Below are 57,671 nucleotides of genomic sequence, written 5' to 3'. Positions count from 1 at the left end.
AGGCCGAGTCGCCCAGCAGCTGCATCGACTGCAGCACGTTGTAGCTCATCATCGGGTTGTAGACGTTCAGCTCGAAATGGCCCTGCGAGCCGGCAAAGCCCACCGCCGCGTCATTGCCCATGACATGGGCGCAGACCATGGTCAGCGCTTCAGCCTGCGTCGGGTTGACCTTGCCCGGCATGATCGACGAGCCCGGCTCGTTTTCCGGCAGGATCAGCTCGCCCAGACCCGAGCGCGGGCCCGAGCCCAAGAGGCGCAGGTCGTTCGCGATCTTGAAGAGCGAGGCGGCGACCGTCTTGAGCGCGCCCGAGAACATCACCATCGCGTCATGGGCGGCGAGAGCTTCGAACTTGTTCGGCGCGGTGACGAAGGGCAGGCCGGTGATCTCGGCGATCTGCGCGGCCACGCGGGTATCCCAGCCCACGCGGGTGTTCAGCCCGGTGCCGACGGCAGTGCCACCCTGCGCCAGCTCATAGATATGGGGCAGGCACATTTTCACGCGCTCAATGCCGCGCTCGACCTGTTTCGCGTAGCCCGAGAATTCCTGGCCCAGCGTCAGCGGCGTCGCATCCTGCGTGTGGGTGCGGCCGATCTTGATGATGTCCTTGAATTCCTCGGCCTTCGCGGCCAGCGCCGCGTGCAGCTTTTCAAGGCCCGGCAGCAGCACGTCACGCGCCTGCATGCCGATAGCGACGTGCATCGCGGTCGGGAAAGTGTCGTTCGAGGACTGCCCCATGTTGCAGTGATCGTTCGGGTGCACCGGCTTTTTCGAAGCCATCACACCGCCCAGCATCTCGATCGCGCGGTTCGAGATCACTTCGTTGGCGTTCATGTTCGACTGCGTGCCCGAGCCGGTCTGCCAGACGACCAGCGGGAAGTTGTCGTCGAACTTGCCCTCGATCACCTCGGTGGCTGCGGCGGCGATCGCATCGGCGATCTCGGCCTCTATGTCGCCCTGGGCCTTGTTGACCAGCGCACAGGCCTTCTTGATCACGCCGAGCGCGCGGATGATCGGAACCGGCTGGCGCTCCCAACCGATCGGGAAGTTCATGATCGAGCGCTGCGTCTGCGCGCCCCAGTATTTGTCAGCAGGAACTTCGAGCGGGCCGAAGCTGTCGGTTTCGGTACGGGTCGCGGTCATGTTGGGCCTCCAAGCATGCGAGCAGAATGATCCCGAGCGTGATAGAGCGCGCGGGCGCGTTTTGCAAATGGTATGCGAAGGTATACCGCAGTTTTTCGTCGTTTTTTCGCGCCGAAACCAGTCCGGTTCCGTCGCGGCAGGGCAGGCGATGCCGAGGGACCTCGGTGAGGCTACTTGCGGAACTTGTCGAGGCTGACGACTTCGGCCTCGGGGCGGGGTTCGGCCTCGCCCTCATCCTCGTCGTCTTCCTCATCGTCTTCGTAGCTCTGCGTTTCGAAGCGCAGGCCGAATTCGACCGAAGGGTCGACGAAGGTGGTGATCGCGTCGAAGGGGATCACCAGATGCTCGGGGTTGTCGCCGAAATTCAGGGTGATCGAGAACCCGTCCTCGGTGACCTCCAGATCGTCGAACCAGTGCTGGATCACGATCGTCATCTCTTCGGGGTAGCGATCACGCAGCCAGTCGGCGATTTCGGTCTCGGGGTGGCGCGTGTCGAAGGTGATGAAGAAGTGATGCGAGCCCGGAAGCCCCTCATCCGCAATCTGTTGCAAAACCGTGCAGATCAGCGAGCGCATCGCGTTATGCATCAGGCTGCCGTAATCGATCCCGCGCGACATTTGCATTCCCCCGTTTCGTCGCCCTCAGCATAGGGGATTCGCGGGCCAAGGGAAGAGGGCGAGGGTGGTGTTTTCAGGGTTGCAGTTGTTCTCCCGAGAGGCAAAGCGCGATCGTTTCCTCGGGCAGGGCGCCGATCTGCTCGAAGAAGCTGATGAAGTCGAAGTGATTATAGGCCTCGGCGATCTTGTCGCCTTCGAACCGCATAGCGACCTGCCCGGTAAAACTGAGGTCGCGCCCGTCCTGCGCCGAGATCCCCGTCACCTGCACCAGCATCCACAGCCAGTCGCCGGTTTCCTCCGCCCGCAGCGTCGTCACCTTGGGGTCGTTGAAAAGCGCGCGCATCGCGGGCACCAGTTCGCGGAAATCCTCGGGCGAGAGCGACAACCCCTGCAACCCGCCCGCGGCATCGGGATGGGTAAAGCTGTCTTCGATCCCGTCGAGGTCCTGATCGACCCAGACCTTTTTGAACCAGGCTTCGATGTTTTCCAGATACGACATGCCTCAGTCCCTTTCGACGAACGACAGGGACAGGCTAGCGGCGAATGCTTGCACGAAGGTTAATTCGCATAGAAAGATTCGCGATTTGCGAGAAGGTGCAGGTTTCTGTTGCCAGGTACCTGCGAACCCCGCCTTAGGCGGCTAAGCGTAAGGACTTAGTTTCGGCGACCCGAACTGCTTACGCAGCCAGAGCCATTGCCGGAGCACGGTTGTCGTTGGCAACTGTACAATTTGCACCGATAACGGTGGTCGCTCACCGGGACAAAGCTAACATCTTTAGACGTTCGTCGATCCTGTTTCGGCCCCATTCGCCCCCAACGAGGGATGTTTGGTGGAGCCGCCGGGTACCGCCCCCGGGTCCGATCCGTTTATTACATGCGCGTTTATGTCCATAGTCCGGGCGAACCCGAACAGGCCCAATATAGGGGCGCGGGACGGCGCCTGCAAGGCCGGCTCAGTTGCCCTCGGCGGGGGTGCCCAGAACGGTGATCGCGGCGCCCAGAACGGCCAGCGCCCAATAGCCGATCCGGCGCGGGCCGGGCCCCACGCGCAGCGCCGCCAGTGCCGCCTGCAGCGCGTAATAGCCCGCAAACGCGCGCGAGGCATAGGAGATGATCGAGAAGATATCGCTCGTCCAGGTCAGCCCGATCCCCGCCGCGACCAGCACCAGATAGGCCTGGCGCGGGCTGATCCGCTTGCGGCTGAGCTCTGTCACCAGCCCGCCCGCGCCGCCCGTGTCTGCGATTGCCGCCGAGAATTGCGCCGCCAGCGCCGCCACCACCAGCAGCGCGGGCAACAGCGGCGAGACCAGCTTCATCATGCCGATGATCGCGGTTTCGCTGAGCTGCACCTGATCGGGCGCGAACAGCCAGATCAGCAGGCAGACATAGACCATGTAGATCCCGCTCGAGAGCCACTGCGCCTGTTTCATCGCGCGAATGCGGGTGGGCGCGTCATATTCGTCGCCCATGTAGCGCGCGGTCTCGAAGCCTTGCACCGTCACGATCAGGCCAAAGCCGAGCCGCAAGGAGTCCCACAGGCCTAACCCCGGTGGCACGATATGCAGCGCGCCTGCCGAGACATCGCGCCCGAATTGCCATGCCAGCCCCAGCAAAAGCCCGGCGATGATCGCAAGCTTCAGCGTGACCGAGCCGTATTCGATCCGCTCAAGCGCGCGGAACCCGCCGCTCCAACCGGCTGCAGCCACGAAGACCAGTGCCGCGCTGGTCACCAGCCGCGCGCTCGTCTGTCCGTCCCAGGGCGTGAGCGAGACGGCGAAGGCGCCGAACAGGTTCAGGTAATAGGTGACGGAGATCACATAGGCGAAGGCCAGCGCCGCATCGGCGGTTTCCTCAAGCCATCCGGGCGCCGGATCATGACCGCTGGCGATCACGGCGATCGAGCTGCGGATCGCCGCGCCGAACCACCAGGCGACGAGGCACAGCAGCGCCATCGCCAGTGGCGCCCAATAGCCAAAGCGCAGATCGAGGATCGGTCCCAGCACCAGAAACCCCGAGCCGATGATCGAGGCGAGCGGCGTGATCATCGCGCGCCAACTGGCCCGCGCGCGCAGGCGCGGATGCGCCATCGCCACGATGACAAGGGCGCTGAGAGCGAGGATTGCCAGATCCAGAACCATGCGATTGCCTAACCTATCGCCCGGAAAAAGCGAAGGGGCGCGAAACCCGCGCCCCTTCTTGTCGTTACGTCGGTTCGGGCCCGATCAGAACCCGGCCTTGATCTTCTCGAACTCGGCCAGCTGACGCTCGCGCAGTTCGGGGTCGTTCGGGGTCTGTGCGAGGATCGGCGCGTCGATCGGCTGGATGCCCGCGGTTTCCTTTTCTTCCGCGGTGATCGCTTCCATCGCCTTCACGTTGGTGTGGCCATAGCCGATCTCGTCCAGAAGCGCCTTGCCCGCATCGGGGCGCAGCCAGGAGTTGATGAAGTCATAGGCCTTGTCTTCGCTGCCGGGGCCGTCCTTCATGTTGACGAAGCCGCAGAAGAACGAGGACGAACCCTCCGCCGCTTCACGCTGGAAGGCGACCGGGTAGCCGTCGGCCTGCAGATAGGCGACGCCGTCGTTCCACGACCACGAGATCAGCACTTCGCCCGAAGCCATGGTCTGCGCCTGTTCCGAGGGGTCGGCCCAGTAGCTTTGCACGTTCTTGTGAGCTTCGCGCAGCCAGGCGGCGGCGGCGTCGAACTGCTCGTCGGTGATGGTGGTCCAGTCGGTCACGCCGGTGGCCAGATAGGCCAGCGCCCAGACGTCATCCGAGCTGTCGGGCAGCGAGATGCGGCCCTGATATTTTGCGTTCAGGAACACGTCGAGCGAGGCGACGTCTTCGGCCGGGACTTCCTCGGGGTTGTAGGCGACGGCGGTCGCGCCCCAGTCGGTCGGGATGTACCAGACGCCCGCGTCATCCTTGAAGATCGGCGAGTTCAGGAATTTCGGGTCGATATTGGCGAATTCCGGAATGCGCGAGACGTCCCAGGGCTCGATCAGGCCGGCGTCGCGGTATTTCGACACCATCTGCGAGCAGGGGTGCGCGAGGTCGGCTTTGAAGCCCGAGGCGAGCTTCTGATAGGCTTCGTCGTCGTCGCCGTAGAAGGTGTAGGACGGATCGTCACCGTATTTCGCGGTGTAATCGGCAAAGAGCCCGGGCACTTCGAACCCGGCCCAGTCGAAGACCAGCAGTTCGGGATCGGCCGCCGAGGCGGGCAGGGCGGCGGCAAGCAGGGCCGTGCCGGCCATGAGCGAGGTAAGTTTTTTCATGTTTTTTTCCCTGTGGGTGGACTTGCATTGCCAAGACGCTATTGCGGCAAATTTCAACAGACAAGGGGGATTTACGTGCGCGTGAGCGTATTTGGGATGCCAGTGCCCGCATTTTGGGCATTTGGTCTGGACGGCGCCGCGCGAAAGCCTAGCTTCATCCCGAAACAGGAGAGCTGAATGGCTGAAAAACCGATCATCTTGCTGATCCGGCGCGAGATGCGCCTGCACGATCACCCGGCGCTGTTCGAGGCGGCGCGTTCGGGCGCGCCGGTCATTCCGCTGCTGATCCGCGATGATGATCTGGAGGGGCTTGGGGCCGCGCCGAAATGGCGGCTGGGACAGGCGATCGAGGCGTTTTCCGCCCGGCTCGCGGCGCAAGGCGCGCGGCTGATCCTGCGCAGTGGTGCCCCCGAGGCGGTGCTGCGCGCGCTGATCGCGGAGGCCGGGGCGGGGGCGGTTTATTGGACGCGGCGCTATCATCTGGCCGGGCGCGAGGCGGATGCGGCGCTTAAGGCCGCGTTGCGCGCAGACGGGGTCGGCGCGGAAAGCTTTGCGGGATCGCTCCTGCACGAGCCTTGGCAGATCGCCACGCAAGAGGGCGGTCCTTACCGCGTTTTCACCCCGTTCTGGAAGGCGCTGCGTGGCATCGGCGTCGCACCGCCTCTGCCCGCCCCGCAAGAGCTGCGCGCACCAATTCATTGGCCAGACAGCGAAAATCTTGCGGATTGGGCGATGGGCGCCGCGATGAACCGGGGCGCGGCGGTGGTCGCGCGCCATGCCCGGGTCGGCGAGGAAACCGCGCTCGCGCAGCTTGCCGAATTCTGCGACGGGCCGATCGAGGGCTATGCCACGGGCCGCGATTTCCCGGCGCGCCTGGCCACTTCGGGCCTTTCGGAGCCGCTCTCGGTCGGTGAAATCAGCCCGCGCCAGATCTGGCACGCGGGGCTGCGCGCGCGCGACGAAGGTCGCCCCGACGCCGAGGACTTCCTGCGCGAACTGGCCTGGCGCGATTTCGCCTGGCACCTGCTTTATCATTTCCCGCAGATGGAGCACGCGAACTGGCGCCCCGGCTGGGAGGGGTTTCCCTGGCGCGGTGACAGCCCCGTGGTAGAGCGCTGGCGGCGCGGCCAGACCGGCGAGCCCTTTGTCGATGCCGCGATGCGCGAGATGTTCGTGACCGGCCGGATGCACAACCGCGCGCGGATGATCGCGGCCTCCTACCTGACGAAACACCTGCTGACAGACTGGCGCGTGGGTCAGGCCTGGTTCGCCGAGTGCCTGACCGATTGGGACCGCGCCTCGAACGCGATGGGGTGGCAATGGGTGGCGGGCTGCGGCCCGGATGCCGCACCTTATTTCCGCATCTTCAACCCGGTGACGCAGGCGAAAAAATTCGACCCCGAGGGCGCCTATCTGCGCGCCTGGATCGCCGAGGGGCAACGCCATCCGCCAGATACGGCGCTTGCCTTTTTCGAGGCCGCGCCGCGATCCTGGGGCCTGTCGCCCGGGGCGCCTCCGCCGCGCCCCCTTGTCGATCTGGCCGAGGGCCGGACGCGGGCGCTCGCGGCCTATGAAACCCTGCGCCGGGCCGGAGGCTGACCTCAGGGAAGACCATATTTCAGCCACATTTCCCCTGTATTTTTCTCGTTCAGGGAAAGTTCTAGTAAGATTTTAGGGAACCGTCATGCAACGGGTTGTTCTGCGCAAGGCATCGCATGGGATGCCGACCATGGGTCGCCTCTTCGGAGGCGCCGGACTTGCTGCCACCGGGTATCTGGCTGGCGCGGCGATCGTGCCTTTGCTGCCGCAGGCGATGAAGGGGGCGGCGATCCTGCCGGTCGTCGCTGCAAGCTTCGGGTTGCTGATCGGTTGGCGCGTGATCGGGCGCTTCCCGGGCAAGACGATGCGCGAGGCGGTTCTGACCGGGCTCAAGGCGGCGAGCTTCGTGCTGATCTGGGCGATGATCTATCTCGGGCTGGTGCAGATGCTGCGCCAGGCGATGCGCAACCGTTATGACTCGGTCACCGAGGCGGTGGTCGATATCCTCAACCAGGGCCTGCAATTCGCGATCATGGCGGCGCATCCGATGGTTCTCGGCAGCCTGCTTGTCGGCGGCGCGCTTTCCGGTATGGTCGCGCTGTGGGGGCATCGCAAGCTGCGCTGAGAACAGGGCCGGCCCCCGCGTGAGGAGCTGGCACCTTGAGCGAATTTTTCTTTTTCTATGGCACCTTGCGCCACGAGGCCCTGCTGTCTGCCGTGGTCGGGCGCAAGCTTGCGCCGCAACGCGCGGTGCTGCCGCGCACGTGTCTGGTCGAGGCGCGTGACGGCACGCGGGAGCTGGCCTTTCCGATCCCGGTGCCGGGGCCTGACGGGCTGGAAGGGGTGATGGTCGCGCTGTCCGCGAAAGAGCGTGCGCGCCTCGATTATTACGAAGCCGGGTTTCAGCGTGACCGGGCGCAGGTGCTGAGCAATGGCCAGCCGACCGATGTCTGGCTCTATCGCCCGGCGCCGGGCCGCTGGCAGCAGGGCGCGTCGTGGGAGTTCGCGCATTGGCAGGCGCGCTGGGGCGCGATCGCGGTGGCGGCGGCGCAGGAATTCATGCGCGGTTTCGGATCGGTGCCTGCCGATCGCGCGCTGGCGCGCTACCCGCAGATGCTGGTGCGGGCTGCCTCGCGGCTTCGGGCCGAAGCCATGCCGACCCCCGCCGAGCTGCGCCGTCAGGCCCAGCCCGAAGACATCGTGATCGAGGCCGAAACCGTTGGCTATGCGCATTTCTTCGCGGTCGAGGATTACCGCCTACGCCACCGCACCTTTTCCGGTGGCGAGACCGCGCCGCTCGACCGCGCGGTCTTTGTCTCGGGCGACGCCGCCTGCGTGCTGCCCTATGATCCGGTGCGTGATCGCGTCTTGTTGATCGAACAGTTCCGGCCTGGCCCGATGGCGCGGGGCGATCGCAACCCCTGGATGCTGGAGCCGATCGCGGGGCGGGTCGATCCGTTCGAGACCCCCGAAGAGGCCGTGCGCCGCGAGGCGGTGGAAGAGGCGGGGCTGTCGGTCGGGCGCCTGATCGTCGCGCCAAACTATTACCCGACGCCCGGTGCGAAATCGGAATTCATCTATAATTTCATTGCTTTGACGGAGCTTTCTGATGGCGTTGGCAGCCCCGGCGGGATGATCGACGAGGGCGAGGATATCCGCCCGCATCTGGTCTCCTTCGCCCAGCTCGAAGGGCTTCTGGCGTCGGGCGAGTTGCTGAACGGGCCGGCGGTGCTGTTGACGCTGTGGCTGGCGCGGCTGCGCCCCGAGCTGCGCGCCGCCGCCGGGGCCTAAGGCGCCGAAAATCCGGTGATTTGGCTTGAGGCCCGCCGCCTGCCGCCCTAAGTCTGGGAGCAAGGGAAAAAATCACCGCCTTCAGGAGGGACATGATGCGCATCTGTCAGGATCTGGCGCAGGCCGTCGGGAACACGCCGCTGATCAAACTGCGCAAGGCTTCGGAAGAGACCGGCTGCACGATCCTCGGCAAAGCGGAGTTTCTGAACCCGGGCCAGTCCGTGAAGGACCGCGCGGCGCTGTTCATCATCCGCGATGCGATCGCGCGTGGCGATCTGAAGCCGGGCGGCACGATCGTCGAGGGCACGGCGGGCAATACCGGTATCGGGCTGGCGCTGGTGGGGGCCTCGATGGGCTTCCGCACCGTGATCGTCATCCCCGAGACGCAGAGCCAGGAAAAGAAGGACATGCTGCGCCTTGCCGGGGCCGAGCTGGTCGAGGTTCCGGCCGCACCCTACAAGAACCCCAACAATTATGTGCGCTATTCGGGCCGTCTGGCGGCCGAGCTTGCGCGCAGCGAACCCAATGGCGCGATCTGGGCGAACCAGTTCGACAACGTGGCCAACCGTCAGGCCCATATCGAGACCACCGCCCCCGAGATCTGGGAGCAGACCGGCGGCAAGGTCGACGGGTTTGTCTGTGCGGTGGGCTCTGGCGGGACGCTCGCGGGCGTCGGCATGGGGCTGCAGCCCAAGGGCGTCAAGATCGCGCTGGCCGACCCCGAGGGCGCGGCGCTTTACAGCTATTACACCAGCGGCGAGCTGAAATCCGAGGGCTCCTCGATCACCGAGGGCATCGGGCAGGGGCGGATCACCGCCAACCTTGAAGGCTTTACCCCCGACATGGCCTATCGCATCCCCGACAGCGAGGCGCTGCCGGTGGTCTTCGACCTGCTGGCCGAGGAAGGTCTGTGCCTTGGCGGTTCGTCGGGCGTGAACGTGGCGGGCGCGATCCGCATGGCGCGCGAGATGGGCCCGGACCACACCATCGTCACGGTGCTCTGCGATTACGGCACGCGCTATCAGTCCAAACTGTTCAATCCCGAGTTCCTGCGCTTCAAGGGGCTGCCGGTGCCGGGCTGGCTGGACGGCGCGGGGCGCAAGCTGCCGGAGGTGTTCGAGGCATGATGCGGCGCGTCTTCCTCGCACTCGTCCTGGCCCTGGCCCTGCCGGTCATCGCCTTTGCCCAGGCGACGGCGCCCGACTATGCGGCCTGGGAGAAGCTGGCCGAGCACAGCACGGTGGTGCTCGAACAGGCGCAGGAAGAAAGCACGCTGATTACCGACGAGGCGCTCTCGCAGCTGCGCTCGCAGGTGGTGAAATGGCGCAACCAGTTCGAAGAGGCGCAAAGCCTCAACGCCGATCAGATCGAGACGGTGAAGAACCAGATCACCGCGCTTGGTCCGGCACCCGCCGAAGGCGCGACCGAGGATGAGGCGATCGCGAAGCGCCGCGCCGAGCTGAATGACACGCTGGCCAAGCTGCAGGCGCCCGGCATCGCGGCAACCGAAGCCGCGAGCCATGCCGATGGCGTCATTCGCAACATCGACCGCGAGGTGCGCGACCGTCAGGCCGACAAGCTGTTGCGACTCTCGCCCTCGGCGGCGAACCCGGTCAACTGGCCCGCCGCCGTGTCGATGTTCCGCTGGATGGGCGCGTGGATTTACGACGAAACGGTCTGGCGTTTCAGCCGCCCGTTCAACTGGGAAACGCTGCGCAACAACGCGCCGCTGATCGTCACGCTGGTGCTGATGGCGGGGCTGTTGCTGGCGCGTGGCAGCTACTGGATGGGCCGGATCTCGCGCTGGCTGCTGACCAAGACGCAGATGCGCGGGCGCGAACTGGCCTCGGCGCTGGTGTCTCTGGGGCAGGTGATCTTGCCGGTTCTGGGCGCGGTGATGCTGGCCGAGGCGGCCGCTAAAACGGCGCTGTTCGGCCCGATCCTGATGCAGCTTTTCAGATATGCGCCGGTCGTTTTGCTGACGGTTCTGTTCGCCAATTGGCTGGGGCGCAAGATTTTCGCGCCGCAGGCCGAAGATCGCAGCGCGATGACCCTGTCGGACGAGCGCCGCGCCGAGGCCCGGTTCCACGTGCTGATGCTGGGGCTTGCGATGGGCTTGCAGCAGTTGCTGACGGTCTGGATCGCGCCGCGTGCGCAGGATTACCTCGGCGGCTCGGGCACGATTGCCGCCGAAAAGGCGCAAGAGGTGGCCCTGCGCGCCGATACCGCGCTGTCGGTGCTGGCCGCGCCGTTGCTGATCTTCGCCGGGATGCTCCTGTTCCGGGTTGGCCAATTGCTGCGCCATTATCACGCCGCGAACCGTGAGGGTGACGAAGAAGCGGCCTTCCGCGACAAGCTTTTGCACCTGATCGGCACCGCCGCGATCGTGATCGCGGTCGTCTCGCCGACGCTCGGGGTGATCGGCTATGTCTCGGCGGCGAATGCGATGATGTGGCCGGCGATCCTGACGCTTGGCGTCTTCGCGCTGATTTCCGTTCTCCACCGTCTGATCATCGAGCTTTACGCGCTGGTGCTGCGCCGCGATGCGGCTGAGCCCGACGCGCTGGTGCCGGTGGTGGCGCTGATGCTGCTCAGCCTTGGGGCGCTGCCGGTGCTGGCGCTGATCTGGGGCGCACGCGTCGAAGACCTCCGCGAACTCTGGACCCATTTCCAGTCCGGCTTCGCGATCGGCGGGGTTCAGATCTCGCCCGGCATCTTCATGACCTTCGCGGTTGTTTTCGTGCTCGGCTTCATGCTGACGCGGCTGGTGCAAGGCGGCCTGCGTTCGAGCGTGCTGCCCAAGACGCGGATCGACAAGGGCGGCCAGAACGCGATCCTGTCGGGGGTCGGTTATATCGGCATCTTCCTCTCGGCGCTGATCGCGATTTCCACCGCCGGGATCGACCTCAGCTCGCTCGCGATCGTCGCCGGTGCGCTGTCAGTGGGTATCGGTTTCGGCCTGCAGACCATCGTGCAGAACTTCGTTTCGGGGATCATCCTGCTGATCGAGCGCCCGATTTCCGAAGGCGACCTGATCGAGGTCAACGGCCAGATGGGCACGGTGCGCGCGATCTCGGTGCGCTCGACCCGGATCGAGACCCTCGACCGCTATGACCTGATCGTGCCTAACGGCGACCTGATCGCGGGGCAGGTGACGAACCTGACGCGCGGCAATGTGATGGGGCGGCTGGTGCTGCCGGTGGGGGTGGCCTATGGCTCCGACACCCGCCGCGTCGCCGAGATCCTGCGCGAGATCGCCGAGAACCAGCCCACCGTGATGATGAACCCCGCGCCGCAGGTGCTGTTCGTGGGGTTTGGCGCCGACAGCCTCGATTTCGAGATGCGGGTGATCCTGTCGGATGTGAATTTCCGGGTTCCTGTTCAGACCGAGATCAACCACCAGATCGCCGAGCGCTTCGCCGCCGAGGGCATCGAGATTCCCTTCGCGCAGCGCGACATCTGGATCCGCAACCCCGAGGCGCTGGTGCCGGGCCACAAGCCCGCCCCTGCCAAGCCGGTTGACGCCGACGAACCTGAGGCCGCCACCGAGGCGCCGATGTCCGAGGCCGTCGAGCCTGCCGCCCCGGTGCGGCTCTCGGATAATGACGGCAGCGAAGAGGGCGACGATTAATGACCGAGCCGCACTATCGCGCCGCCCCCTATGCGCGCGACTTCGACACGGTGGTGCGGGCGATCACGCCCGAGGGCGGCATCATCTGTGCGGACACGATCTTTTATCCGACCGGTGGCGGCCAGCCCGGCGATGCGGGCCGCCTGGTCTGGGACGGGGGCGCGATCGAGATCGCCACCGCGATCAAGGCCCCCGAGGGCGCGCCGGGCACGGTGATCCTCGTGCCGGCCGAGCCGACACCTCTGCCGCCGCCCGGCACACCCGTGACCCAGCATCTCGACTGGGAACGCCGCCACCGTCACATGCGCGTCCACACCGCGCTCCATCTTCTGTCGGTGGTGATCCCGCTGCCGGTCACCGGCGGCCAGATCGGCGCCGAGAAGGGGCGGCTCGATTTCGACATGGAGACCCCGCCCGAAGACATCGCCGCCCTGCAGGCGCAGCTCGAGGAACTGGTCGCCGCCGATCTGCCGGTGACCGAGGACTGGATTTCCGATGCCGAGCTCGACGCCAATCCGGGGCTGGTCAAAACCATGTCGGTGGCGCCGCCCAAGGGGCAGGGCCGCGTGCGCCTGATCCGGATCGGGCAGGGCGCAACCCAGGTCGATCTGCAGCCCTGCGGCGGCACCCATGTCGCCTCGACCGGCGAGATCGGCGCGCTCCGCCTCGGCAAGATCGAAAAGAAAGGCCGCCAGAACCGCCGGGTCTACCTGCATCTGGACTAGGCGCCCGCCTTTTCCTTGACCGGACCGCCTCCGCCGCGCAGTCTCTGCGCAAAGGAGTTCCGATGTTCAAAAAATCCATTTCCGCCGCCGCTCTTTGCCTCTTGCTCGCGGGTTGCGAGGTGCCCGTCATCATCGCCGCCGAAGCCAATGACGGCAAATGGGGCGGCAAGGGCCAGAGCATGTTCGAGATCGAGTTCCCCGCCGTGATGATCGTGCAGGTCGACGGGCTGGAGGAAGAGGTGCTGAAAGGGCCGCTTCTGGGGCATGCCAATGGCACCGCGCGCTATACGCTGACCGGGCCGAACTGGGGCACCTGCGAGGGGGCCTATACCAAGGAAGGCCTCAGCACGATGACCTGCGCGAACGGCTTCGACGTCGCAATCGACATCGGAGAGCGGCGCTCCAAAATGTCGGGGCATTACATCGTGTCCGGTGAGGAAAAGGGCCATGCCTTCCGCTCGATCCTCGGCTGGGGCAAGGAAGCCGACGAGGCGCAATTGCGCGCGCTCCTCGCCGCCTCGAACGGCTGATCCCTTTCATCGAGCCGAAAATACTCTGGGGTGAATTGGCGCGAGCCAAGAGGGGCAACGCCCCTTCGCCCGGCCTCAGTCGTGCTGATCGGGCAGACCTTCGCGCGACAGCATCACCGCGAGCGGCCGCAGCGTCGCCGATTGCGCGCTCACGATCATCAGCGCGACCATGATCGGTACTGCCAGGAACATCCCCGGCAGCCCCCAGACAGCGCCCCAGAACGCGAGCGAGATGATGATGCCAAAGCTCGAGAGCCGCAGCGCGCGCCCCATCAGCATCGGGTCGATCACATTGCCGATGACGAATTGCAAAAGCCCGGTCACCACAAAGGTCACCAGCGCGTTCGAGACATCCTGCGTCACGACATAGACCGCCAGCGCCGCGATCACCGTGGCGATGATCGAGCCGATCGAGGGGATGAAATTCAGCGCGAAGGTCAGGATCGCGACCGGCATCGCCAGCCCGAACCCCGCCACCTTGAAGATGCCGTAAACCGCCGCCCCGGTGATCACCGAGACCATCGCCTTCACCAGCAGATAGCGGTTCACCCGGTGCATGATCGAGGCGCCCGTCTTCGCCACCCGCCGCGCCGAGTGCTCGTTGCCCATCAGGCTGACGAGTTTCGCGTGAAACCAGATCCGCTCGGCAAACAGGAAACCCACGAACAGCGTGATCAGCACGGTGGCCGACAACAGGTTCGAGGCCTGCCCGGCCAGCGTGCTCAGATAGCCGCCGATCTCGAATTTCTGCATCGATTCCAGCACCGCCGCCTCGACATCGGCGCCCATCCAGCGAAACAGCTCGGCAATCGCACGCTGCGCGGGCTCGGCATAGGTGACAAGCATCGTTACCACCTCGTTGGCCTGCGCGATTAGTATCGCCGACAGCGTGAACAGACCCGAGGCAATCAGCCCCACCGCCACCAGCGACGCCAGCCAGTTCGGAATTCGAGCCGGGCCCAGATGCAGCCGCCGGATCGCGTTGATCGCTTCTGATGTCAGCGAGAACAGGATGATCGCGATCGCCAGTGAAATCAGGATGAACCGCGCCTGAACCAGCAAGAACAGCACCAGCGCGAAGGCGATGATCCCGAGCAGCACATTGGTCAGCTGACGCGGCTCTCGTGCCCGTCCACCCAAGAGCGGCTCGGTCTGATCCTGGTTGTCATGGTCCTTCATCTGCATCCGTTTTCCCACGCCCGCACATGCCGCGGGCCAATTGATGCTAGAGGCGCACCGGGGGCGAGGCAAGCACGCAACCCCCTCCGATCCCGAGAAGTTTCGCGCCCACGGCTTTTCCCGCATCTCGCCCTTGCATCCTCCCCCCGGTTTCGCATAAACCCGGCGCCGGACGGGTGGCCGAGTGGTCGAAGGCGCACGCCTGGAAAGTGTGTAGGCGGGGAACCGTCTCGAGGGTTCGAATCCCTTCCCGTCCGCCACCATCACCCTATCGAACACGTTCATGTCGCCCTTTGGAGGCATAATTCCTCCTGTTTTCAAAAGGGTTTGCCGGGTGGATGCGAACCGCTGAGACGCGGGGGCACTGTGATTTCCGTCTCTGAATGGCCTCTCGTCTCTGGTCGGGCGAACCGCACCGATTTCGGTTCGGTCGAAATTTTTCTCGCGTTTCCAATGGTCTGAATCGCAGCCCCGCCAAAACTGCGCACCCTGTTCCCTGCGCTATTGATCGGAACAGAGACCGAACAAGCAGGAGGCGTAGCCCTTGGGGGTGTTGGTCGGGTGGCGCGTAACGACGACGGCCTTTCGGTCCGAAGCCTCCAGACTTGCACGCAGATGATGCGTTGCATATATACGCAACATGAAACAAGGAGGTCAAAGTTTCGGCTCCCATCTGCGCAGCTTGCGCGAGGCGAAGGCGCGGACCGATCCGGCCTTTTCGCTCCGGCAGTTGGCGCAGCGCTGCGGGGTAACGCCGCCCTACCTGTCGCGCCTCGAACGTGACGAGGTCGCGCCGCCGAGTGAAGAGGTGTTGCGCCTGCTGGCGGCTGAACTGGGTGAGGACACAGACGTGATGCTGGCGCTTGGCGGAAAGATCTCGACCGACCTGCGGGCCGCTATCCTCGCAAGGCCAAAGCTGTTTGCGGAGCTGATCCGCAGTCTGAAGGACGTGCCCGATCATGCCGTACTGCGCCTTGTACGCGATGTTGCGGACGGTGACTGGTAACTAGAATAGGAGAGCATCCATGCCCACACTCGAGAACAACGCCCTTGTCTTCCGCTTTCTCGAGATCGACCCGGAGGCGCGATTTTCCATCGACTTCCAGCGGACGCTGCGCATCCCCGACAGTGAACGCGACTATCCATTGCCGCCGGGCTTCGGACGGTTCCCACTGCGCCATGTCGAGGACTATGCCGCCTTGCCCGCCCACACGCGACGCCGCGGCGGGGTAATCCTGCCCCTGTGGCAGGCCGAGGCTCTTTGGTTGAATTTCGGCGGCGGATGGGGGGGCGACCTTCCTGTCGCGGTCAAGGTTGCGGCGGGAAAGATCAATGCCGTGACCGGAGAAACTTGGACCGCGCCCCTGAACCGCAATCCGCAGGATTACGTGGTCTGGCCCGAGCAACCGTGGCTCGATGGGTTCGCGATCGAACCTGGCGTGATCCGGCAATTCGTCGCCATGCCGCTGGGCGAAGGCTACTCTGTTGAGGAGCAGCTGACGGAGGATGCGGAATGGGGCGGACTTCAGATCTCCGTTACGCCGATGCGGCGGGAAGCATGGGAGCGGTTAAAGACGTCACACTCAGTTGGCCTTATGGAGGAGGTTGCTTTTTCCATGTCGTCGTGCGCCAGCGCCGAGATGGGTCTCGGCGCAGGTGGGCGGATGCGGCAATCCATTGAGAGTGACCCCTATACGCTCGAGGACTGGGACCAGCGCGCGACACAGCGGGTCTTCGTCACGCTCTGGCATGCGAGCCGTTGGCGCGCGTTGACCGGAGAGCCGGTGCCGACCGAACCGCCCTCGGCGGAGGACTACGCCCGCGCGGGTCTACCGTGGTTCCAGCACTATGGCCGTGGCGCGGAGCCTTTGCATGGATCTGACCGACTTGCCGGAGTGAAATCCGTGGGTACGCTGCATAGCGAAAAAACCGAGACGTCCTTTCCCGGCTCACATGATGTGGCGACACCCGAGCCGGTCCGCTTGGGGCCGGGCGCAAAGGGTCCGCGCGAGATCAAGCACGGGCTCGATTGGTAGAAGACGTCCTATAGCAATTGCGTGGCGGGAACGCCCCCGTGCTCATTGCGTGGCATGGTCGTTTACCAAGATCGAATGGACGACAAACTTGATCGCGTGATGTCCTGTCGAGGCCAGCCGTGGCGCGTGTTGGAAAAGCCGCGTCTCGGAAATGATGTACTTCCGACCCACCGGGCCGACATAGCGGATAACCGTTTCAGGGCTGTTCCATTTGCGGGAAGAATTTCATGAACGACGACAATGCATTTATCCTCCTACTGCTTCTCGTGGCTCTCATTCTCTGGTTCGTCTTCCTGGGGCCCAAGGCACGGGAAGCGCGAGCGGAACGGAAAAAGCGCGCTGCCGAAGAGGCCGCGCGACGCGCTGCCGAGCTTGAACGGCTCAAGGGCGAGCGTGAAGAGTTACTGAAGAAGATCCGTAGTGCCGCACCTGATTTCATTCTGAGAGCGCGTCTCGAATTTGAGCGAGAGTTTCGTGCCCGGGGGGGTGAGGGGTTCTTCGGGCAGGAAATGTCGCCGCTCGTGTGCTTCGGTTATCGTGTCGGCAAAACGAAGGGCAGAACCGAGGCGGAGCGACATGCAATCTTGGAATACGCGGTAGTCGCCGATCTTGATGCAAGCCTCCCGTTCCTGCCAGCTGAGTACAGGAGCGATTGGGGTGCGCCACTTAGCATCACGCGGTTCAATCGTATCTACTCGCACCTGCAGAACGTGGCCGATCTGCGTGAAGGTCGAAAAAACTTCAACACGGCCGTTTCCCATTGGCGAGCCGACGCGCGATGGTTTCACGCGCACAAGCGCCAGCTTGTGGAGAAGTTTCGAGTGCTGGCTATTCACTGACCGTCAGTCAAACACCCGCGCCGATTGCTCGTCCCAAGGCAGCGAGGCGACGAAGCACAGGTCGTAGAGGCTGATCGCGCAGGGTTCGCGGTGCACGACCAGTCGCTCGAGGACGTCCGGTGCCAGCCAAGCGAGGCGCAGGAGGCGGCTGACGTAGCGGTCGGAGAGGCCTTCCTCCGCGGCGAGATCGGCGATGGTGGTCACCTCGCCGCGCTCCATCCGCTGCCGCCATGACCATGCCCGGCCGATGGCGCGGAGCACGCGGGGATCCTGTCCCGGCGGCGGGTCCGAAGTCTCGCTGTCCCGCGGCGGCAGGATCCGAGGCCGGCCGCCGCGTTTGCGGACCGTGAGCGGGATGTGGACACGGATCGTCTCGTTCGCGGGCATCAGGCGGCGTCCTCCCGCGCGGGCGTCATCAGGCTGGCCAGCGCGCCGAGGCCGTCGTGGCGCAGGTCGATGTCGAGCCCGTCCTCGCCCACCGTCACGCGCGCCACGAGCAGCTGGACGACGCGGGCCTGCTCGGCCGGGATCAGTGCCTTCCAGAGATCGTCGAACTGCGTGAGCGCCGCCGTCACGGTGCCCTCGTCGAGGTCGGGCCGCTCCTTCTTCAGGGCCCTCGCGGTGCGCGCAATGACCTCCGGCGTGCGCAGCAGCCGTCGGATTTCTCCGATGACCGCTTCCTCCACCATGGCCGCCGGGAGCCGTTGAGGCCCGCGCAGCTCGGCCGTCGGGCGCTTTTGGATCACGTCCATCGAGACGTAGTAGCAGTAGCGCCTGTTGCCCTTCTTCGTGTGGTGCGGGGTCATCGCAGCGCCTGTCTCGGTGAATATCAGACCGCGCAGCAGCGCCGGCTCGGTGCTCCGGGTGCGCCCGGCGCGCTGGTTCCGGTTGGCGAGCGTCCCCTTGGGGATGAGGTTCGTGTTGCTCTGCGCGTCGTTGAAATCGTTCCAGAGACCGGTCATGGCGTGGGGTCCTTTCAGTTGGTGGGATCGGATTGAGGGGTCGCGGCGGGCGCCGGGATGCGCGGCGCGTCCGTCACGAGCGGGCGCGCATCGATCGGCAGCGGCTGGCGGATCTTCTCGATGAGCTGGCCGAGATGCGGCGGCTCGAGCGGGTCGAGACGACCGGAGCGGTCCTTGGCCGGGTAGCCCCAGCTGTTCTGCGTGTGGCAGACGAAGACCCGCTGCGGGACGCCGCTGTCGTCGGGCAGTGACGTGAGCGTCAGCACCTCGTCGACGATGCCGGGCAGCTCGAGCCCGGTCTTCGATCCGTCGATCTGCGGGACGAAGACCTTGCGATTGAAGTCGTCGAGCTTCTCGTCGAGGATCCCGACGAAGATAACGTTCTTCGACCGCGTGTGCTGGAGGTGGGTGAGCCAGGCGATCATCTCGCGCCCGTGCAGCCCGTAAGCCCCGCGGATATCCGGCTTCCCGGTCTTGTCCGAATGCGCCTCCGGCTGGCCCTTGCACCACTGGAAGGTGCGCCTGACCATCCGCCCCGGCGGTTTCGACGACCCCGCGCAAGGCTGGACCGGGGGCTACGCCATGGCAACGCTCGTCCTCGGTGCCGCTGGCGCCGCCATTGGCGCCAGCATCGGCGGCGCCATCCTCGGCGTGAGCGCCGCGACCATCGGCGGGTTCGTCGGTTCCACCATTGGCTCGGTGTTCGACAGCTGGATCGTGTCCTCGCTCGCGCCGACGCAGCGCATCGAGGGACCGCGGCTCGATAGCCTTCGGATTACGTCCTCGACCGAGGGTGCCGTCATCCCGCGCGTCTACGGCCGGATGCGCATGGGCGGGAACGTGATCTGGGCGACGGATTTCCGCGAGGAGACAAAGACCACCACGCAGGGCGGCGGCAAGGGCGGTGGGGGTGGCGGCAAGGTCAAGACCACCGAGTATCTCTACTACGCGAGCTTCGCGGTCGCGCTCTGCGAGGGCCCGATCACTGGCATCGGCCGCATCTGGGCGGACGGCAAGCTGCTAGACACCGCCGGGGTCACCTGGCGCTGGTATCCGGGCGACGAGAGCCAGACCGCGGACCCTTTCATCGCCGCCAAGATGGGTGCGGCGAACACCCCGGCCTATCGCGGCACGGCCTATGTGGTCTTCGAGGACCTGCCACTCGGCAACTACGGCAATCGCCTGCCGCAGCTTTCCTTTGAGGTCTTCCGCCCACTCGCGGATCCCGACACCGCCGAGGGGCTGACGCGGGCCGTCACAATGATCCCAGCCTCGGGCGAGTTCACCTACGCGACGACCGGCATCCGCAAAGGCAGCAGCGGGGCGCAGATTCCGGAGAACCTGAACGCGCTCTCGGACACCGCCGACATGGTGGTGGCGCTGGACCGCTTGCAGGCCATGGCGCCGAAGGTGGAAAGCGTCAGCCTCGTGGTCGCCTGGTTCGGGAACGACCTGCGCGTGGCCGACTGCACCATCCGGCCGGGCGTCGAGGTCTCGGAAAAGACCACGAACCCGCAGACATGGTCCGTCAACGGCGTGAGCCGGTCTGCCGCCCATCTCGTCAGCCGCGACGATCAGGACCGCCCCGTCTATGGCGGCACACCTGCCGATTTCGCCGTCGTCGAGGCGATCAAGGAGATGAAGGCGCGCGGCCTGCGTGTCACCTTCTATCCGTTCATCCTGATGGACGTGCCGTCCGGCAACCCGCTGCCGACCCCGTACAGCGATAACGCCGCCGAGACGGGCCAGCCAGCGTTCCCTTGGCGCGGCCGGATCACCTGCTCGCCCGCGGCGGGCTATGCCGGCAGCGTCGACAAGACCGCCACGGCGGCAAGCCAGGTCGCGGCCTTCTTTGGGAGCGCCAGCCCGTCCGATTTCACCGTCTCGGGCGAGACCGTCGCCTGGACCGGCGCGGCCGGCGACTGGGGCCTGCGTCGCATGGTGCTGCACTACGCCCATCTTTGCGCGGCAGCTGGCGGGGTCGACGCCTTCCTGATCGGGACCGAGATGCGCGGGCTCACCACGATCCGCTCGGGCGCCAGCACCTATCCGGCGGTACAGGCGTTCAAGGACTTGGCGACCGATGTGCGGAGCATCCTCGGCGCGGGCACGGCGATCAGCTATGCAGCCGACTGGTCGGAGTATTTCGGCCACCAGCCGGGCGATGGCTCGGGCGACGTATTTTTCCATCTCGACCCGCTCTGGGCGGACGGCAACGTCGATTTCGTCGGGATCGACAACTACATGCCGCTGTCCGACTGGCGCGACGGCTTCGAGCATGCCGATGCGCAGGAGGGCTGGCCTGCGATCTATGACCGGGCCTACCTGCAGACGAACATCGCGGGCGGCGAAGGTTTCGACTGGTTCTACACCAGCGCGGCGGATCGCACCGCGCAGGTCCGCACCCCGATCACCGATGGTGCCGCCAGCAAGCCGTGGGTCTTCCGCTACAAGGATCTGCGTGCCTGGTGGTCGAACGCGCATTACGACCGCCCGGGCGGGGTGGAAAGCGGCACGCCGACGGCATGGGCGCCGCAATCCAAGCCGATCTGGTTCACCGAGCTCGGCTGTCCGGCCATCGACCGGGGCACCAACCAGCCGAACGTCTTCTTCGACCCGAAGTCGTCCGAGAGCTTCACGCCGCATTTCTCGCGGGGCTGGCGCGATGACGCCATCCAGCGCGCCTATCTGGAGGCGACGTACCTCTGGTGGGGCGAGGCCGCGAACAACCCGCTGTCCTCGGTCTACGGCGGCCGCATGGTGCATGTGCCGGAATGCGCCGCCTGGACCTGGGACGCGCGGCCCTATCCGTTCTTTCCGGCGCTGACCGATGTCTGGACGGACGGGGCGAACTGGCGGCTCGGCCACTGGCTGACCGGGCGGCTGGGCGCGGTGTCGCTGGCGGCGCTCGTGCGGCACCTCTGCCTGCGCGCGGGGCTCCCGGAGTCCCGGATCGACGTCACGGGCCTCTGGGGCGCGGTCGAGGGCTACGCCATCACGGCGCTCGAAAGCCCGCGCGCCTCGATCACCACGCTGTCGCGGCATTTCGGCTTCGATGCCGTCGAGACCGAGGGGGTGATCCGCTTCTTCATGCGCGGCCGGGCCTCCGTCGCCACGCTCGTGCCCGACGATCTCGTGGCCGCCCGCGAGGGCGACGTGCTGGAACTGACGCGGGGCCAGGAGACGGAACTACCGCAGGCCCTGAAATGGCAGGTCGCTCGCGCCGACGAGGATTACGACGCGGCCCTCGTCGAGGCCCGACGCATCACCGTCGACACGACGCGGATCGCCTCTGAGTCCTTTCCGATGGCTGTGCCCCCCGAAGAGGCCGAGCGGCGCTGCCGCCGCGCGCTGATGGAGGCGTGGGTGGGTCGCGAGACGGCGGCGTTCCGTCTGCCGCCCTCGCGCCTGGCACTCGATCCGGCCGATGCGATCCAACTGGAGCATGACGGGCGGCTGGTCGATCTGCGGCTCGTCTCCATCGCCGACGCCGACGCGCGCGGGATCGAGGCGGTCCGCCAGGACCGCGCGACCTACGACCTGCCGCCCGGCGATCCCCGCGCGGCCTCGCTGACGCGGGCCGTCGTGTTCGGCGCGCCGGATACGGTGCTGATGGACCTGCCGCAGCTGACCGAGGACCAGCCCGCGCATCGGCCGTTCGCGGCGGCGCATGCCGTGCCGTGGCCCGGCGAGATCGCGGTATTCCGTAGTCCGTCGACGGACGGCTTCGAACTGCTCACCAGCTTCGGGACGCGGGCCCGGATCGGCACCTTGGTCTCGGATTTCTACGCCGGACCCACTTCGCGTTTCGACCTCGGCAATGTCCTCGCGGTCGATCTGCTGACCGGCACGCTGGAGAGCGTCACCGACCTGACCCTGTTCGGCGGGGCGAACGCGCTGGCCATCGAGAGCGCGCCCGGCGTCTGGGAGATCGTGCAGGCGGGTGTGGCCGAGTTGCTGGCGCCGGGCCGCTATCGTCTGACGCGCCTCCTGCGCGGCCAGCGCGGCACGGAAAACGCCATGGGCAATCCGGCTCCTGCGGGCGCGCGGGTGGTGGTGCTCGACGACAGCCTCGCATCGCTGCCGATCGCCGAAGCCAATCTCGGCATCCCGTGGAACTGGCGCATCGGCCCGGCGAGCCGCCCGGTCAGCGACGAGACCTATGTCGCGCAATCCTTCACGCCTCAGGGCGCGGGGCTGCGGCCGTTCTCGGTCGCCCATGTCCAGCAGCCATGGCGCAAGTCGCGCACGGCCGGCGATCTGACGATCCGCTGGACACGCCGGTCCCGAGCCCTCGCGGCGGACAGCTGGGGCGGGCTCGAGGTGCCGCTGGCCGAGGAGCTCGAAGCCTACGAGGTCGAGATCTTCGACGGCGCCACTGTGAAGCGGGTGCTGAGCACCGCCACCACCAGCGCGGTCTACACCGCCGCCCAGCAGACCGCCGACTGGGGCGCGCCGCTCGGGCCCGGCGACACGCTCGACATCCGCATCTACCAGCTCTCCGCCCTCGTCGGGCGGGGCGCACCAAAGACCGTCACGCTGATACTCTGAAGGCCATCCCATGTCCGACGCCACGACCCATCTCCTGCTGCCCTTCATCCTCGCGGCGCAGGCCCAGAAGCACGTCACCCACAACGAGGCGCTGCGGCTGCTCGACGGGCTCGTCCAGCTCTCCGTGCTCGACCGCGATCTGACCGTGCCGCCCGCAAGCCCAGCCGATGGCGATCGCTACATCGTCGGTTCGGGCGCCACCGGCGACTGGGCGGGCTGGGACCTGAACGTGGTGCTCTGGACCGACGGCGTCTGGCTGCGTCTGCCGCCGCGGACCGGCTGGCGGGCGTGGGTCGAGGACGAGGGACTGCTTCTGGTCTACGACGGCGCGGGCTGGATCGGCACCACGCCATCGACGCTGCAGAACATGGCACTGCTCGGGCTCGGCACAACGGCGGATGCGTCGAACCCGTTCGCGGCCAAGCTGAACGCCGCGCTCTGGACCGCGAAGACGGTGGCCGAGGGCGGCACGGGCGATCTGTTCTACACCATGAACAAGGAGGCTGCGGGCGACGATCTCGGGCTCACCCTGCAGACCGGCTTCGTGACCAAGGCGCTTGTGGGCCTCTTCGGCTCGGACCGCTTCCGGCTCGCGGTCTCGGCCGATGGCAGCACCTTCTTCGACGGGCTGAGCGTCGACAACGCCACCGGCATCGTCGACCAGCCCCGGCTGCCCCGCTTCAAGGCGTACACCAACTACGACAACTATGTGGGCGTCGGGACCTGGACGAAGATCGCGATCAACAACACAGACTATAACGATCAGGGCGCCTTCGATGCCGCCAACAACCGCTTCGTGGCCCCGGTGGACGGCACCTACCTCTTCGGCGCGACGCTCCTCTACAAGGTGAACGCCAGCACATTGGCGCGGATGAGCGGACGGCTCGCCCTGAACGGCACGACCGAAATCCGCGGGTCGCGGGGCGAGATCAGCGGGGTGCACGTCTCGGAGGCTACGGCGCTCTGGCTGCAGACGATGGTGTCGCTCACCGCCGGTGACACCGTCGAACTGCAAGGCAACTTCCGCGCCGCGGACGGCTACTTCGCGGCCGACCAGACGTCCTTCTGGGGCATGAAGATCGGCTGAGGGAGGCACACGATGGCGCCACAACGCCCGGAGGACGGCTTCGTCCGTATGCCGGAGCACGAGTTCGAGGCGATCGCGCATCGCTGAGGTGGTGCTGCAGGCAGTCGATATTGGTTAATAAAAGCAATCGCGCTTCAGAGTCTGGCCACCTTGCGCCTTAGGCGAGCGGCTGCCTCTTCTCGAAACATTTCTTCCCCCTGACGCCGCATCTCTCGGATCACCCCGTCAATCTTGATTTCAGCCGCCTTTAGCTGTGGGGGAGAAATGTGGACGTTAGCCTCATCGCCGGGAATTCCTCGAAATGAGGTCTCAGAAAGCATCGGTGTCCGATGAGCGAGGCGAGCCGGCTGCATTCGGACAAGGAGACCGTGGGGTCTGTTCGGTATCAGTTCGTCCCGAAGACGACGGTGCAGATCATCCGCGTCGTTTGCGCCGCTTGCGGTCTCGAGATATGCGGCAGCGATCTCGTGGGATAGGACCAGCTGCTCCGCGGACGCGCGCCTGTTCGCGTTGACGTCATCAATGCCTTTCTCGACGGCGCGGATCTCGTCCGCTAGCGCCTTTGCCAGTTCGGCTTCGACCGGCGCCGAGTCGGCCTCTCCAACCGTGGCATTCGGATCAATCTCAATCTCCTTAAGGTCAGCGACCCGTAGCGCACTGACCGGACCGGTCGTAGTGGCAACACAGAAGCCGACTCTCTCGATCCCGTTGTTTCCGAGTGCCCCTGAAACACTGACACGCGCCATCCACCCCGCGTGCAAATCCGGGAGCTGTTCCAAGAGATGATCGAAGGCGGGAGCGCCGTAGGACGCGAACTCTAGCGTAGTCCGAACCTCAGGCGGAGGCCGATCAAGAAGTTCCCGTGATGCGGTGATATGAGAAACCCGTCCGTCCTCGTAACGAAGGGCGAAGATACCGGGATGTTCGGTCACGGAGAGAAGATGCGGGGCCACTTTTGCGAGGGAAGTCAGCGCGACATCAATGTCCGCCAACGAGACTGGGGCGGCGAAGTCGCCCGACCGCTCCCAGGCCCGGTAGAACTCCTGCAGCTCCTTTGGCGGAATCTCGAGGGCCTCAGCCGCCGCTTTGGATCGACGTAGCCGTTCGGCCGCTTCTGTCTCTATCCGCCGGAGCTCGTCGGCCGAGACACTAGGGTTCTCGAGGGCTCGGAAGTCTGCCTCGGTGACCGGCAGCAGTGCGATTTGTTGTGGGCCAACTATCAGGCCCGCCTCCGCGAGACGGGAGAGGAGCCGCCCGTAGACCCGCTCCTCCGCCGACCCGGCGTAAGCGTAGTTCGCGACGAAGATCTCATCATACTTCTGGCCGATCCGGTCGATGCGCCCGATCCGCTGCTCCACCTTCGCCGGGTTCCAAGGAAGGTCAAAGTTTATCAGCAGGTCTGCGGTCTGGAGATTCAGCCCTTCAGCCGCGGCGTCCGTACACAGCAGGACGTCGATATCCCCGCGGACGAAGCTTTGGGTGATCTCGAGGCGTGTGGTGCTGATCATCTTCCCAGCGGCAGGGTCGTAACGGCTGCCGCCCGCCCCGGAGAAGGTGCCAACCAGCGCGCTAGGCATCCGGGAGCGGAGCTCGTCGACCAAGTGATCAAGTGTGTCCTTGAAACGGGTGAAGACCACCGTCTGTCGAAACCGGCTGCCTTGGCGCCGCGCGTTCAACTCGGACAGGAGCCGGTCGAGCTTTGACGGCACACCGACTAACTCGTCGAGGCGATCCAATAGACCCCGAAGCGCCTCCTGCTCCCAAAGGAGGTCGGATTCGGTGCGCCCGTCCAGCAGAGCATCGACAGCGACCTCGTCCCCTTCATCATCCCCTTCGAATACGGCTTCTTCCAGCTCCTCGTTGGTAGGATTGAACCCGGCGTGCTGGTGGGCCCGAAGGGTGGCTTTCACCTTCTCTGTCCGCCGCTCCAGCGTCTTGCGGATCGCATGGAGGCTGGAAGCGAAACGGAGCCGAAGGAAGCTTAGATAGAAGCCGACGGAGGCGACGCGTCGCTGGTCCTCCTGGCGGGCGGAGGCCCGAACGCGGGTGTCGAGATCCCGACAGTATGCCTCGAGCGCGTCGTAGACGCGCCGCTCGGTCGGCGAGAAGTTGATCGGGTCGAGTGGACGCACATGCCTTTCGGCCAAGTTTGCGTTCAGCTTTCCGCTGTCCCGGTAGAGCCGCAGAAGGTCCCTAGTGTGACGCAACATGACGCGCGAGAGCGGGGCGGCCGCGCGCAGAACCCGGGCGATAAGTCGCCAGTCCCCGGCCGGGAACGGGCGCGCTTCCTCCACCCAACGGGCCACGGTCCGCTGATCTGCTGGCGAACGGTAGGCGCTCATAATGAATGTCCAGTACTCCGGATCGAGCAGCTTGATCTCGAGAATGGCGCGGCGCAGGAACTCCAGCGTCGCGTCGGAGATCCGGCCCCGGCCGCGGACAAACTCCTGGACCGCCTCGTAATACTGTCGCGAGATGTCGTCATCTAGCCCGAAGCTGCCGACCCGTCCGGTGAGCCGCATCAGATCGAATGCCTCCTGCATCGCGAGCTGCATTGGGGTCGCGGTAGCGAGTAGAAGGGCGCGAGCTTTCGGGCGGATCACTTCATCTATGAGTGAGTAGAGTTGGTTCTGCCGGTGGACCGCACGCGCATAGTGGGCTTCGTCCACGAGGGCGATATCCCACCCCTTGGCGCCCCGGACCTCGCTGCGCCTAGTCCTGTGCGTCAGCAAGCCGGTCGAGGCGATCACCAGGTCCGGGGCGAGAAGGCCCCCTTCGGAAACCTCGACCGGGGTCGAGTCCCCGTCCAGACGCTCATGACTTATCCGCCCGCGCGGGGCCGTCCGGGCGAAATCGAGCAGAAACTTCGACTTCATCTCGCGCTGCCATTGTCGCGTCAGGGAGGCAGGGGAGGCAATCAGCACCCTCGAGGCGATGCCGGACAGGGTAAGGGACCGGATCGCAAGGCCGGCCTCAATCGTCTTCCCAAGCCCCACCTCGTCACACATCAGGAAACTGTGAGGCCAGGAGGTCACGAGACGACGGGCAACGAAGGCCTGATGCGGCCAAGGAACGACCGGGGCGGTCTCGATCCCGACGAACCGCCCACCAGGCAGGCGCGGCCCGTCCTTGATCAGGCGCCACCGAAGATAATCGATCGGGGCGAGCGCGGCGAACGGGCTTTCTGGATCCTTCGGCGGAGTGGGTGCCTCCGTCCCGTCGATCTCCTTCGGCTCGATCACGTCCCGTCCCATTCGGACCAAACGCGCCTGGACCGCCTCTGGCAAAGCCATGACGCGGATCCCCTCGCTCCCATGACGCCAGAGGTGATCGAAATCTTTCAGAGCTTTCCCAGTCTGGCGACGGCTCCGTTCATCCCACCACGAACAATGCAGCAGGACGTTCTCGGCGTTGATCGACAGGGCCGTCTTTGACTCGTTCAGGGAACCGTCGATCCGGATCACGTTTTCCTCTCCGTCCACGAACACGGCCCATTTTTCGTGAACGTAACCGTCGGCCGTGGACTCGACGGAAAGCGGATCGCCGGTTCCCTTGTGAACCCGAAAGGCCACCTTCACCTCGAGGAGCCCCTTGGAGACCAAATAGGCGAAAAGATCGACGCCCCGTACCGTCTCCGCGCTCCAGGACCCGTCATTCTCAAGTGCGGCCGTCAGATGTGCGACAAGCGCCTCATCAGCACCCCTCAGCGCCGCCTTCACGTCCGCCGCGTCCAGATCGCAACCGACCAGGAAACGAGCCTTCGCCCCGTTGCGAGCGAAGGCGGTGAACCCCTGAGAGGCGGCCGCGAGGGAGGAGGACCGGAAGTACCCGGCGACCCGGTCATAGCGGACCGACCGCTCCAAGGCCGGGATATAGAACTCCTTCAGGATATCGGTCGCAGGCTCGCCGGGCCGGATCTCCGACGTCCGGTACTCGTCCCGCCACTCGACGTCCCGGAAGGACGCCGGCGTCTCTTTCGCGCCGGCTGCTTCTGTCACTGCGCGTCCCCGAAGCTCTCAAGGGCAAAGCGCACCCAGTCGACCTCCTTCTGAAGCCGCTCATCCCCGATCTCGGCCCGGTAAACCTCCAGCAGGTCTCGCAGCAGTTGCGCCTGCGGCAGACAATGCTTCTCGAAATAGGCCCGGACGAGAACGTCTTCCCCTTGCCGATAGGCGGCGATCAGGCCGTGGAGCCTGTCCCACGCAGTTTGGGGTTTCTCAAGGCGCGCAGGGGCCCGCTCTTCCGGTGCCGCAAGGCGCACCTTCGAACCCGACTTAACGAGGGGCGCGGCATAGGTCGCACCGGGCTGCTGGGTAGCGAGGCCCACCCTTCGATCAGCGACGGTATAATTCCCGCTCTTCCCTTCGATCGCGACGTTCAGGGCGTTTGCGAGGTTCCGCGCGTCGTCGAAGGCAAACTCGGCCGTGCCGAATGCGCCGAGGATGGTGAGTGCGACGCCGGTCTCCGTGTCCAGCTCATCGACCGAGAGGCGACCCTGCGTGATCCGGGTGATCTGGTGCGCTGCCACGACGGCGCTTGCTGCGGTCATCGCCTGAACCGGCGAGACCACATCATCCCCGTCATACACCGGCCAGCGCTCGGACAGGACCTGAAGCGCCCGCCCGAAGCTCGCGATCATCTCGTCGACCGGGCTGAGGTTCAAGCGGTCGAACTCGACCAGCCCGTCCCGGACCGCCGCGCGGATCCGCGCCGCGACCCCAGTCCCGCCGATCCCCTGCCAGGCGGCCGGTTCCGCGTCCTCGTCGATCCGCTTGCGGCAGGTGATGAAGATGGTCGACGCGGCGGAGGCCATGTTCATCTGGTGGGTCGAGTATCCGGACTCGGATTCCACCGGCATGCAGGCGGTGATGACCCAGCCGGACTCGATCAGCGATCGGGTCAGGGTCTCCCACGCCTCCTGCTTCTTGTGGGTGAACATCAGGGTCATGACGCCGTCATCACTGAGGACCCGGCGGCACTCGGCAAAGATCTCGCCCATCATCCGCTCGTAGGCCGCCTTGGCGTTCGCTGCCGACCCGTCACGGGCCGGGTTGGCGACCGCCTCGTCCTTCTTGTTCACGTGGCGCCGGGAGAACAGGCCCGGGAAGACGTCGCGCAGCCCGCGCTTCTGCCAGACGTAGTAGAAGTCGGACAGCTCCCCGTACTGGACGTTGTCGTAGTAGGGAGGGTCGAAGCAGACCAGGTCGACGGATCCTGTTGCGACCTCGGACATGTTCCCTGCCGGTCCGTTGATGATCTTCAGCGGCAGGTTCCTGCCTTGGGCCTGGTGAACGGAAAGAGCGAGTTCTGATATCCCTTGGTAGGCGTCCAAAACCTGAGAGAGAGCCCATCGAAGTCCGCTAGAGGGACCGGCGTAAGGCATTTCTCCATAGGTCCATTTCAATGAGTAGTCGTGCCGTCCAAATGTCCCTTTAACAACGCCACGGGTGAACTCCCAACGGGTCTGGCGGCTGTTGTAGTCGACGAACTTGTCCACCATGAACTGGAGGTAGGTGATGACAGCATTGCCGCGCACCTCACCGAGGGCCGCCCGTATCTCTGGCTGCAAGGCGCGGAGCCGCTCTACCAGCGTCAGGTGCCCGAGTAGTTGGCGAGGAGCGAACATGTCACACCACCTCGGCATGCCGTAGTTCACGGGGCGCATGTCATTTCCTTCCGGAAAAGCTTCCGTCGGGATCAGGTCGTCACGCTCCCAGCGGGCCCAGTTCTCATCGAGCCGCCGCTTCGCTTCAGCTAGGGCAGTTTCATCCTGATCGGTTGGAGCGCGGAAGAACTTCACCTTGCCAGTCTTGATCTCCCCCGCTCGCTCTCCGGTGGCGTAACGCTGTGGACGCCCGCGGGCATCCATCTTGGGCTCTAGGCGAGCGGCGTGAACCGCGTAAACGCGATCCCACCAGGTCCCATTTCGACTTTCTCCGCGTGCCTGCGCCTTGATCTCGTCCCCAGAGATCGCCTGACGACAATGCACACATTGGCCTACGCCGCGAGTCACGGTCGAGTCTTCTGGGTTTTCTCCGTTCGGACCTCTCCCACCCGAAATCTCATACACACCGAAATCGACGGTCTTGTCCTTGTTCGGAACAATCCGAACGCCCCACTGATCCCCTTGCACCTTGAGAAGCCAGAAGCTGTTCAGGAGAGGCGCATCGCCCCCGCAGGACGGACACTTGACCATCCGGCAGTAAAGGATCCCGTTCTGGTCATGCTCGGTCTGACCATAGAGGCGCATCAACTCCTTATCACCGCGCACGACCCGCTCCAGCTTCTGACGCTCCGCCTGCGGCAGTGGGGAGCGGGGGGTGACGTCGAGCATCTCCGCCTCGACCTCAGAAACGAGCCGGTCGCCCCACCCCTGGATGTCATTCAGCAGGTCCGGTCCGAACCGGGCCGGGAAGTCCAGAGTCGCATGCAGGATCGCCGTCGCCACTGGGTTCAGTTCGTTGGCGATCACGGTGTGTCCAAGGCGCAGGGCCTCGAACGGGATGCTGCCCCCGCCGGCGGTCGCATCCAGAACGGTCAGACCGGTCGGCCGATACTCTGGCGAGTTCGCATAGGCTCGACCGTACGCGTAAAGATCCTCCGGGTCCCATCGGATGGTCTCTCCGAGCGCTTGCTTCACCCGGTCGAGCTTGGCGAAGGTGACGCGGTCGTTCACATGCGCCGGGTCGGCCGCGCGATCTTCAACGCGGAGCCGGGTGCCTTCCGCCGGGAGCGGCAACCGAAACGCGACAGAGTCCTGCGCCCAGCGTGTCACGACGGGATCACGAGAGAAGGCCGGATCATAGGAGGTCAGCCGGTCGATGATCTCCCGGTTCCGCTCGCGCCGTTCGACCTCCGCCTCGAGGAACTTCATTCCCTTCTCGTCGAGAAGAAGGGACTCGCCTGAAGCGGTCCGGCGCACATGCGCCAGCGGCTTCCCGACAAGGGTCCATTCCTGGTCGCCGACGATCGCGACCTTCTTCATGATTCCGAGGTCCCGGACGAAGGCGTCCGGATCGGCATCGGACCCGAGGAGGGACGCCTGGATAGCCGCTCGAGACGGGATCAGGGGGCGGCGCGCCCACCAGACATGGAGGAAGTAGAGGGGTGGCAGGGCCGAGCTGGACCCGCGCTCTCGTCGCGTTTCCGCGCCCACCTGGTGACACGGGAAGCCGCTCTCCATGAGCCGCAGGGCGTTCGACAAATCCTTCATACTATTCCCTTTGTTCCGTTATTGGCGCGCGCGCAGCTTGATGAGCATGGAGTCGACCTCAGCGTCCGGTCCCTTTCCCTGCCCACACAGCATCACTCGAAGTCCGGATACGGCCCACCGGTTGGCGACCGGCCCATAATGCGTGATCCGAGAGAACCAGTAGACGGCCTCCTCCCGCGAAAAGGTCGCGACCCGCCGTGACAGCAGTTCCGACCGATCGAGGTCGCTCATGCGCTCCTGGAGCTTGAAGATGATCCCGAGCTTCGCGCCGGCCTCCTCATCGAGAACCAGGGTCCGCTGTGTGCGCATTCCTTCCTCGGAAAGGAAGGCGTCGACCTCCAGCGGAACGTCATTTTCGTTGCGGGCCCGAGACGCGATCGCTCGGACGACCGGCAGGAGGCGGCGGAGGCTGTCCCCATGCAGTCGGCCGCGGTCCTGAAGATGTCCGGTCCGCGCATCCCCCTCATCCCCGTCACGGGCCCGCCGTTCCTTGATCACGAGTACAGGCGGAGGAACGTCGCTGTGACGCGTGATCCGCAACGCGAAGGGCGCCGCGGAGAGGTGCCCCTCATGCAGCGCCTTGTAGAGTTCCGCATGTCTGTGCGGACGCCCTTTCTTAGCCGTCATTCAGCGCCTTTCTTGAGCTCTGCCACCAAGGCGCACTCATCATCCGGATGTTCAATTTCGATCGACGCAAATGTGTCGGCATCGACCCGGCCAACGGTCATAAGGGTTTCGAACAACTCATCCAGTGCTTTCAGGCTTTCTGGTGTTGCGCCTGAAATCTTGAGGTCGATCGATGCTCCTCCGGGTACCTTGAGGGCCTGGACTCTAAGGTCATCCACTGTCGATTTAGTGCCATTGGCGCCCACACGACCGAGACGCTTGACCAAAGGCAGAAGGACCCTCGGTGCGTCTCCTTCTTCTTCGATCAGAAGGGTCTGGGGCGCGCTCGCGAGCCAGCCGCGCCTCGCAGCTTCAGCCCGGACAATCAGCACATCATCGGGGCGCGGGGGACGGATGGTCGCTTCGACACCTTCACGAAAGCCGTTTGGCTTTTCTTGCTGCGCCGGCTCGCCGTCGTGAATGAGGTATCGGTCCTGCGCGATCACCTTGGGGATAACGTTCAGGACGTCCGCGTCTGTCACGGCCTCAGATTTCTCTTTGACCTTCTCTACGATGTCGGAGACGCGGGTTTCAGTGGCAAGCCGTGCCACCTCTGCTGCCCATTCCCTGATCTTGTCTTCGGACGGCTTCTCCCCCTTGATCCAGCCGCGGGCTCGGGCCTTCGCCACCTGAATGATAGACCACCCATCGGCAGAGAGATCGACGTTCAGCGGGACCTGGTTTTGCGCATCGTAAATCTCGTCAGGCCGATCGCTCTTGGCGTCGGTGAAGCGGAACAAGCACCAGACACCTCGCTCTACACCTGCGGAGATTACGCGGTTCAAGACGCTTGGGTTTTCTAGAATTGGCCAGCGCCGTTGCTGCGCGAACGCGTCCCGGATCCCGTTGACGGTTGGTGTATCCCCGCCAAGGCCGAAGAAGAGCTGGGAGAGGCCACGAACGATCTCCATGGTGGCTGCCCGATCCGTCTCGATTACCTCTCCGTCCTTGCGTAAGATCTCCTTGACCTGCTCGGCAACCGGGGCACCCCCTTCACCGCCAGCAACCCGGATCTCTCGGATCGCGATGCCGTCGGACCCCGGATATACAAGCCGGGTGTAGCTCTTGCTTACCGCAACGTTTAGGTCGTTCCGGGCCCGCGCTCGGCGGCCCTGGAAATCGTCATCAAGTTGCCGGAGAGTGAGTCCATAGGCGCCGGGGTCTGCGGCGAGCTTCTCCATAGCCCGGACATCTCGCGCCAGCTCAAGGAGCCTGTCTAGGCTCTGTTGCGCCCGCTGGTCGCCGAACATCCCATCACTGTCCCGGTCTGTCGGAACAGTGTTGGGGATCAGAAGCGCTACATGGTTCTGAGATATCCTCGGCTGTCCGTTCCCCACCGTCTGAATGAAATCGTCGACCACTATGCGCGGGGCGTCGACCCGAACGATCCCAATCGAGGGGCGACGGGGGGACTCAGCCATGTCTTGTGGGGCGGTCACGTCTTCTCGAACCTCGAAGATCCCGTTCTGGTTCGTGATCACCTTCCGAGACGCCTCGAGGATAAGCCGCAAAGCGTCATCCCGTTTCACCCCCTCACGGATGTCGCTGAGGGCCCGGTTGATGGTCGGGTCGGTGTTCGCAAAGAACTTTCCCCCATCCTCTCGCAGATAATAGGCGTGCTTCTGAATTGCCTCGAGGGCGGTCTTCACAGCGGTTGCGGGCAGCCCCGGCATCAGTACGGAGAGGAGGGCGTCTGCCTCGTTGATCCCAAACAGGTTGTTGGACACCCCACCGGCGCGGCCAACCAGGCTGTTCACCAGAACGACGCGCCAAGTCATCTCGTGGTATGGAACCCCAGACGGGAGCGGGTTGGCGGCGTCGCGCATCTGAGCTCGGCTCCGGTTCGAGGCGAGCGCATCTGACTGAGGCCCCCCGACGTCGGTGTTGAGGACGATCTGCATATCGCCCGCCTTGAGACGGCTTCCCACGATCTCGTCCGCCATCAGCCGGTCCGAGAAGTCGAGATGCCCCACATGGATCATTGGGGCGTACGGTCGCTTCTGCCAGAGGAGCCTGATCGCCAGCGTCATAACCCGCAGAACCCCGCGAGTTCCCTGAAATGTTTCGATCGAAGCGAGCTTTTCGTTCAGGAACCGCAGGAAAGTCGGGTGGAAGGGGTAGCTAGCCCGGATCCGGTCCGCATAGTCGGTCTGTTTCGCCTCTGAAGGCAGGTCGGCCGGTGAGCTGGCGTAAAGGGCGGCATAAGCCTCCGCGGCCCTTTCTGCTGCTTCGGGATCGATGTGCGAGAACAGTCGGCGGGCGAGAACCCGGGCGAGCTCGCTCTGTGGGACTGGCTTAATTGGCAGCGCATCACGCGCAACGACGCTCTCGGTCTCGCCGACGGCGCGCGCGGCCCGTTGCGCAGCCTCCTCCGGGGCGACCTCGGACCCTGTGATCCGAGTAAGTTCGGTTCCAAGGCTCTCGCTTTGGCGGGCGAAAGCGTCCGATGAGCTGGCAAGGGAGATCACGACCGCGATGCCGGATGCGGACCGGGCGAAGGTCGACAAGGACATGAGGAAGGCAGCCACTTGTGTTGCGCCCTTTCCCGGATGCGCTGCCTCGAACCGCGCGACATACTGTGCAAGCTCGTCGATAAGGATGATCACCTTACGCCCGTCGAGTACCCGTTTGAAAAAGTCCTTGCCGGGCGCTGCAACCGAGGTGGCGTCCCCTTCTAATTCCCTGTAGAGCGTCTCACCTCCCACCTGCATTGCAAGCTCGCCCCAGAGGGTATGGGGGATGAGCGCGGCACCGGACGGCTTATTCACAGAGAGAACGTCCCCCGCGATCGCTACGACGTCCACGGTGCCCGGCGCAGGCAGCGGCAGGCCTGGAAAGAGGGGGGCAACGAGCTCGCGAATCTCCGTTCCACGTTTGGCGCAGTGGACCAGCCCGATCAGGGAGTGGGTCTTCCCACCACCAAACCCAGTCTCAAGACGGGTGATCGCGCTCGCCGTGGTGTCTCCAGCGACCCTTAGGAGGACGGTGGACAATAGGTCGCGCATCCCGCTCGTGGGGTATGTCGCCTCTCCGAAGAAGACAGAGGCATCAGTGTAGGGGGTCTCCGCAACACTTTGACCTGCATAGCTATCCATCACCTGGTTCAGGCTCGCAGTGAAAAGCTCTGGGTTGAAAGTCCCCTTGATAATGTCCGCACGCGGGGTGCAACTGTCATAGAGGGACAACAGTCCATTGGTATGGTTTTCCGAGTTCGTCATCCGCCAAAGCCCCCTATCCTCACTGTTCTCATTTCTTGGCGCCAATCCGCCGTTCCGTGCTTAGTCGGCTGCCGCTTTTCTGACTGCTGGGTATAGCTGCCATTACATCGCCGCGATTTATCAGGATGATTTGTTGGTTTTGAGGTGTACGTGCGCTCGGATCAGTGTCGAGACCGAGGCGCTTCAAAGCGTAGTAGAGCAATGCGCGTCGGACCTTTATCTTGGCCTTTCCGCCACGCATGCCGTAGTCGAGAGCGATGACCTTCGCCTGTGTTTCTGAGAGCTCGGGGTGGGGCCCAACTTCCAGAGTAACCTCACAATGCCAGTCGCAATCTTCGTCGGCCGATGTATCGCTCTCCCTTGATCCGCGGATGTCGAGAATTCGTGAAAGCAGGAAGTCCTTGAAGCAGTCATCGGTGAAACAGAACGCCCGGACGTGCCAGCGGAAGCCGTCGAACGCTATGGCGTGGGGCGCGACCCAGCGCCAGCTCGGCTCCGGGCGGGACAGGCTTTGGTATTTCACCTCGATCGCTTCCGACCGTCGAATGGCGCGGACGACCGATCGGAGCGTTGCGGGATTGACGCCACGAACCGGCGTCGGTGCGGATGCAAAAGGCGGAAACTCCGTGATCCATGCATCTTCCCGGTCAAGGATGCCATCGGCGACAGAACGCAGCTGTGCCAGATACTTGCTTGCGTCGGGTTCGCTGAAATGGGCCTTGAAGTCTGGCGTGCGCACGTAGGTCCGTGCGCTCTTGTCATAGACCATGTTGTCGGGCGCCAGGCCGATGTAGCGATTCAGGTCGGCGGACGCCTGGTTCACGGAAACTCCGAACTGACCCATAAGGTCGCTGCGGTTCACCCGCCCCTCCCAAAACAGGCGGAACTCGATGAACTCGAGCCGTTGCTCGACGCCCCAGCGAAGCTCCGCCTTGCTGTCTTCCACATCACTCTCCCGGCTTGGCCGATGCGCATGGTAACTATGCGCGCACATTTTCTGTGCTTGAGGCGATGCTAGCGAAGTGGTTGAGCGCAGGCAATCGCAAATCGCGTGTTGGGATGAAATTGACGGCAGCCTGTCCGTTTACATAAACCTATGCCATCAAGCCGTTTTTTGGCTTCTCTGCGTGTTAGTCACAGAAGGATGGATTTCTTGTCGAGCAAGCAGAACAGGGAAAGCATCAGGGCAGGCGGCCTCGGTCAGACCGGATCAGGTAAGGACGAGCCCGGCCGGAATGAGTGGGGAATCGCCAATTGGGATTCCTTCCATCGCCTGAAATCAGAACTGGGTAGTGCGTTTTCTGCGCCCGAGGAGGAATACAAGCCGTTGACCGTTTCTGATGTGATCGCCCGAAATCGAGAATGACTATATCAGCGTGCTCGAATTGACCTCCCCCGGGTTGTGGGGTCTCCGAGCCGGGGGAGGCGGGCAGCCAGGCGGCAAACGCAGTCATCCTGCGAAGTCAAGTTCCGCGAAAGCAGCAGCCCGCCAGCTCGAACAGATCATCCAAATCTCCGTCACCTGCCACAGCTATAACTCCCGCGCGAACCAACGGATGCGGCCGACGATGTGGATCTCGTCGGCCGTTCTTTCGTATTCGGGGTAGTGCTTGTTGTCGGAGATGACGCGCACCGCGGGCGGGTCGCTGTTGGGGATGTGCTCCAGCCGCTTGGCCACCAGTCCCATCCCGTCGTCCAGAACGAAGATGCCGGGCGGGTTGGGGGCGCGACGGGTCATGTCGACCAGCACCGCGTCGCCGCTCAGCAGCGTCGGCGCCATGCTGTCGCCTTCGACATGCATGATGCGCAGCTGCGACGGAGTGGCCTTGAGGCTGTTTCGGATCCAGGAGCGGCGGAAATGATAGACCCGGCCGGGCGTGTCGCCGTCCTCGGTCACGACGGCGCCGCCGCCCATCGCGGGGCGCGGGGTGGCGTGGGCGATGGCAACGAAGGCGTCGTCAGGATTGTCCAGGAAGGGGGGCTTCCCCTCCACCTCACCGATGCCATGGATCAGCCAGTCGCGATCCACCTTCAGCACGCGGGCGACCTCGGCCAGCCGGTCTATGCCAGGGCGGGCTGAACGGCCACGGAGGATGTCGTAGACGAACGAACGGTTCACCCCGGCCATCTCGGCGACGTGGGCGGGACTGATGCCGAGCTGGTTGGCCCGGGCTCTGAGGCGGTCGGAAAGCGTGTGGTGCTCGGTCATGTCATCCCCACCCAACTGTGGATGAAATAGGATAAAATCGGATTGATCGGAGCCCGTCAAGCGAATAAGAACAAAAAGTAAACATCTTACACGGGAATCGGGGCGGAGGGCAGCGAATGCATATCGATAAATCGTACTTCACGCTCCCCGAGATCCTCAAGCGGTGGCAGATCACCGAGGCCGACCTGATCTACCTCGCGGAAAACGACAAGCTCCGGCTGTCGGTTCGCGTGTTCGGCGTGCCCATGGAGTTCGGCGACTACGAGGAAGGTGCGGACGGCGAACCCTGCCGGGTGCCGTGGGAGCAGAACTACTACAGCGGCCTGCTCGATCTCCATGCCCGTGATGTGTTCCAGCTTTTCCGGTGCGGTGAGGTTCATCTCGCGAGTTTTCGGACGCCGAGGGCCGACTACGCGGAGACCTGGGGCGATGCGCAGCCCGTCCTCGTCATGATCGGCGACCTGCTGCTAAGGCGCGATGAACGCGACCGTTTCGAGGTCGAGACCGGGTTCTCGCCCGGCGGACAGCCGATGGAGGAGGCCACCTTCATCCACTCGGCCGACTATCTCGAGGTTCGCTGCAACGGCTGCCGGTTCAAGCTGGGCCCGATCCAGGCGGAGGTCGTGCGCGCGCTGCACGAGGCAGCGCAGGCTGGAGAGCCCTGGCAGAACGGCAAGGCGATCCTGTCTCACGCCGGCTCGAAGAGCCTGCGCATGGCCGACGTCTTCAAGTCGCAGAGGGACTGGCGGCATCTGATCCGCTCAGACCGGCGCGGCGGTTACCGTCTGAATCTCGACTGACGGATCCCCCTCCGCCCGGTCCCCTGTGGGATCGGGAGGGGGACGAGTGAGGGATGGTGGGGGATGACGGCGCCCCGCCGGCCGCTAAACGCCAGTCCTGCAAGGACCGACTGATCCCCCTCCGTATCCCCCGCCAGTCCCCACGACATCCCACACCGTAATTGCGCACTGTCTCCTCAACGACGACACGAGAGGAGACACCGATGCTGCAGAGGCATTGCCTGAACCAGAAGGAGCTGGCCCGGCGCTGGGGGATCTCCCACCGGACGCTGGAGCGCTGGCGCTACAGCGGCCAGGGGCCGGCCTTCCTAAAGCTCGGCGGTCGCGTGCTCTACCGGCTCGCCGACATCGAAGCCTTCGAGCAGAGCCAGCTTCAGCGCGCCCTGAAGATCAGCGAGGCGGTCGCGCGCGCCGGTCATTGGCCCCGTCGGCTGACCGCGGACCCCGCGCGGGCCGCACGGGTATGCTGATGGTCGCCGCGACCCCGATCGGCGCCCGCGTGGCGACGCCGAAGCTCACCGATATCGAACTCTACGCCTGGATCGCTCAGGCCGATGCTGGCGCCCGGATCGAGTATCACCGCGGCTTTCTGGGGATCGATGTCACGCCGGTGATTTCGACCCTGCCGGAGCCCGAGCGCTGCCAGCTCGCCGACCTCGGTCAGGCCGCGCTGGGCGCATTCGAGAAAGGCCTCGTCCACCTCGTGCAGGAGCGCGTGGGCCCCGACCGCTTCGCCTACATCGCCGTCGCGCGACCCAGACCCAGACCCAGAGCCGCCAACGCTTCGCTCTCGGCGCTGCTCCTCGAAGAGCGCGCCGCTTGATGGCTTTGCCATTCCCTTCCAACGGAGACCCCGCCATGCCGCACCCCGACAATGCCCCCCGCCTCATTGATCTCGAAGGTCTCGCCCTCGGCGACATCGCGGCGTTGCCGCCCGAGATGCTGCTGGATCTGCAGACGACGGCGCTCGCCGAGACCGCCCGCGTGAAGCGGCTGCGGGACAGGCTCGAGGCCGGGATCGCGCAGCGTTACGAGGCCGCCGCCACGGCCGAGCGGGCTGCACAGGGCAAGACCAGCGGCACCGTGCCCAGCCATCGACCGTGGCACCAATCAGCCCAATGTCTTTTTCGATCCGAAGTCCTCTGAAAGCGCCGTGCCCTACTTCTCGCGGGGCTGGCGCGATGACGCGATCCAGCGGGCCTATTTCGAGGCGACGCTGCTCTACTGGGGAGAGGCATCGAACAATCCGATCTCGACCACCTACGACGCCCCGATGATCGACCTTGGTGAGTGCGCCGCCTGGACCTGGGATGCGCGACCCTATCCGCATTTCCCCGAGCTGACCCATGTCTGGGCCGACGGGCCGAACTGGGCGCGTGGCCACTGGCTGACCGGGCGGCTCGGCGCCGGTTCGCTCTCGGCCCTCGTCCGCGACCTCTGCCTGCGCGCGGGCCTGCCCGCCAGCCGGATCGACACATCCGGCCTCACAGGCTCGGTCGAAGGCTACATCATCACCGCGCTGGAATCCCCGCGTGCGTCGATCTCCACGCTGGCGCGGCATTTCGGCTTCGATGCCGTCGAGAGCGAAGGCCTGATCCGCTTCGTGATGCGGGGCCGCGCGCCGGTGGTCGCGCTCACCCATGACGATCTGGTCGCGCCGCGCGAGGGCGATCTCTTCGAGCTGACCCGGGCGCAGGAGACCGAACTGCCTCAGGCGTTGAAGTGGCAGGTCACGCGGGCCGATGGCGACTATGACACCGCGCAGGTCGAGGCGCGCCGCATCACCGTGGACTCGACGCGCATCACCTCCGAGGCCTTCCCCATCGCCGTCCCACCCGAGGAGGCCGAGCGCCGCTGCCAGCGTACCCTCATGGAAGCCTGGACAGCCCGCGAAACCGCCGCTTTCCGCCTGCCACCGTCACGACTGGCACTGGACCCGGCCGATGTGGTGATCCTCGCGCATGACGGTCGGGACAATGCCTTCCGCCTGACCTCGATCGCGGACAGCGACGCCCGCGGCATCGAGGCGCTGCGCCAGGACCTCGACAGTTTCGAGATCCCGCCGGGGACCGCCCGCGGAGCAGCGGTGACCGAGGCCGTCACGTTCGGCGCGCCGGAGATCGTTCTCCTGGATCTGCCGCAACTCAGCGAGGATCTGGCTGCGCATCGGCCGCTGGTCGCGGCGCACGCCATTCCCTGGCCCGGCGACATGGCGGTGTTCCGCAGCCCGTCGACGGATGGGTTCGAGCTGATCACAACCTTCGGCAGCGCCGCACGGATCGGAACGCTGGTCGAGGATTTCCACGCAGGGCCGACTTCGCGCTTCGATCTGGGCAACGCGCTGGTGGTCGACCTTTTCTCCGGCACACTGGAGAGCGTCACGGATCTCACGCTGTTCGGTGGAGCGAATGCGCTGGCCGTCGAGAGCGCGCCGGGCACCTGGGAGATCGTGCAGGCGGGGACGGCCGACTTGATCGCGCCGGGACGGTATCGGCTAACCCGGCTTTTGCGCGGACTTCGCGGGACCGAGGGGGCGATGGGGAACCCAACGCCGGCCGGCGCAATGGTTGTAGTATTGGACGACAGCCTCGCGCCTCTGCCGATTGCCGAGACCGATCTCGGCATCCCTTGGAACTGGCGCATCGGACCGGCCAGCCGACCGGCCAGCGACGAGACCTATGTGGGGCAGGCCTTCACCCCAGCGGGAGTCGGATTGCGGCCGTTCTCCGTTGCCCATGTCGAGCAGCCATGGCGCAGGCCGCGCACACCCGGCGATCTGACCATCCGCTGGACGCGGCGATCCCGCGCGCTCGCCGCCGACAGTTGGGGTGGGCTCGAGGTGCCGATGCTCGAGGAATTCGAGGCCTACGAGGTCGAGATCGTCGATGGCGCCACCGTGAAGCGGGTGCTGAGCGTGAGCATGACCCGAGCGGTTTATAGCGCCGCCGACCAGACCGCCGACTGGGGCGCGCTGCTCGGCCCCGGCGACTCGCTCGACATCCGCATCTACCAGCTCTCCGCCCTCATCGGGCGGGGCGCGCCCGAGACCGTCACCCTGAGCTTCTGATGTGGCGCAATGAGTTCTGGCCGGCCTCGCGTTCTCCGGCGTAGGCTAGGTCATGCGCCCTGAAGATGAAGACCGGATCGCCACCCAGCTAGCCAAAGTGATGGCAGTCGCCTGCGTGCGCAACACGCAGCTCGAGACCCTGCATGCAGGTCTGACACCGGTCTCGCACACCGGTGATGGCAGCGACGTCATCGTCGAGGACGCCGCGGGCAGACGCATCCCCTGGTCCGAGGTCTCACGGATCAATGACGACGAGATGCGCGCGCTGATGCGCGAGATCGTGGATCGGCTCTATACCTTCCATCTACGCATCGACGATCCCGGCTTCCGCGCGGAAATCGACCGCTGGGCCGCGATGACCGCGAAGTGGGACGCACCGAAGCCCGACCCGATCCTGTCGGCAATTCCATCAGTGACGCCCGAGCGCAATTAAAGCCACCGTTCCGAGCGCCGCGCCTTCATCCGCCGCCTGCCATGCAGGCGGCGCTTTTCGTTTTGGAGACCACCTATGTCCGACGCCACGACCCATCTCTTGCTGCCCTACATCCTCGCAGCACAGGCCCAGAAGCATGTCACCCACAACGAGGGGCTGCGGATCCTCGACGGGCTCGTCCAGCTCTCGGTTCTCGACCGGAATCTGGCAGCACCCCCAGCGAGCCCCGCCGATGGCGACCGCTACATCGTGGCCTCGGGCGCGACGGGCGACTGGGCGGGCTGGGACCTGAACGTCGCGCTCTGGACGGACGGGGCCTGGTTGCGCCTGCCACCTGGAACTGGCTGGCGGGCGTGGGTCGAAGACGAGAACCTTCTTCTGGTCTACGACGGGGCCGGCTGGGTCGGGACCACGCCGGCGGAGCTGCAGAATCTCGCGCTGCTAGGACTCGGAACGACGGCGGATGGGTCGAACCCGTTCTCGGCGAAGCTCAACGCCGCGCTGTGGACAGCAAAAACCGTCGCCGAGGGCGGCACCGGCGATCTGTTCTACACCATGAACAAGGAGGCAGCTGGCGATGACCTCGGCCTCACGCTGCAGACCGGCTTCGTGACCAAGGCGCTTGTGGGGCTCTTCGGCTCCGACCGCTTCCGCCTCGCGGTCTCGGCCGACGGCAGCACCTTCTTCGACGGGCTCAGCGTCGACAACGCCACCGGCATCGTCGATCAGCCCCGGCTGCCGCGCTTCAAGGCATACACGAACTACGACAACTACGTCGGCGTCGGGACCTGGACGAAGATCGGACTGAACAATACCGACTACAACGATCAGGGCGCCTTCGACGCCGCGAACAACCGCTTCGTGGCGCCCGTGGACGGCACCTATCTCTTCGGCGCGACGCTGCTCTTCAAGGTCAACGTCAGCACCTCGGCCCGCATGAGCGGGCGGCTCCTTCTCAATGGCACGGCGGAGATCCGCGGCTCACGCGGCGAAGTCACCAGTTCGCATGTCTCCGAGGCGACCGCGCTTTGGCTCCAGACGATGGTGGTGCTGACGGCCGGCGACACGGTCGAGCTGCAGGGCAGCTTCCGGGCGCAGGACGGGTATTTCGCCGCCGATCACACGTCCTTCTGGGGCTGCAAGATCGGCTGAGCGGCGGAAGGAGGATCCCAATGACACCACCCCGATCCGATGGCTTCGTGCGCATGCCCGACGCCGAGTTCGAGGCGATCCTGACCCGGGCGGCCGAGGAAGGCGCGAAGCGTGCGCTGGCCGATGTCGGCCTCGATGGCGATGAGGCCGCGCTCGACATCCACGATCTGCGCTCCCTCGTGGACTGCATCCGCCTGGTCCGCCGTACCGCCATGCAGACCGCCGTCCGCATCATCACCACCGCCGTCATGCTGGCGCTGCTCACGGGGATCGCCATCAAGCTGAAGATCTTCGGTGGCGGCCCGTAGCCAAGCCGTTGATCATCCGCGCCTCCTATCGCAGCCCCGAGAACAACCGTGCCGTCGGGGGTGCTACCCGGTCGAAGCGCATGGACGGCGCCATATTCGACATCGCAATAGCGAACCACGACCCGGAGGCGTTCGAGGCCGCGGCGCGCGAGGTCGGTTTCCTTGGCTTCGGGTTCTACACGCCTTCGGGGTTCATCCGTGTCGACCTTGGCCCCGCGCGACCGTGGGGCGAGCGGTTCCCGGTCCGGGCGACGGCATTTGCAGCCGGGACGCGGCCCGCACGCGAAGTGCTGGCCGAGAGCCACACCATGAAGGGCGGTGGCGCGGCTGGTGTGGCGACGCTGGGCGTAGCCGGGGTCGAGGTCGCGCAGAGCGTCTTGGACGAGACCCAGACCACCATCCTGCCGCTTGTGCCGTATCTCGACACCCTGCGCTGGGTGTTCATCGCCGTGGCGCTCGGCGGGATCGCCGTCACGATCTACGCCCGGCTCGATGACTGGCGCCGGGGGCAGCGATGATCGGCTTCCTCCTCATCAGTGGCCTGAGGCGTAAGGCGCCGTTCTGCAGCAGACTCGGCCCGAAATCCTGTCGGCGTCTTGCCGGTCCATCGCCTGAATGCCCTGTCGAGGGCGGCCGGGCCGGAGAGGCCTACCTGAAGGGCGATTTGCGAGATGGGTAACGTTGTGTTTGACAGGAGGTCTTCGCTGACGCTCTGGCGCACGTCTTCTTTCATCTGGCTGAAGGAGGTGCCGTTTGCCTGTAAGATGCGCTGTATACGACGTGGATGCAGGCCACAGATTGCGGCAAATCCATCAAGAGTAAGATCGTGGTGAGCGATGTTGTCCGCAAGCAAGCTACGAAGATAGGCAAGGGTTGCTTCGCTGGCGCCGTCGGGCGCGAATTCCCCTCGTGAGGCTTTCTTCATGTCCCAGTCCAGCGAGAATGGCGTCCAAAGCCATTGCGGCGGAAACGAAATCCGCAACCCGTTGATCCCGGATGTGATAAGCGCCTGTTTCGGCAGAAACTTCGGCGGAAGACCTGCGGTGGTCGGCACAGTGACGAGGATGTCTTTGGGGTCGAAAGTGCCAGCGAGACCCTGTCTGATCACGGTCACGTAGAAGGCGACGCCGACTGCATCCAACTGCCTTGATGGCTTCGACACCCTGATCGTGCGCTTAATCTCCAAGCTTGCAACGTCGGGTGAAACGATTAAGGAATACCTGACATTATCAACTTGCTTCGAAACCTCCACAACCACCCGGGAGAGAAAATCTCCCAAGGTGAGCGCGCGGCTCGCCGCGTCCCGGAGCCCGGGCGTCCCCTTCCTGGCGGTTTCGATCGCCACCGTTGCGCCGAAATACGGGTCGCCGAGAGTTTCGGCCATGTCCTCCATGGCAGCATAACAGGCGCTCGCCTCAACCAGCATTTCAGGATCGGTCAGCGCGCCGAGCGGAATCCTGTTGCGGGCAAGCAAAGCTTCGATGTCGCCGCCGCGCAAGGTGAATGCCTTGGCGAGCGGGACCAGAACCAACATTGCCCGGGTGAATTTCGGTGTAGATGGTTTGCTCATCTGGACTCTTTTCTCATCTTTCAATGGATACCACCAAGGCGACCGGATTGTGCCACCGCTGGCATGAGATGCAAACACCTGATCTCACGGGGATGGTAGTTTTCAGGCTAGGGATGAACGGGATCGGGCGATGTGCGCGCGGCGCTCATGATCCTAGCAAGCGCGGGGGGCTTGAATATGCTGCGAAAAAGGACCTTGGGAGCCGCCACGATGGTGGCTTTGCTGTTGTCGACTACTGCCGTGCTGGCGAATGACATCGTCATAGCCGGCGGGAGGGTGATCGACCCCGAAACCGGTCTTGATGCCATTCGCAACGTCGCCATCGAGGGCGACAAGATCGTGGCGATCAGTGAATTTCCGTTAGAGGGCGATGTGGTTATCGACGCCACCGGCCACGTCGTGTCGCCGGGCTTCATCGACCTGCATTCCCATGGCCAGAACATCGGCGACTACCGGATGCAGGTTATCCAGGGCGTCACAACGGCGCTGGAGCTTGAATCCGGGCTTCTGCCCATCGGCGACTGGTATGATGCGCAGGCCACCAAGAACCTACCGATGAACTATGGCGCTTCAGCAGCTTGGGTTTTTGGCAGGATCGCAACCTTTACCGAAACCGATCCATTGGCGACGGCAGGCTATTTCCTGGATGTACAGGGCCGCACCGACTGGAAGCTGGACATCGCCAGCCCGGAACAATCCGAACGCATCATGGCGCTGGTCGAACAGGGCCTGAAGGACGGTGCGCTCGGCATCGGCGTCAATGCCGGTTACGCGCCGGGTTTTGGACACAAAGAGTATTACGCGCTCGCCGAACTGGCCAAGAAATACAACGTCCCGACCTATACTCATGTGCGTTATGCCAGCAACACCGAGCCGCAAAGCTCCTTCGAGGCTGTCCAGGAGTTGATCAGCCTCGCCGCCATCACCGGCGCGCACATGCACCTGTGCCACATCAATTCGACCTCGCTGTCGGACATCAAGGCCACGATGGCGCTGGTGGAAGAGGCGCAGGCCCAGGGCATCAACGTCACGACCGAAGCCTATCCTTACGGCGCAGCCAGCACCGTGGTCGGCGCGGCCATGTTCAGCGGCCCGGACTGGCGCAGCAGGATGGATTCGACCGCAAACAACTTCCAGCTTGGCGCTGATCGGATGACCGAGGATGAACTGGCCGATTATCAGGCGAACAAGCCCGGTACCATGATCGTCTGGCATTTCCTGGACGAGGCTGATCCTGCTGCTCTTTCACTGCTGGACATTTCGGTGACCAATCCCGCGACAGCGATCGCCTCGGATTCCGTGCTCTGGTCCTATTTCGATGAAAACGGCAACATTCTGCATTACGAAGGCGATGAATGGCCGTTGCCCGACAATGTGTTCAGCCATCCGCGGTCAACAGGCGCGTATGCCAAGATCCTGCGGTCCTATGTGCGCGAACGCGGGGTATTGTCGCTTTCCGAAGCGATCCGCAAGATGTCGCTGCTGCCCGCGCAGATACTGGAAGACAGCGTGCCGCAAATGCGCACCAAGGGTCGGCTTCAAGTGGGCATGGACGCTGATATCGTCGTCTTCGATCCCGCCACGGTCGCTGACCTGGCCACCTTCGAGAACGCCAATCGACCGACCGTGGGCGTGCAAACCGTGATCGTGAACGGCGGCTTCTCGGTGCGCGATGGCGAGCTGGTGCTGGACGCTCCCAATGGCAGGGCGATCCGCAATGCAGTCGTGAACTGACCCTGTCCCAAAAACACAGAAGAAAATCATGAGATGAGGAGCACTCCATGAAAGCCAAAACATCCCTTTTGACAACAACATTTATTGCCGGGCTGCTGACCGTTTCAGCGGCCTTCGCGCAAGACTATGATCTGGTGATCAACAACGGCCGGGTCATCGACCCGGAAACGCTGTTCGACGACGTTGCCAATGTCGGCATCAAGGACGGGCGTATCGTCGCGATCAGCGAGGACCCGCTGACGGGTGCCGAGACCATTGATGCCAGCGGCCAGATCGTGGCGCCGGGCTTCATCGACACGCATTTCCACTTTCAGATGCCGATCGGTTATTCCCTCGGGTTGCGCGACGGGTTGACCAGCAGCATGGATTTCGAGATGGGCTGTGCGGGATCCTATGTCGCCGCCTGGTACGAGGCGCGTGCGGGTGTGACCCAAGCCAACTATGGCTGCGCGGTCAGCCACGAGTTCGCTCGCGCGATGATCCTAGACGGGTCGGACGGCGCTGAGTACCTGATAAACGGCCCCGTAGCCGCTTACACAACTCGGGCGAAAACAGGCTGGAGCGTGACGCGCCCAACCCTGGAACAGGGAAACGCGATCCTTGAAGAGATTGACAAGGGCCTGATGGCTGGCGCACCCGGCATTGGCAGCACCACGGGCTATATGAGAGCGGGCATCTCTTCCCGGGAGTTGTTCGAGGTGCAGAAGGTTGGCGCACGCTATGGCCGTCCGACGGGCTCGCATACACGCTATACGCTTGGCAACGACACGACCGAGGTCAACGGCGCGCAGGAACTCATCGCAAACGCAATCGCGCTCGGCGCGCCTGCGATCGTCCTGCACTTCAATAACCCCGGTTGGCGCGTGACACACGAATTGATTTCAGGGTTGCAGGAAAGGGGCTTCAACATCTGGGGTGAAATCTATCCCTACGCTGCAGGCTCCACCACGATCAATGCGGAGTTTCTGGAGCCCCAAAGCTGGGTCGATGATCTGGGCAACCGCTATGAGGAAACCATTCTGGATCCGGTCACGAATGAGTACTATACCCTCGAGACCTACAAGGCGACCATCGCATCCGAACCGACCAGGCCGGTCGTCGTGTTCAAGATGCCCGAAGAAGATCAGGCGAAGTGGCTGACGCTGAAGGGCGTGACCATGGCCAGCGATGGGGTTGGTGCCCAGCCGTACGACGCCCCGTGGGATTTCCCGATGGACCAGTTGGGCGGCACACACCCCCGGACCGCCGGATCCCGAGGAGCCACGATCCGCCTCGGTCGGGAAAACAACATTCCGATGATGCAGCTGATCTCGATCCTCAGCTACAACGCGGCCAAGCATCTGGGCGATACGGGCCTGAAGGCGATGCAGGAACGCGGCCGCATCCAGACCGGGATGGTTGCCGATATCGTGGTCTTTGACCCCGAACGCTTCACGGACAATTCGACCTACGACAAGGGTGCCGTCCCTTCAACGGGCATGAAAGCCGTGATCGTCAACGGTCAGGTCACCGTGCGTGACGATGTGCTGCTTCCTGTCTTCGCCGGTCAGCCGATCCGGTTTGAGCCCGAAGACAAGCCGCGCTTCGTGCCGGTCTCGCTGGAAGCATGGAATGCCGAATTCTCGACCGGGATGCCCAGTGACTTCACGGGTGCTTTCCCCGTGGACGGTGGAAACTGATCGTGATCGCGTTCAGGCAACGAGAAGTCAGCGTGCGATTCTTGATCTCTGTCTTTGTGGCGGCCTTGTTGGCCGCCACTCAAGCAACTGCAGAACCGGAGGCGATCGAGTTCTCCGACTTGGCGGATCCGTTGGCGGTGGCCTTTGACGACCCCTACGCAGCCATGGGGGTCGACATGATGAACGAATTGAAACTGTTGGTTCAGTCAGACGAGAAGCTCGCCGGCACTGATCTTGATGCGGAGACCCGCACGCGTCTGGAAGCCCGCCGCACTGCCGCGCGGGAAGTGCTTGAAACAAACGGTCACGATGTGGAAGCGCTGCTCGAGCAGCGCTGGGACGTCGCCAGGAAGCGGCAGATCGCCCGCATGGCCACGAACCCCATTTTCGACGGCGTCGAGGTCTCGATCTCGGGCTATATCATCCCTGCACCACCAGACGCGGATGGCAGCGGGTTCGGCTATCTGGTGCCGCAGGTCGGAATGTGCAGCCACCTTCCGCCGCCACCGCCGAACCAACTCGTCAGGGTCAGACTTCGCGCGGATCAACAGGTCGAGTCCCTGTATCTACCGGTTCGGGTGTCGGGGCTGCTGCGCGTCGAGCCGAGCGATGAGACCATATTCATCCTCGACGGGGAGTCGCGCATGCTGAGTGGCTGGACCCTCAACGCCGAAACCGTCGAGTTGCCGGAGGGTTGAAGCGGGAATGGCCCGGCCCTTTTACTCCGGAATGCGGGAGCTGTCGGCGAAGCCGGGCGGCGCCGCCTCTGTGCCGGAAGGCCAATATCTGATGGTGCATTCAAGATGGTCGCCAGCCTCGTGCCAATGCAATGAATAGAAGTAAAAACTAAGCGGAGACACCAATGAAGAAGCAAAGTCATCTCCTGGCCGGGACCCTCTTGATGAGTGTCATGTGTGCCGTTCCGGCTTTGGCGCAAGACTATGATCTGGTGATCAACAACGGCAGGGTCATGGACCCTGAAACCCTGTATGACGACATCGCCAATGTCGGTATCAAGGATGGCCGGATTGTCGCGATCACCAAGGACGCGCTTACCGGTGCCGAGACGGTGGATGCCACGGGCCATATTGTGGCGCCGGGCTTCATCGACACCCATTTTCATTGGCAGACGCCAATCGGCTACCGGGTCGGCTTGCGTGACGGGTTGACCAGCGGCATGGATTTCGAGGCAGGCTGTGCGGGATCCTATGTCGCCGCCTGGTACGAGGCGCGTGCCGGTGTGACCCAGGCCAACTATGGCTGCGCGGTCAGCCACGAATTGGCCCGCGCGGTGGTGCTCGATGGGGCAGAGGGCGATTTCTTGGAAAACGGTCCCATTGCCGCTTTGGAAACCCGCAAGAAATCGGGCTGGAGCGTGACGCGCCCGACCCTGGAACAGGGCAACGCGATTCTTGAAGAGATTGACAAGGGTCTGCAGGCGGGCGCACCCGGCATTGGCAGCACCGTGGGTTATATGAGGGAGGGCGTCTCTTCCCGCGAGATGTTCGAGGTGCAGAAGGTTGGCGCACGCTATGGCCGCCCGACTGGCGCACATACACGCTATACGCTTGGCACCGACACGACCGAGAACAATGGTGCGCAGGAACTCATCGCTAATGCCCTGGCGCTGGGTGCCCCGGCGATTGTTCTTCACTTCAACAACCCCGGCTGGCGGCTTGCCCAGCAAATGATTGTTGGGCTTCAGGAACAGGGCCACAACATCTGGGGTGAAATCTATCCCTACGCTGCCGGGTCCACCACGTTGAATGCGTCGTTCCTGCAGCCGGAGAGCTGGGTCGAGCAATTGGGCAACCGCTATGAGGATACCGTGCAGGATCCGGTCACGGGCGACTTCTACACCCTGGAGACATTCAAGACCGACATGGCCGCCAATCCGACCAAGCCGATCGTCGTGTTCAAGATGCCCGAAGAAGATGCGCCGAAATGGCTGACCCTGAAGGGCGTCACCGTGGCCAGCGATGCGCTTCCTCCCGAACCTCTTTTCGGCCCGTGGGATATCCCGCTGGACCAGCTCGGCAACACCCATCCCCGCGCGGCTGGCACCCGGGGTATTACGATCCGCCTCGGTCGGGAAAACAACATTCCGATGATGCAGCTGATCTCGATCCTCAGCTACAACGCGGCCAAGCATCTGGGCGATACGGGCCTGAAGGCGATGCAGGAACGCGGCCGCATCCAGACCGGGATGGTTGCCGATATCGTGGTCTTTGACCCCGAACGCTTCACGGACAATTCGACCTACGACAAGGGTGCCGTCCCTTCAACGGGCATGAAAGCCGTGATCGTCAACGGTCAGGTCACGTTGCGTGACGACAAGGTGCTTCCTGTTTTCGCCGGTCAGCCGATCCGGTTTGAGCCCGAAGACAAGCCGCGCTTCGTGCCAGTCTCGGTGGAAGCGTGGAATGCCGAATTCTCGACCGGGATGCCCAGTGACTTCGGTGCCTTCCCTGCGGACGGTGGCAACTGATCGCGCCGCATCCAAGCAAGGAGACGGGATCATGCTGTTTTTGATCTCCGTCTCCTGGCTGCCCTTCGCCAAGGTTTTGTGCGCAGGCTGGGCGTTCCTGGGTATCAACGCCGAACGGGACAATCCCGATGCCTGTCTCTCAGAAAGGAGATATCTGTAATGAAACTTCGCAATACCATCATGGCCCTTGCGGTTTCCGCCGCGGCGACCTTCGGCCCGGCATACGCCCAGACAGCGGACGGACAGTCCGTTGGAGCCGCGATCGAGCGGGTCGCGACTAAGCTTGCCGGGCGCATCGGCTTCGCGGCGCAGGAAATCGGTGGCGACGACGTCATCGCGTTCAATGGCGATGAGGCATTCGTCATGGCCAGCACCTACAAGGTTGCGATCGCCGCTGCCGTATTGGATCGCGTGGACAAAGGCGAACTCAGCCTCGACCAGATGGTCGAGGTCACACTCGACATGATGATGATCGGGGACGCTGCGCTGAACGGCACATTCGTTCACCCTGGGCTCCAGTTGTCGATCGCGAACGTGATCGAGGTGATGATCACGGAGAGCGATAACACGGCGACCGACATCTCGATGGGACTGGCTGGAGGACCCGCGGCGGTGACCCAATATCTGCGCAGGATCGGGATCAGCGATATCAGAGTCGATCGGCCCACCGGCGAGATCATCGGGGAGTTCTATGGTTTGCCGGGACCGGCCACGCATAAACTCGCCACAGAGGTCTTCAAGGCCCGGCCGGAACTCTTGAAGATCCAGGCTGACCGCAATCTGGACTTCGAGGCGGATCCACGTGACCAAGCAACGCCGCTTGCGATGCTGCAACTCCTGCTTGCCATCGACAGTGGCGCGGCGACGAGCGCCGAGAGCCGCGACTTCCTGATTGATGTCATGTCGCGCACGCGCACCGGCGCTGGTCGGCTCAAGGGACTGCTACCCCGGGGAACGCCCGTGGCGAACAAGACCGGAACCATCGGGGGAGTGGCCAACGACGTCGGCTATATCACGCTCCCCGACGGTCGTCGGTTTGCAATCGCCGTGTTCACCAAGAGCAGCGAGACATCCGAGGCGGACAGGGATCGGGCAATTGCCGAGGTCGCCCGGTCGCTGTTCGACTACTTCAACGTCGGGCAGATGGCGAAGCAGTAAGCGGGGAAATCTCGCCGGGGCGCACCTTTGCCGGTGCGCCCCAAAACGCCGACCAAGGGACTGATCGTCGATACACGAAACGGAAGCGCACGGTCCAGTGGCAATGCTGCACGAAGGCGAATGGATTTTTTCAAGAGTTAACCACTGCAACGCTGAGGTAAAGGAGGCGGTCAAATGAAAAGATTAAACCCAAGGAACCTGACTGCGGCGCTTGCCGTCGCCGTCAGTTTCGCACTCCCGGCAACTGCTCAGGATGCCTCCGGGCCGATCCTGTTCACCAACGTGCATGTCTTTGATGGCGTGAACGAAGCCCTGATCGAAAATGCCAATGTCGTGGTCACGGACAACCTGATCACGGCAGTGTCAACCGAGGCGCTTGCTGTCGCGGGTGGCACGGTGATCGATGGCGGCGGGCGCACGCTGATGCCAGGGCTGATTGACACACACCAGCATCTCAACCAGGGCGGGCTGTCATTAGCCGACCAGTTCGCCAACCTCTATTACATAGGGATCGCGCAGAGCAAGTATGCCGAGGGGACCCTGATGCGAGGCGTGACCTCCGTGCGGGATCCGGGCGGTGACAGCATGGGGCTCAAGAGGGCGATCGACGAAGGGCTCGTGCCGGGACCGCGGATCGTATCAGCCGGGCCCGTTGTAGGTCCGACGAATGGGCACGGCGACACCAGATTCCCTTACACGGGCCATCCCCGCTTCGATAAGGTGGGGATGACTCCCGACCGCCGGTTGAACTTTGCCTACATGGCGGATGGCGAGGCGGAAGTCCTGGCTGCAACGCGTGAAATCCTTCGCCAAGGCGCAAGCTTCATCAAGATCATGGCGGGCGGTGGCGTCAGCACCGATTTGGACCCGATCGACACCAAGCAGTATACGCCCGCGGAAATGCGCGCGGCGGTAGCCGCGGCGGCGGATTGGAACACCTATGTCGGGGCGCATGCGTACAACGTCGAGTCAATCCGTCGCGCAATCGACGCCGGCGTCAAGGTGATTGAGCACGGCCAGCAGATCGACGATGAGACGATGAGATATGCCGTCGAAAAGGGAATCTGGTTCACGTCGCAGTACCTTGTCTTTACCATCGACATTCCTTCCTTCACCGAGAAGGCCAGGGAAAGCCAGAGAGTGGTTCTGCAAGACACCGAGCGTTTCTTCGAGCTGGCGAAGAAGTACAACGCGAAACTGACCTTCGGTACCGACCTTGTCCTCGGCGCGGATCCCATGCTGCAAACGAAAGAGCTCGTGATGCGCAAGAAGTGGTTCACCCCCTATGAGATACTGGTTCAGGGAACATCCCGCCCGGCTGAGCTCATCGCGTTGTCCGGCCCGCGCAACCCCTATCCGGGCAAGCTCGGTGTCATTGAGGAAGGCGCCTACGCCGACCTGCTTCTGGTCGATGGTAACCCACTCGAGAATATCGATCTCATTGGCGATCCGGAGAAGAATTTCGTCGTCATCATGAAAGACGGCGTGATCTACAAGAACACGCTTCAGTGAAAACGGCCGCCGGTTGCGAAAGCGCGGCGGGCGGCTTCATTGCCGGGAAGTCGGTATATGCACCCATTGCGGATTGAACGGCTTGTCTACCGTTGGCCGGGCGCGGAGCGCAACACGCTGGAGATCGGCGCGCTGTCTCTGGCGTCCGGCGAGAGCCTGTTCCTGTTTGGACCGAGCGGCTGCGGAAAATCGACGCTGCTGTCTGCGATTGCGGGGGTGGTCGAAGTGCCGAAGGGTGCCATACGCGTTGCGGATCAGGATGTTGGCGCAGTGCATGGCGGTGCGCGGGACCGGTTTCGGGTGGACCACATCGGCATGATCTTCCAGGTATTCAACCTCATTCCGTGGCTGAGCGCGATCGAGAATGTCCTACTCCCCTGCACCTATTCCCGGCACCGCCGCGTCCGTGCTGGCGACAATCCGGAGGGCACGGCGCGACGGTTGTTGAGTGAGTTGGGCCTTGCCGATCCGTCTCTGGCCTCGAAGCCGGCCAACGAGCTCAGTGTCGGCCAACAACAACGCGTCGCTGCCGCCCGGGCACTGATCGGCAAGCCGGACCTGATCCTGGCGGACGAGCCGACCTCCGCGCTCGATGAGGCGGCCAAGGCCGCCTTCGTCGACTTGCTGGCGCGCGAATGCGCCGAAGCGGGCACCGCACTGCTCTTCGTCAGTCACGACCGCAGCCTGGAGCAACATTTCGACCGCAATGTTGATTTCCTCGCCCTCAACGGGGGCGCGGCCTGATGCTGGGGTTCAGCCTGCGCAGCCTGTGGAACCGCCGGTTCGTCGCCGGCCTCACTGTGCTGGCTATCAGCCTCAGCGTTGCGCTGATCCTCGGTGTCGAGCGGCTGAGGGACGGCGCGCGCGACAGTTTCGCCAACTCTGCCTCGGGGATCGACCTGATTGTGGCGCCGCGCGGTAATTCGGTGCAGATCCTGATGGCCACCGTGTTTGGTGTCGGCGGGACCGGGACCGGCATGACATGGGAGAGCTTCGAGTGGCTGGCGGGTCGGCCCGAGGTGGCCTGGGCGGTGCCGATCCAGATGGGCGACAATCATCGCGGCTATCCGGTGATCGGGACGGATGCATCGTATTTCGAGCATTTCCGGCACTCTGGCGGTCAGTCGCTCTCCCTGGCGGCTGGCACGTTCTATACCGGCGATGGGGCAGACGCCGCCGTGATCGGGGCCGAAGTCGCGGCGCGGTTCGGCTATGCGCCCGGTACGGTGATCGTCAACGCCCATGGCTCCGGCGAGGTCTCGTTCGACCTCCACGACGATGCGCCGTTCACCATTTCGGGCGTGCTCGCGCCGACCGGCACCGCCGTCGACCGTATGGTCTTCGTCACGCTCGAGGGCTTCGACTCCCTTCATGCGCAAGAAGATGCGCCGCTGGCCGACCCCCTCGACCCTGCGGCGATGCCCGCAGACGGTCATGGTGAGGATGACGCACACGACGACCATATCGCGCACGATGACCATGACGCGCATGACGACCATGAAGAGCATGAGGACCACGAAGATCATGGCGACCCCGAAGGCACGGAGGCCGGACATGGTCACGAACCGGACCGGATCAATGCCGTCTATGTCGGGCTGATCGATCGGACGAGTGTCCTCGGCCTGCAGCGGGCGGTCAACGAACGCCCCTCCGACGCGCTCAGCGCGGTCCTACCGGCGGTCGCGCTCGCCGAACTCTGGGGGATCACTGGGACAGCGGAGCGCGCGATGCGACTGATGGCGTGGGCTGTGACCTTCGCAGGAATGATCGGCATGGTGGTCATGCTCTCTGCGAGCCTCGAAACCCGCCGCCGCGAATTCGCGATCCTTCGGTCTGTCGGCGCCACGCCCACCCGTATCTTCGCGCTGATCGTCACCGAAGCCGCCATCCTGTCAGCGGTAGGGCTGTTCCTTGGCCTTGTTCTGCTCACGTTGGCCACGTTCGTGACCGATCCGATCCTCTCTGCCCGCTTCGGCCTGCGATTGGGATTGAATGCCTTCGGGGCGCGCGAACTGGCCACCCTTTCCATCATCTTTTGCGCAGGGCTTCTCGCCTCGCTTATCCCGGCAGTTCGGGTCTATCGCATGACGTTGGCCGACGGGCTGTCGGTCCGGCTATGATAAACTCAGGGGAATTCTCCATGACCATGTTAGCTCGTCTCGTCTTTATGCTCTCGCTTTCCGTTCTTCCGGGTCTCGGACAAGCGGCTGACCCTCTGGAAATCTCATGGGATACGCTCGCACCTCCGGCCGTTGTGATCGAGAACCCGTTTGAGACCCTCACCGACGATCAGATGGACACGCTGCGCCAGATCCTGCGGTTCGAGGCCCTGGCCGAGCGGAGCGATGACGCCGAAGCCAGCACCGAAGCGCAAGCTTTGCGCAAGCAACTGGCCGGGGACGGCCTCGATGTCGATGGGTTGTTCGCCGCGCGCCTCGCGATCATGGAGAAACGCGAAGCGGCGGCCTCCGGGGTGAACGAGGAACTCGTTGGCACGAGCGTACGCCTGCCTGGATATGTGTTGCCGCTCGAATTCAAGGATCGAAAGGCGGTTGAGTTCCTGCTTGTGCCGACCGTCGGCGCCTGCGTCCACACCCCGCCGCCGCCTGCCAACCAGATCGTCCATGTCGTGTATCCGGAGGGCATCGAGGTCAACGGACTGTTCACTCCCGTGTGGATCACCGGGACCATGGTCGCCCAGAGTTCGGTTCAGAAGGTTGGCTATGTCGACGGACAGGCTCCGGTTTCTGTCAGCTATTCGATGCAACCTCTGCTAGTCGAGGAGTATGGCGGATGAACGCCAGCGCTGGTTTTGTCAGATCAATTTCGGCTGAACCAGACCGGACGGCAACGGTTCGCCTTTCGCTTGTCGGAATTGGCATGGCCGCCGGAATGTTCGCGCTTGCGCCGTGCTCGGCCTTTGCGGTTGACAGGGTGATACAACCCTGCTGTGTCTCGCCTGCGGAAGTTGTCCAGACCGATGTCGGCCTGAGCTTTTGCACCCTGGTGGTGGCGCCGATCCCGTTCTCAAGCGCGGAACTGGGCAACGGCCTGACGCTCGGCACGGAGTATCTTTTCAACCTGCCAGGCTCGAAGACTGCGGGTGTTGGTCTCGGATACATGCATACAGACAACGGTAGCACCGCCTCTGGCCTAGGCGGCAGCGTGAATTTCGGCGACGGACGCTGGACGGTGAGCGCTATCGCAGCCGAGGCCGAAGTCTTCTACGAATTGCCGGTTGGGCCTATCGATTTGCCTATCATCCAGTCGGGCGATCTTACTATTGTTAGTGTTGAAAGTTCCACTGAACACCGAAGCGAAAAAAGGATATGGTGATGAAAGGTTGGATTTGGTGGCTCATTGCCGGGCTATTATCTCTGCTCGGGGGCGTCTTCGCGCTTGCGAACCCACTGGCCGCGACCCTGACTGCAGAGTTGCTGACCGGATATCTTTTCGTTGCGGTCGGAGCTATGATGCTCGTTTCGATATTCTGGGACACGGAGTGGGGATCGCGCATCCTGTCGCTTCTTCTCGGATTTGGCCTGGTTGTGCTTGGCTTCAGTCTGGTCGCGAATCCTCTCAAGGGCGTTCTGTCGCTGACCCTTCTTGTTGCGGTGATCATGCTGATCGTCGGTGGCTTTCGCCTCATTCTGGCATTCAGCGCATCAGATTCCCGTGTTCGCGTCTTCCTGATCCTCGCCGGAGCGGTTTCCTTGCTGCTGGGGGCCATGATCCTTTTGAACTTTCCATGGTCTGCGGCCGTCGTTCTTGGAATACTCCTGGCTATCGAACTGATCTCCAATGGAGTTTTGCTGATCGCAATTTCACTTCTGGGAAGATCGGAAAAAAAATAGGGAAACTTCCATGACTGGCAGAAACGTTCGCCTAGTGGCTGGTGCTGTCGCGCTGGTTGGTGGGTTTTGGGGACTCTTCAATCCGACCGCCGCTCAGTTCGCTTCGACAACCATTGCAGGCTGGGCATTGCTCATCGTTGGTCTGCTGCAGATACGCGCTGCCTGGCATGCATCGGAAGCACGCGAAAGGGCTGGCGCGATCCTCTTTTCCGCTGCGGCACTTTTTCTAGGGCTGTCGCTCGTGTTCGGCCCATTCGGTGACGGAAGCCTGCTGAGAAACATTCTGGGCGTTCTTTTTCTGGTATCCGGCGCGGCGAAGTTCTGGATGGGCCGCGCTTTGCGAGGCGACCCGTTCTTTCCGGTGATCCTCGCGGCGGCCGGAGTGTCCGTCGTGCTTGGAGGTCTCGTTCTGGCGGGAACCCAGGTCACTTTGGGCTTCGTTCTGTCGCTAGAACTGCTGGCTGATGGAGCCGCACTGTTCGTATTGGGGTTCAGACAGGGAATAACACAGAAGGCAGGCTGAACGGTCATGTCAGGGGAACTTGGCTTGTGGCGGGCGGGGTGCTTTCGCAGCCTTTGACGAGGCATTGTTGCAGAAAGGCGGCTTGAGGCGTGACTTCCCCTTTCCCCTTCATGTTCAGGGCACGCGTACGATCTCGGCGGTGCCGAGGGCATTGAAGCGGTTGATGAGTGCGACGCGGATGTGGATT

The 57,671-nt window shown here is 64.0% G+C and carries 49 protein-coding genes, 1 tRNA gene, 1 other RNA gene and 2 pseudogenes (1 of these 53 running past the window's edge); 36 read left to right on the top strand and 17 right to left on the bottom strand.

Translation table 11 applies throughout. From position 1 onward, the window contains the following. The 6 genes from fumC to CLN94_RS12540 form a co-directional block, all read right to left on the bottom strand. Positions 1-1,141 carry the 5' portion of a class II fumarate hydratase gene (gene fumC, locus CLN94_RS12565; RefSeq protein ID WP_096434298.1) on the bottom strand. 254 nt of this gene lie to the left of the window's left edge, so the window shows 1,141 of its 1,395 coding nt (coding positions 1-1,141); the start codon lies at positions 1,139-1,141; its stop codon lies off the left edge, out of view. Between the two features lie 170 nt (positions 1,142-1,311). Next, entirely contained in the window at positions 1,312-1,758 is a 447-nt protein-coding gene (locus CLN94_RS12560) for an SspB family protein (RefSeq protein ID WP_096434297.1), read from the bottom strand. A gap of 73 nt (positions 1,759-1,831) precedes the next feature. Beyond that, positions 1,832-2,257 (bottom strand): ester cyclase, encoded by a 426-nt coding sequence (locus tag CLN94_RS12555; protein ID WP_096434296.1) that lies wholly within the window; start codon positions 2,255-2,257, stop codon positions 1,832-1,834. 94 nt (positions 2,258-2,351) lie between these two features. Further along, positions 2,352-2,708: a transfer-messenger RNA gene (gene ssrA / locus CLN94_RS12550) on the bottom strand. Positions 2,709-2,711: 3 nt separating this feature from the next. After that, on the bottom strand, positions 2,712-3,896 hold the full coding sequence (locus CLN94_RS12545; RefSeq protein WP_096434295.1) for a hypothetical protein: 1,185 nt from the start codon (positions 3,894-3,896) through the stop codon (positions 2,712-2,714). 84 nt (positions 3,897-3,980) lie between these two features. Beyond that, complete coding sequence (locus CLN94_RS12540) at positions 3,981-5,030, bottom strand: ABC transporter substrate-binding protein (RefSeq protein ID WP_096434294.1); 1,050 nt, start codon at positions 5,028-5,030, stop codon at positions 3,981-3,983. Between the two features lie 177 nt (positions 5,031-5,207). On the opposite strand from CLN94_RS12540, the gene CLN94_RS12535 reads away from it, so the two are divergent. The 7 genes from CLN94_RS12535 (at position 5,208) to CLN94_RS12505 (ending at position 13,246) form a co-directional block, all read left to right on the top strand. Beyond that, positions 5,208-6,629 (top strand): cryptochrome/photolyase family protein, encoded by a 1,422-nt coding sequence (locus tag CLN94_RS12535; protein ID WP_096434293.1) that lies wholly within the window; start codon positions 5,208-5,210, stop codon positions 6,627-6,629. 85 nt (positions 6,630-6,714) lie between these two features. Next, positions 6,715-7,194 carry a TrgA family protein gene (locus CLN94_RS12530; protein WP_096434292.1) on the top strand — a complete coding sequence of 160 codons (480 nt, stop codon included), beginning with the start codon at positions 6,715-6,717 and terminating at the stop codon, positions 7,192-7,194. Between the two features lie 35 nt (positions 7,195-7,229). Continuing rightward, positions 7,230-8,360: an NUDIX domain-containing protein gene (locus tag CLN94_RS12525; protein ID WP_096434291.1), complete on the top strand. Its 1,131-nt coding sequence runs from the start codon at positions 7,230-7,232 to the stop codon at positions 8,358-8,360. 95 nt (positions 8,361-8,455) lie between these two features. Next, on the top strand, positions 8,456-9,487 hold the full coding sequence (locus CLN94_RS12520) for a cysteine synthase A (RefSeq protein WP_096434340.1): 1,032 nt from the start codon (positions 8,456-8,458) through the stop codon (positions 9,485-9,487). Beyond that, complete coding sequence (locus tag CLN94_RS12515) at positions 9,484-11,991, top strand: DUF3772 domain-containing protein (RefSeq protein ID WP_096434290.1); 2,508 nt, start codon at positions 9,484-9,486, stop codon at positions 11,989-11,991. Before CLN94_RS12520 ends, CLN94_RS12515 begins: the two co-directional genes overlap by 4 nt. Then, positions 11,991-12,716 carry an alanyl-tRNA editing protein gene (locus tag CLN94_RS12510; RefSeq protein WP_096434289.1) on the top strand — a complete coding sequence of 242 codons (726 nt, stop codon included), beginning with the start codon at positions 11,991-11,993 and terminating at the stop codon, positions 12,714-12,716. Before CLN94_RS12515 ends, CLN94_RS12510 begins: the two co-directional genes overlap by 1 nt. 62 nt (positions 12,717-12,778) lie before the next feature. Beyond that, the gene (locus CLN94_RS12505) at positions 12,779-13,246 is read left to right on the top strand and encodes a hypothetical protein (RefSeq protein WP_096434288.1); all 468 of its coding nucleotides are present in this window, start codon (positions 12,779-12,781) and stop codon (positions 13,244-13,246) included. Between the two features lie 75 nt (positions 13,247-13,321). On the opposite strand, the gene CLN94_RS12500 is transcribed toward CLN94_RS12505, so the two are convergent. Then, complete coding sequence (locus tag CLN94_RS12500; RefSeq protein WP_179300312.1) at positions 13,322-14,425, bottom strand: AI-2E family transporter; 1,104 nt, start codon at positions 14,423-14,425, stop codon at positions 13,322-13,324. 170 nt (positions 14,426-14,595) lie between these two features. Between CLN94_RS12500 and CLN94_RS12495 the strand changes: the two genes are divergently transcribed. The 4 genes from CLN94_RS12495 to CLN94_RS12480 all read left to right on the top strand — a co-directional run bounded on the left by CLN94_RS12495 (position 14,596) and on the right by CLN94_RS12480 (position 17,300). Continuing rightward, a tRNA-Ser gene (locus tag CLN94_RS12495) sits at positions 14,596-14,685 on the top strand. A gap of 380 nt (positions 14,686-15,065) precedes the next feature. Next, a complete protein-coding gene (locus CLN94_RS12490; protein WP_096434287.1) occupies positions 15,066-15,431 on the top strand; it encodes a helix-turn-helix domain-containing protein in 366 nt (121 codons plus the stop codon). A gap of 19 nt (positions 15,432-15,450) precedes the next feature. Continuing rightward, positions 15,451-16,461, top strand: coding sequence for a hypothetical protein (locus CLN94_RS12485; protein ID WP_096434286.1), 1,011 nt, complete (start codon positions 15,451-15,453; stop codon positions 16,459-16,461). A gap of 227 nt (positions 16,462-16,688) precedes the next feature. Next, positions 16,689-17,300 (top strand): hypothetical protein, encoded by a 612-nt coding sequence (locus CLN94_RS12480; protein WP_096434285.1) that lies wholly within the window; start codon positions 16,689-16,691, stop codon positions 17,298-17,300. A gap of 3 nt (positions 17,301-17,303) precedes the next feature. Here CLN94_RS12480 and CLN94_RS12475 read toward each other — a convergent pair whose 3' ends face one another. From CLN94_RS12475 to CLN94_RS12465, 3 genes are read right to left on the bottom strand one after another with little or no spacing between them, the layout of a single operon-like run. Continuing rightward, positions 17,304-17,687 carry a hypothetical protein gene (locus tag CLN94_RS12475; RefSeq protein WP_096434284.1) on the bottom strand — a complete coding sequence of 128 codons (384 nt, stop codon included), beginning with the start codon at positions 17,685-17,687 and terminating at the stop codon, positions 17,304-17,306. Beyond that, the gene (locus CLN94_RS12470; RefSeq protein WP_245845238.1) at positions 17,687-18,262 is read right to left on the bottom strand and encodes a recombinase zinc ribbon domain-containing protein; all 576 of its coding nucleotides are present in this window, start codon (positions 18,260-18,262) and stop codon (positions 17,687-17,689) included. Before CLN94_RS12470 ends, CLN94_RS12475 begins: the two co-directional genes overlap by 1 nt. A gap of 14 nt (positions 18,263-18,276) precedes the next feature. Continuing rightward, positions 18,277-18,792, bottom strand: coding sequence for an ATP-binding protein (locus CLN94_RS12465; protein ID WP_245845237.1), 516 nt, complete (start codon positions 18,790-18,792; stop codon positions 18,277-18,279). A gap of 52 nt (positions 18,793-18,844) precedes the next feature. On the opposite strand from CLN94_RS12465, the gene CLN94_RS12460 reads away from it, so the two are divergent. Then, positions 18,845-22,813, top strand: a complete 3,969-nt coding sequence (locus tag CLN94_RS12460; RefSeq protein WP_096434283.1) for a baseplate multidomain protein megatron — start codon at positions 18,845-18,847, stop codon at positions 22,811-22,813. Between the two features lie 10 nt (positions 22,814-22,823). After that, positions 22,824-23,900, top strand: coding sequence for a DUF2793 domain-containing protein (locus tag CLN94_RS12455; RefSeq protein ID WP_096434282.1), 1,077 nt, complete (start codon positions 22,824-22,826; stop codon positions 23,898-23,900). A 134-nt stretch (positions 23,901-24,034) separates the two neighbouring features. Here CLN94_RS12455 and CLN94_RS12450 read toward each other — a convergent pair whose 3' ends face one another. Genes CLN94_RS12450 through CLN94_RS12430 form a run of 5 tightly spaced genes read right to left on the bottom strand, consistent with a single transcriptional unit; the run spans position 24,035 to position 35,943 of the window. Then, positions 24,035-27,898, bottom strand: a complete 3,864-nt coding sequence (locus CLN94_RS12450) for a DEAD/DEAH box helicase (RefSeq protein ID WP_096434281.1) — start codon at positions 27,896-27,898, stop codon at positions 24,035-24,037. Further along, positions 27,895-31,113, bottom strand: coding sequence for a DUF1156 domain-containing protein (locus CLN94_RS12445; RefSeq protein WP_096434280.1), 3,219 nt, complete (start codon positions 31,111-31,113; stop codon positions 27,895-27,897). Before CLN94_RS12445 ends, CLN94_RS12450 begins: the two co-directional genes overlap by 4 nt. An 18-nt stretch (positions 31,114-31,131) precedes the next feature. Beyond that, positions 31,132-31,740 (bottom strand): DUF7680 family protein, encoded by a 609-nt coding sequence (locus tag CLN94_RS12440; protein WP_096434279.1) that lies wholly within the window; start codon positions 31,738-31,740, stop codon positions 31,132-31,134. After that, positions 31,737-34,997, bottom strand: coding sequence for an ATP-binding protein (locus tag CLN94_RS12435; protein ID WP_096434278.1), 3,261 nt, complete (start codon positions 34,995-34,997; stop codon positions 31,737-31,739). Before CLN94_RS12435 ends, CLN94_RS12440 begins: the two co-directional genes overlap by 4 nt. A 28-nt stretch (positions 34,998-35,025) precedes the next feature. Continuing rightward, positions 35,026-35,943, bottom strand: a complete 918-nt coding sequence (locus CLN94_RS12430) for a WYL domain-containing protein (RefSeq protein WP_096434277.1) — start codon at positions 35,941-35,943, stop codon at positions 35,026-35,028. Between the two features lie 207 nt (positions 35,944-36,150). On the opposite strand from CLN94_RS12430, the gene CLN94_RS13850 reads away from it, so the two are divergent. Beyond that, positions 36,151-36,363 (top strand): hypothetical protein, encoded by a 213-nt coding sequence (locus tag CLN94_RS13850; protein WP_143598926.1) that lies wholly within the window; start codon positions 36,151-36,153, stop codon positions 36,361-36,363. 165 nt (positions 36,364-36,528) lie between these two features. Here the strand turns inward: CLN94_RS13850 and CLN94_RS12425 are convergent, their stop codons facing one another. Continuing rightward, the gene (locus CLN94_RS12425; protein ID WP_055663674.1) at positions 36,529-37,206 is read right to left on the bottom strand and encodes a LexA family transcriptional regulator; all 678 of its coding nucleotides are present in this window, start codon (positions 37,204-37,206) and stop codon (positions 36,529-36,531) included. A gap of 116 nt (positions 37,207-37,322) precedes the next feature. Between CLN94_RS12425 and CLN94_RS14025 the strand changes: the two genes are divergently transcribed. From CLN94_RS14025 to CLN94_RS12385, 9 genes and pseudogenes are all read left to right on the top strand, one after another. Next, a complete protein-coding gene (locus tag CLN94_RS14025; protein ID WP_096434276.1) occupies positions 37,323-38,006 on the top strand; it encodes a hypothetical protein in 684 nt (227 codons plus the stop codon). Between the two features lie 203 nt (positions 38,007-38,209). Then, positions 38,210-38,476, top strand: coding sequence for a helix-turn-helix transcriptional regulator (locus tag CLN94_RS12415; RefSeq protein ID WP_096434275.1), 267 nt, complete (start codon positions 38,210-38,212; stop codon positions 38,474-38,476). Then, positions 38,476-38,829, top strand: coding sequence for a hypothetical protein (locus CLN94_RS12410; RefSeq protein ID WP_245845236.1), 354 nt, complete (start codon positions 38,476-38,478; stop codon positions 38,827-38,829). Before CLN94_RS12415 ends, CLN94_RS12410 begins: the two co-directional genes overlap by 1 nt. A 35-nt stretch (positions 38,830-38,864) precedes the next feature. Then, positions 38,865-39,152 (top strand): hypothetical protein, encoded by a 288-nt coding sequence (locus CLN94_RS12405; RefSeq protein ID WP_179300309.1) that lies wholly within the window; start codon positions 38,865-38,867, stop codon positions 39,150-39,152. Further along, positions 39,052-41,073 (top strand): annotated as a pseudogene (locus CLN94_RS12400) (phage tail protein); the annotation flags it as partial. The gene CLN94_RS12405 and the pseudogene CLN94_RS12400, both read left to right, overlap by 101 nt. 100 nt (positions 41,074-41,173) lie before the next feature. Further along, on the top strand, positions 41,174-41,506 hold the full coding sequence (locus CLN94_RS12395) for a hypothetical protein (protein WP_245845235.1): 333 nt from the start codon (positions 41,174-41,176) through the stop codon (positions 41,504-41,506). Positions 41,507-41,581: 75 nt separating this feature from the next. Then, complete coding sequence (locus CLN94_RS12390; RefSeq protein WP_096434271.1) at positions 41,582-42,658, top strand: DUF2793 domain-containing protein; 1,077 nt, start codon at positions 41,582-41,584, stop codon at positions 42,656-42,658. Between the two features lie 20 nt (positions 42,659-42,678). Continuing rightward, positions 42,679-42,966, top strand: coding sequence for a DUF6127 family protein (locus CLN94_RS14155; RefSeq protein ID WP_245845234.1), 288 nt, complete (start codon positions 42,679-42,681; stop codon positions 42,964-42,966). After that, positions 42,963-43,484: pseudogene (locus tag CLN94_RS12385) on the top strand (YcbK family protein); the annotation flags it as partial. The gene CLN94_RS14155 and the pseudogene CLN94_RS12385, both read left to right, overlap by 4 nt. Here CLN94_RS12385 and CLN94_RS12380 read toward each other — a convergent pair. After that, positions 43,445-44,536 carry an AraC family transcriptional regulator gene (locus CLN94_RS12380; protein WP_218837256.1) on the bottom strand — a complete coding sequence of 364 codons (1,092 nt, stop codon included), beginning with the start codon at positions 44,534-44,536 and terminating at the stop codon, positions 43,445-43,447. The pseudogene CLN94_RS12385 and the gene CLN94_RS12380 overlap by 40 nt on opposite strands. A gap of 210 nt (positions 44,537-44,746) precedes the next feature. Here CLN94_RS12380 and CLN94_RS12375 point away from each other — a divergent pair, with 210 nt between their 5' ends. The 13 genes from CLN94_RS12375 (at position 44,747) to CLN94_RS12320 (ending at position 57,484) form a co-directional block, all read left to right on the top strand. Continuing rightward, complete coding sequence (locus tag CLN94_RS12375; RefSeq protein WP_245845231.1) at positions 44,747-46,270, top strand: amidohydrolase family protein; 1,524 nt, start codon at positions 44,747-44,749, stop codon at positions 46,268-46,270. A 47-nt stretch (positions 46,271-46,317) separates the two neighbouring features. After that, complete coding sequence (locus CLN94_RS12370) at positions 46,318-47,949, top strand: amidohydrolase family protein (RefSeq protein ID WP_096434268.1); 1,632 nt, start codon at positions 46,318-46,320, stop codon at positions 47,947-47,949. Positions 47,950-47,951: 2 nt separating this feature from the next. Beyond that, positions 47,952-48,647, top strand: a complete 696-nt coding sequence (locus CLN94_RS12365) for a DUF3299 domain-containing protein (RefSeq protein WP_096434267.1) — start codon at positions 47,952-47,954, stop codon at positions 48,645-48,647. A 164-nt stretch (positions 48,648-48,811) separates the two neighbouring features. After that, positions 48,812-50,437 carry an amidohydrolase family protein gene (locus CLN94_RS12360; RefSeq protein ID WP_218837255.1) on the top strand — a complete coding sequence of 542 codons (1,626 nt, stop codon included), beginning with the start codon at positions 48,812-48,814 and terminating at the stop codon, positions 50,435-50,437. A 31-nt stretch (positions 50,438-50,468) separates the two neighbouring features. After that, on the top strand, positions 50,469-50,597 hold the full coding sequence (locus CLN94_RS14225) for a hypothetical protein (protein WP_281253555.1): 129 nt from the start codon (positions 50,469-50,471) through the stop codon (positions 50,595-50,597). Continuing rightward, entirely contained in the window at positions 50,597-51,595 is a 999-nt protein-coding gene (bla, locus tag CLN94_RS12355) for a class A beta-lactamase (RefSeq protein WP_096434266.1), read from the top strand. Before CLN94_RS14225 ends, bla begins: the two co-directional genes overlap by 1 nt. Positions 51,596-51,769: 174 nt before the next feature. Beyond that, on the top strand, positions 51,770-53,107 hold the full coding sequence (locus CLN94_RS12350) for a metal-dependent hydrolase family protein (RefSeq protein WP_096434265.1): 1,338 nt from the start codon (positions 51,770-51,772) through the stop codon (positions 53,105-53,107). A 57-nt stretch (positions 53,108-53,164) separates the two neighbouring features. Further along, positions 53,165-53,851, top strand: coding sequence for an ABC transporter ATP-binding protein (locus CLN94_RS12345; RefSeq protein ID WP_096434264.1), 687 nt, complete (start codon positions 53,165-53,167; stop codon positions 53,849-53,851). Continuing rightward, positions 53,851-55,227: an ABC transporter permease gene (locus CLN94_RS12340; RefSeq protein ID WP_218837254.1), complete on the top strand. Its 1,377-nt coding sequence runs from the start codon at positions 53,851-53,853 to the stop codon at positions 55,225-55,227. Before CLN94_RS12345 ends, CLN94_RS12340 begins: the two co-directional genes overlap by 1 nt. Before the next feature lie 20 nt (positions 55,228-55,247). Continuing rightward, positions 55,248-55,904 (top strand): DUF3299 domain-containing protein, encoded by a 657-nt coding sequence (locus tag CLN94_RS12335; RefSeq protein ID WP_218837253.1) that lies wholly within the window; start codon positions 55,248-55,250, stop codon positions 55,902-55,904. After that, a complete protein-coding gene (locus CLN94_RS12330; RefSeq protein WP_143598924.1) occupies positions 55,901-56,443 on the top strand; it encodes a hypothetical protein in 543 nt (180 codons plus the stop codon). Before CLN94_RS12335 ends, CLN94_RS12330 begins: the two co-directional genes overlap by 4 nt. Continuing rightward, positions 56,443-56,961 carry an HdeD family acid-resistance protein gene (locus CLN94_RS12325; RefSeq protein WP_179300308.1) on the top strand — a complete coding sequence of 173 codons (519 nt, stop codon included), beginning with the start codon at positions 56,443-56,445 and terminating at the stop codon, positions 56,959-56,961. Before CLN94_RS12330 ends, CLN94_RS12325 begins: the two co-directional genes overlap by 1 nt. 10 nt (positions 56,962-56,971) lie before the next feature. Further along, positions 56,972-57,484 (top strand): HdeD family acid-resistance protein, encoded by a 513-nt coding sequence (locus tag CLN94_RS12320; RefSeq protein WP_096434260.1) that lies wholly within the window; start codon positions 56,972-56,974, stop codon positions 57,482-57,484. Positions 57,485-57,671 lie beyond the last annotated feature (187 nt).

It is taken from the genome of Pseudothioclava arenosa (genome assembly GCF_002358085.1).
GTDB classification, from domain to species: domain Bacteria; phylum Pseudomonadota; class Alphaproteobacteria; order Rhodobacterales; family Rhodobacteraceae; genus Pseudothioclava; species Pseudothioclava arenosa.
Note: the sequence above shows the minus strand (reverse complement) of the source record. Positions and strands in the feature narration are given on the sequence as shown.

Coding starts and splice junctions, on each gene's coding strand:
- CLN94_RS12335 (WP_218837253.1), top strand. CDS start 55,248: ATGACCATGTTAGCTCGTCTCGTCTTTATGCTCTCGCTTTCCGTTCTT.
- CLN94_RS12410 (WP_245845236.1), top strand. CDS start 38,476: ATGGTCGCCGCGACCCCGATCGGCGCCCGCGTGGCGACGCCGAAGCTC.
- bla (WP_096434266.1), top strand. CDS start 50,597: ATGAAACTTCGCAATACCATCATGGCCCTTGCGGTTTCCGCCGCGGCG.
- CLN94_RS12380 (WP_218837256.1), bottom strand. CDS start 44,536: ATGAGCAAACCATCTACACCGAAATTCACCCGGGCAATGTTGGTTCTG.
- CLN94_RS12425 (WP_055663674.1), bottom strand. CDS start 37,206: ATGACCGAGCACCACACGCTTTCCGACCGCCTCAGAGCCCGGGCCAAC.
- CLN94_RS12465 (WP_245845237.1), bottom strand. CDS start 18,792: ATGGTCAGGCGCACCTTCCAGTGGTGCAAGGGCCAGCCGGAGGCGCAT.
- CLN94_RS12350 (WP_096434265.1), top strand. CDS start 51,770: ATGAAAAGATTAAACCCAAGGAACCTGACTGCGGCGCTTGCCGTCGCC.
- CLN94_RS12325 (WP_179300308.1), top strand. CDS start 56,443: ATGAAAGGTTGGATTTGGTGGCTCATTGCCGGGCTATTATCTCTGCTC.
- CLN94_RS12520 (WP_096434340.1), top strand. CDS start 8,456: ATGCGCATCTGTCAGGATCTGGCGCAGGCCGTCGGGAACACGCCGCTG.
- CLN94_RS12535 (WP_096434293.1), top strand. CDS start 5,208: ATGGCTGAAAAACCGATCATCTTGCTGATCCGGCGCGAGATGCGCCTG.
- CLN94_RS12530 (WP_096434292.1), top strand. CDS start 6,715: ATGCAACGGGTTGTTCTGCGCAAGGCATCGCATGGGATGCCGACCATG.
- CLN94_RS12405 (WP_179300309.1), top strand. CDS start 38,865: ATGCCGCACCCCGACAATGCCCCCCGCCTCATTGATCTCGAAGGTCTC.
- CLN94_RS12515 (WP_096434290.1), top strand. CDS start 9,484: ATGATGCGGCGCGTCTTCCTCGCACTCGTCCTGGCCCTGGCCCTGCCG.
- CLN94_RS12375 (WP_245845231.1), top strand. CDS start 44,747: ATGGTGGCTTTGCTGTTGTCGACTACTGCCGTGCTGGCGAATGACATC.
- CLN94_RS12490 (WP_096434287.1), top strand. CDS start 15,066: ATGAAACAAGGAGGTCAAAGTTTCGGCTCCCATCTGCGCAGCTTGCGC.
- CLN94_RS12475 (WP_096434284.1), bottom strand. CDS start 17,687: ATGCCCGCGAACGAGACGATCCGTGTCCACATCCCGCTCACGGTCCGC.
- CLN94_RS12320 (WP_096434260.1), top strand. CDS start 56,972: ATGACTGGCAGAAACGTTCGCCTAGTGGCTGGTGCTGTCGCGCTGGTT.
- CLN94_RS14155 (WP_245845234.1), top strand. CDS start 42,679: ATGACACCACCCCGATCCGATGGCTTCGTGCGCATGCCCGACGCCGAG.
- CLN94_RS12360 (WP_218837255.1), top strand. CDS start 48,812: ATGAAGAAGCAAAGTCATCTCCTGGCCGGGACCCTCTTGATGAGTGTC.
- CLN94_RS12480 (WP_096434285.1), top strand. CDS start 16,689: ATGAACGACGACAATGCATTTATCCTCCTACTGCTTCTCGTGGCTCTC.
- CLN94_RS12555 (WP_096434296.1), bottom strand. CDS start 2,257: ATGTCGTATCTGGAAAACATCGAAGCCTGGTTCAAAAAGGTCTGGGTC.
- CLN94_RS12395 (WP_245845235.1), top strand. CDS start 41,174: ATGGCAGTCGCCTGCGTGCGCAACACGCAGCTCGAGACCCTGCATGCA.
- CLN94_RS12455 (WP_096434282.1), top strand. CDS start 22,824: ATGTCCGACGCCACGACCCATCTCCTGCTGCCCTTCATCCTCGCGGCG.
- CLN94_RS12460 (WP_096434283.1), top strand. CDS start 18,845: ATGGCAACGCTCGTCCTCGGTGCCGCTGGCGCCGCCATTGGCGCCAGC.
- CLN94_RS12510 (WP_096434289.1), top strand. CDS start 11,991: ATGACCGAGCCGCACTATCGCGCCGCCCCCTATGCGCGCGACTTCGAC.
- CLN94_RS12330 (WP_143598924.1), top strand. CDS start 55,901: ATGAACGCCAGCGCTGGTTTTGTCAGATCAATTTCGGCTGAACCAGAC.
- CLN94_RS12545 (WP_096434295.1), bottom strand. CDS start 3,896: ATGGTTCTGGATCTGGCAATCCTCGCTCTCAGCGCCCTTGTCATCGTG.
- CLN94_RS14225 (WP_281253555.1), top strand. CDS start 50,469: ATGCTGTTTTTGATCTCCGTCTCCTGGCTGCCCTTCGCCAAGGTTTTG.
- CLN94_RS12345 (WP_096434264.1), top strand. CDS start 53,165: ATGCACCCATTGCGGATTGAACGGCTTGTCTACCGTTGGCCGGGCGCG.
- CLN94_RS12445 (WP_096434280.1), bottom strand. CDS start 31,113: ATGAAGGATTTGTCGAACGCCCTGCGGCTCATGGAGAGCGGCTTCCCG.
- CLN94_RS12485 (WP_096434286.1), top strand. CDS start 15,451: ATGCCCACACTCGAGAACAACGCCCTTGTCTTCCGCTTTCTCGAGATC.
- CLN94_RS12500 (WP_179300312.1), bottom strand. CDS start 14,425: ATGAAGGACCATGACAACCAGGATCAGACCGAGCCGCTCTTGGGTGGA.
- CLN94_RS12560 (WP_096434297.1), bottom strand. CDS start 1,758: ATGTCGCGCGGGATCGATTACGGCAGCCTGATGCATAACGCGATGCGC.
- CLN94_RS12540 (WP_096434294.1), bottom strand. CDS start 5,030: ATGAAAAAACTTACCTCGCTCATGGCCGGCACGGCCCTGCTTGCCGCC.
- CLN94_RS12415 (WP_096434275.1), top strand. CDS start 38,210: ATGCTGCAGAGGCATTGCCTGAACCAGAAGGAGCTGGCCCGGCGCTGG.
- CLN94_RS12505 (WP_096434288.1), top strand. CDS start 12,779: ATGTTCAAAAAATCCATTTCCGCCGCCGCTCTTTGCCTCTTGCTCGCG.
- CLN94_RS12440 (WP_096434279.1), bottom strand. CDS start 31,740: ATGACGGCTAAGAAAGGGCGTCCGCACAGACATGCGGAACTCTACAAG.
- CLN94_RS12340 (WP_218837254.1), top strand. CDS start 53,851: ATGCTGGGGTTCAGCCTGCGCAGCCTGTGGAACCGCCGGTTCGTCGCC.
- CLN94_RS12390 (WP_096434271.1), top strand. CDS start 41,582: ATGTCCGACGCCACGACCCATCTCTTGCTGCCCTACATCCTCGCAGCA.
- CLN94_RS14025 (WP_096434276.1), top strand. CDS start 37,323: ATGCATATCGATAAATCGTACTTCACGCTCCCCGAGATCCTCAAGCGG.
- CLN94_RS12435 (WP_096434278.1), bottom strand. CDS start 34,997: ATGACGAACTCGGAAAACCATACCAATGGACTGTTGTCCCTCTATGAC.
- CLN94_RS12370 (WP_096434268.1), top strand. CDS start 46,318: ATGAAAGCCAAAACATCCCTTTTGACAACAACATTTATTGCCGGGCTG.
- CLN94_RS12470 (WP_245845238.1), bottom strand. CDS start 18,262: ATGACCGGTCTCTGGAACGATTTCAACGACGCGCAGAGCAACACGAAC.